The organism is Flavobacterium omnivorum, from assembly GCF_900099915.1.
GTDB lineage: Bacteria > Bacteroidota > Bacteroidia > Flavobacteriales > Flavobacteriaceae > Flavobacterium > Flavobacterium omnivorum.
This window is the reverse complement of record NZ_FNDB01000009.1, coordinates 57,672-115,342: the sequence shown is the minus strand read 5'-3', so window position 1 is coordinate 115,342 and position 57,671 is coordinate 57,672. Positions and strand designations below refer to the sequence as shown.

46 protein-coding genes and 1 other RNA gene (2 of these 47 cut by a window edge) are annotated in these 57,671 nt (G+C 35.0%); 19 read left to right on the top strand and 28 right to left on the bottom strand.

Going from position 1 to position 57,671, the window contains the following annotated elements:
* The 5 genes from BLS90_RS10465 to BLS90_RS10445 all read right to left on the bottom strand — a co-directional run.
* Positions 1 to 764: the 5' portion of a methyltransferase domain-containing protein gene (locus BLS90_RS10465; protein ID WP_091257590.1), read on the bottom strand. 52 nt of this gene lie to the left of the window's left edge; 764 of the gene's 816 nt are visible here — the first part of the coding sequence; it begins with the start codon at positions 762 to 764; its stop codon lies beyond the left edge, outside the window.
* Between the two features lies 1 nt (position 765).
* On the bottom strand, positions 766 to 969 hold the full coding sequence (locus tag BLS90_RS10460) for a YgaP family membrane protein (protein ID WP_066076681.1): 204 nt from the start codon (positions 967 to 969) through the stop codon (positions 766 to 768).
* A 25-nt stretch (positions 970 to 994) separates the two neighbouring features.
* The gene (locus tag BLS90_RS10455) at positions 995 to 2,410 is read right to left on the bottom strand and encodes an MBL fold metallo-hydrolase (protein WP_091257589.1); all 1,416 of its coding nucleotides are present in this window, start codon (positions 2,408 to 2,410) and stop codon (positions 995 to 997) included.
* 78 nt (positions 2,411 to 2,488) lie between these two features.
* Positions 2,489 to 3,277, bottom strand: a complete 789-nt coding sequence (locus BLS90_RS10450) for a sulfite exporter TauE/SafE family protein (protein ID WP_091257588.1) — start codon at positions 3,275 to 3,277, stop codon at positions 2,489 to 2,491.
* A 68-nt stretch (positions 3,278 to 3,345) separates the two neighbouring features.
* Positions 3,346 to 3,972, bottom strand: a complete 627-nt coding sequence (locus BLS90_RS10445) for a Crp/Fnr family transcriptional regulator (protein ID WP_091257587.1) — start codon at positions 3,970 to 3,972, stop codon at positions 3,346 to 3,348.
* Between the two features lie 283 nt (positions 3,973 to 4,255).
* On the opposite strand from BLS90_RS10445, the gene BLS90_RS10440 reads away from it, so the two are divergent.
* The 3 genes from BLS90_RS10440 to BLS90_RS10430 all read left to right on the top strand — a co-directional run bounded on the left by BLS90_RS10440 (position 4,256) and on the right by BLS90_RS10430 (position 7,317).
* Entirely contained in the window at positions 4,256 to 4,567 is a 312-nt protein-coding gene (locus tag BLS90_RS10440; RefSeq protein WP_073354902.1) for a rhodanese-like domain-containing protein, read from the top strand.
* Positions 4,568 to 4,626: 59 nt separating this feature from the next.
* Positions 4,627 to 6,207 (top strand): NADP-dependent glyceraldehyde-3-phosphate dehydrogenase, encoded by a 1,581-nt coding sequence (locus tag BLS90_RS10435; RefSeq protein WP_091257586.1) that lies wholly within the window; start codon positions 4,627 to 4,629, stop codon positions 6,205 to 6,207.
* Positions 6,208 to 6,381: 174 nt separating this feature from the next.
* Complete coding sequence (locus tag BLS90_RS10430) at positions 6,382 to 7,317, top strand: tetratricopeptide repeat protein (RefSeq protein WP_091257585.1); 936 nt, start codon at positions 6,382 to 6,384, stop codon at positions 7,315 to 7,317.
* Positions 7,318 to 7,586: 269 nt separating this feature from the next.
* On the opposite strand, the gene katG is transcribed toward BLS90_RS10430, so the two are convergent.
* The gene (katG, locus tag BLS90_RS10425; RefSeq protein WP_091257584.1) at positions 7,587 to 9,839 is read right to left on the bottom strand and encodes a catalase/peroxidase HPI; all 2,253 of its coding nucleotides are present in this window, start codon (positions 9,837 to 9,839) and stop codon (positions 7,587 to 7,589) included.
* A gap of 473 nt (positions 9,840 to 10,312) precedes the next feature.
* Here katG and BLS90_RS10420 point away from each other — a divergent pair, with 473 nt between their 5' ends.
* On the top strand, positions 10,313 to 10,759 hold the full coding sequence (locus BLS90_RS10420) for a tellurite resistance TerB family protein (protein WP_091257583.1): 447 nt from the start codon (positions 10,313 to 10,315) through the stop codon (positions 10,757 to 10,759).
* Positions 10,760 to 11,170: 411 nt separating this feature from the next.
* On the opposite strand, the gene BLS90_RS10415 is transcribed toward BLS90_RS10420, so the two are convergent.
* The 13 genes from BLS90_RS10415 to BLS90_RS10355 all read right to left on the bottom strand — a co-directional run bounded on the left by BLS90_RS10415 (position 11,171) and on the right by BLS90_RS10355 (position 23,313).
* Positions 11,171 to 12,601 carry an OprD family outer membrane porin gene (locus BLS90_RS10415; RefSeq protein WP_091257582.1) on the bottom strand — a complete coding sequence of 477 codons (1,431 nt, stop codon included), beginning with the start codon at positions 12,599 to 12,601 and terminating at the stop codon, positions 11,171 to 11,173.
* A gap of 140 nt (positions 12,602 to 12,741) precedes the next feature.
* Positions 12,742 to 14,436, bottom strand: coding sequence for a bifunctional metallophosphatase/5'-nucleotidase (locus BLS90_RS10410; protein ID WP_091257581.1), 1,695 nt, complete (start codon positions 14,434 to 14,436; stop codon positions 12,742 to 12,744).
* A 98-nt stretch (positions 14,437 to 14,534) separates the two neighbouring features.
* On the bottom strand, positions 14,535 to 14,954 hold the full coding sequence (locus BLS90_RS10405) for a DsrE family protein (protein WP_091257580.1): 420 nt from the start codon (positions 14,952 to 14,954) through the stop codon (positions 14,535 to 14,537).
* Between the two features lie 5 nt (positions 14,955 to 14,959).
* The gene (locus BLS90_RS10400) at positions 14,960 to 16,057 is read right to left on the bottom strand and encodes a c-type cytochrome (RefSeq protein WP_220083878.1); all 1,098 of its coding nucleotides are present in this window, start codon (positions 16,055 to 16,057) and stop codon (positions 14,960 to 14,962) included.
* 6 nt (positions 16,058 to 16,063) lie between these two features.
* Positions 16,064 to 16,561, bottom strand: a complete 498-nt coding sequence (locus BLS90_RS10395; RefSeq protein ID WP_091257578.1) for a DUF6691 family protein — start codon at positions 16,559 to 16,561, stop codon at positions 16,064 to 16,066.
* A 10-nt stretch (positions 16,562 to 16,571) separates the two neighbouring features.
* The gene (locus tag BLS90_RS10390) at positions 16,572 to 17,135 is read right to left on the bottom strand and encodes a YeeE/YedE family protein (RefSeq protein WP_073354932.1); all 564 of its coding nucleotides are present in this window, start codon (positions 17,133 to 17,135) and stop codon (positions 16,572 to 16,574) included.
* Between the two features lie 102 nt (positions 17,136 to 17,237).
* Complete coding sequence (locus BLS90_RS10385; protein ID WP_091257577.1) at positions 17,238 to 17,807, bottom strand: TlpA family protein disulfide reductase; 570 nt, start codon at positions 17,805 to 17,807, stop codon at positions 17,238 to 17,240.
* Positions 17,808 to 17,866: 59 nt separating this feature from the next.
* Positions 17,867 to 19,081 (bottom strand): MFS transporter, encoded by a 1,215-nt coding sequence (locus tag BLS90_RS10380; protein ID WP_245705089.1) that lies wholly within the window; start codon positions 19,079 to 19,081, stop codon positions 17,867 to 17,869.
* A 41-nt stretch (positions 19,082 to 19,122) separates the two neighbouring features.
* Positions 19,123 to 19,431 (bottom strand): DUF202 domain-containing protein, encoded by a 309-nt coding sequence (locus BLS90_RS10375; RefSeq protein ID WP_091257576.1) that lies wholly within the window; start codon positions 19,429 to 19,431, stop codon positions 19,123 to 19,125.
* Between the two features lie 232 nt (positions 19,432 to 19,663).
* Entirely contained in the window at positions 19,664 to 19,933 is a 270-nt protein-coding gene (locus BLS90_RS10370) for a rhodanese-like domain-containing protein (RefSeq protein ID WP_245705088.1), read from the bottom strand.
* Positions 19,934 to 19,993: 60 nt separating this feature from the next.
* On the bottom strand, positions 19,994 to 21,394 hold the full coding sequence (locus BLS90_RS10365; protein WP_091257575.1) for an MBL fold metallo-hydrolase: 1,401 nt from the start codon (positions 21,392 to 21,394) through the stop codon (positions 19,994 to 19,996).
* A gap of 209 nt (positions 21,395 to 21,603) precedes the next feature.
* Positions 21,604 to 21,987: a hypothetical protein gene (locus BLS90_RS10360; RefSeq protein WP_139171411.1), complete on the bottom strand. Its 384-nt coding sequence runs from the start codon at positions 21,985 to 21,987 to the stop codon at positions 21,604 to 21,606.
* Positions 21,988 to 22,515: 528 nt separating this feature from the next.
* Complete coding sequence (locus tag BLS90_RS10355; protein WP_091257573.1) at positions 22,516 to 23,313, bottom strand: sulfite exporter TauE/SafE family protein; 798 nt, start codon at positions 23,311 to 23,313, stop codon at positions 22,516 to 22,518.
* A 1,138-nt stretch (positions 23,314 to 24,451) separates the two neighbouring features.
* Between BLS90_RS10355 and BLS90_RS10350 the strand changes: the two genes are divergently transcribed.
* From BLS90_RS10350 to BLS90_RS10325, 6 genes are all read left to right on the top strand, one after another.
* The gene (locus tag BLS90_RS10350; protein WP_091257572.1) at positions 24,452 to 25,036 is read left to right on the top strand and encodes an RNA polymerase sigma factor; all 585 of its coding nucleotides are present in this window, start codon (positions 24,452 to 24,454) and stop codon (positions 25,034 to 25,036) included.
* Between the two features lie 91 nt (positions 25,037 to 25,127).
* Positions 25,128 to 26,081 carry a FecR family protein gene (locus BLS90_RS10345; RefSeq protein ID WP_091257571.1) on the top strand — a complete coding sequence of 318 codons (954 nt, stop codon included), beginning with the start codon at positions 25,128 to 25,130 and terminating at the stop codon, positions 26,079 to 26,081.
* Between the two features lie 62 nt (positions 26,082 to 26,143).
* Positions 26,144 to 29,590: a SusC/RagA family TonB-linked outer membrane protein gene (locus BLS90_RS10340; RefSeq protein ID WP_091257570.1), complete on the top strand. Its 3,447-nt coding sequence runs from the start codon at positions 26,144 to 26,146 to the stop codon at positions 29,588 to 29,590.
* A gap of 14 nt (positions 29,591 to 29,604) precedes the next feature.
* Positions 29,605 to 31,035, top strand: coding sequence for a SusD/RagB family nutrient-binding outer membrane lipoprotein (locus BLS90_RS10335; protein WP_091257569.1), 1,431 nt, complete (start codon positions 29,605 to 29,607; stop codon positions 31,033 to 31,035).
* 22 nt (positions 31,036 to 31,057) lie between these two features.
* The gene (locus tag BLS90_RS10330; protein ID WP_091257568.1) at positions 31,058 to 32,629 is read left to right on the top strand and encodes a calcineurin-like phosphoesterase C-terminal domain-containing protein; all 1,572 of its coding nucleotides are present in this window, start codon (positions 31,058 to 31,060) and stop codon (positions 32,627 to 32,629) included.
* Between the two features lie 248 nt (positions 32,630 to 32,877).
* A complete protein-coding gene (locus BLS90_RS10325; protein WP_091257567.1) occupies positions 32,878 to 35,163 on the top strand; it encodes a DNA topoisomerase 3 in 2,286 nt (761 codons plus the stop codon).
* 258 nt (positions 35,164 to 35,421) lie between these two features.
* On the opposite strand, the gene BLS90_RS10320 is transcribed toward BLS90_RS10325, so the two are convergent.
* Both BLS90_RS10320 and dinB read right to left on the bottom strand, forming a co-directional pair.
* On the bottom strand, positions 35,422 to 38,484 hold the full coding sequence (locus BLS90_RS10320) for a DNA polymerase III subunit alpha (RefSeq protein WP_091257566.1): 3,063 nt from the start codon (positions 38,482 to 38,484) through the stop codon (positions 35,422 to 35,424).
* 293 nt (positions 38,485 to 38,777) lie between these two features.
* Positions 38,778 to 39,968: a DNA polymerase IV gene (gene dinB, locus BLS90_RS10315; RefSeq protein WP_091257565.1), complete on the bottom strand. Its 1,191-nt coding sequence runs from the start codon at positions 39,966 to 39,968 to the stop codon at positions 38,778 to 38,780.
* Positions 39,969 to 40,052: 84 nt separating this feature from the next.
* Between dinB and BLS90_RS10310 the strand changes: the two genes are divergently transcribed.
* The 4 genes from BLS90_RS10310 (at position 40,053) to BLS90_RS16890 (ending at position 43,701) form a co-directional block, all read left to right on the top strand.
* Positions 40,053 to 40,829: an XRE family transcriptional regulator gene (locus BLS90_RS10310; RefSeq protein WP_073355293.1), complete on the top strand. Its 777-nt coding sequence runs from the start codon at positions 40,053 to 40,055 to the stop codon at positions 40,827 to 40,829.
* A 136-nt stretch (positions 40,830 to 40,965) separates the two neighbouring features.
* Positions 40,966 to 42,360 (top strand): exonuclease domain-containing protein, encoded by a 1,395-nt coding sequence (locus BLS90_RS10305; protein ID WP_091257564.1) that lies wholly within the window; start codon positions 40,966 to 40,968, stop codon positions 42,358 to 42,360.
* A gap of 603 nt (positions 42,361 to 42,963) precedes the next feature.
* The gene (locus BLS90_RS10300) at positions 42,964 to 43,434 is read left to right on the top strand and encodes an OsmC family protein (protein ID WP_091257563.1); all 471 of its coding nucleotides are present in this window, start codon (positions 42,964 to 42,966) and stop codon (positions 43,432 to 43,434) included.
* A gap of 126 nt (positions 43,435 to 43,560) precedes the next feature.
* On the top strand, positions 43,561 to 43,701 hold the full coding sequence (locus BLS90_RS16890; protein WP_175455468.1) for a hypothetical protein: 141 nt from the start codon (positions 43,561 to 43,563) through the stop codon (positions 43,699 to 43,701).
* A 272-nt stretch (positions 43,702 to 43,973) separates the two neighbouring features.
* Here the strand turns inward: BLS90_RS16890 and ssrA are convergent.
* Both ssrA and BLS90_RS10285 read right to left on the bottom strand, forming a co-directional pair.
* Positions 43,974 to 44,370: a transfer-messenger RNA gene (gene ssrA / locus BLS90_RS10290) on the bottom strand.
* Positions 44,371 to 44,480: 110 nt separating this feature from the next.
* Entirely contained in the window at positions 44,481 to 45,680 is a 1,200-nt protein-coding gene (locus BLS90_RS10285) for a serine hydrolase domain-containing protein (RefSeq protein ID WP_091257561.1), read from the bottom strand.
* Positions 45,681 to 45,929: 249 nt separating this feature from the next.
* Between BLS90_RS10285 and BLS90_RS10280 the strand changes: the two genes are divergently transcribed.
* Together BLS90_RS10280 and BLS90_RS10275 are read left to right on the top strand one after the other, a co-directional pair.
* Positions 45,930 to 47,132, top strand: a complete 1,203-nt coding sequence (locus tag BLS90_RS10280; RefSeq protein ID WP_091257560.1) for an NAD(P)-dependent oxidoreductase — start codon at positions 45,930 to 45,932, stop codon at positions 47,130 to 47,132.
* Between the two features lie 170 nt (positions 47,133 to 47,302).
* Entirely contained in the window at positions 47,303 to 48,301 is a 999-nt protein-coding gene (locus BLS90_RS10275; protein WP_091257559.1) for an LLM class flavin-dependent oxidoreductase, read from the top strand.
* A 247-nt stretch (positions 48,302 to 48,548) separates the two neighbouring features.
* Here the strand turns inward: BLS90_RS10275 and BLS90_RS10270 are convergent, their stop codons facing one another.
* Positions 48,549 to 48,926 carry a DoxX family membrane protein gene (locus BLS90_RS10270; protein WP_091257558.1) on the bottom strand — a complete coding sequence of 126 codons (378 nt, stop codon included), beginning with the start codon at positions 48,924 to 48,926 and terminating at the stop codon, positions 48,549 to 48,551.
* A gap of 423 nt (positions 48,927 to 49,349) precedes the next feature.
* Here BLS90_RS10270 and BLS90_RS10265 point away from each other — a divergent pair, with 423 nt between their 5' ends.
* Genes BLS90_RS10265 through BLS90_RS10255 form a run of 3 tightly spaced genes read left to right on the top strand, consistent with a single transcriptional unit; the run spans position 49,350 to position 54,007 of the window.
* Positions 49,350 to 50,636: an anthranilate synthase component I family protein gene (locus tag BLS90_RS10265; protein ID WP_091257557.1), complete on the top strand. Its 1,287-nt coding sequence runs from the start codon at positions 49,350 to 49,352 to the stop codon at positions 50,634 to 50,636.
* Between the two features lie 27 nt (positions 50,637 to 50,663).
* The gene (gene tilS / locus BLS90_RS10260) at positions 50,664 to 51,974 is read left to right on the top strand and encodes a tRNA lysidine(34) synthetase TilS (RefSeq protein ID WP_091257556.1); all 1,311 of its coding nucleotides are present in this window, start codon (positions 50,664 to 50,666) and stop codon (positions 51,972 to 51,974) included.
* Positions 51,974 to 54,007 (top strand): protein-disulfide reductase DsbD family protein, encoded by a 2,034-nt coding sequence (locus BLS90_RS10255; RefSeq protein WP_091257555.1) that lies wholly within the window; start codon positions 51,974 to 51,976, stop codon positions 54,005 to 54,007. The genes tilS and BLS90_RS10255 overlap by 1 nt, the downstream gene beginning before the upstream one ends.
* A 119-nt stretch (positions 54,008 to 54,126) precedes the next feature.
* Here the strand turns inward: BLS90_RS10255 and BLS90_RS10250 are convergent, their stop codons facing one another.
* The 4 genes in view from BLS90_RS10250 to BLS90_RS10235 are tightly spaced (at most 6 nt apart) and all read right to left on the bottom strand, a layout consistent with a single transcriptional unit that may run on beyond the window.
* Positions 54,127 to 55,200: an alanine/ornithine racemase family PLP-dependent enzyme gene (locus BLS90_RS10250; RefSeq protein ID WP_091257554.1), complete on the bottom strand. Its 1,074-nt coding sequence runs from the start codon at positions 55,198 to 55,200 to the stop codon at positions 54,127 to 54,129.
* The gene (gene alr / locus BLS90_RS10245; RefSeq protein ID WP_091257598.1) at positions 55,200 to 56,351 is read right to left on the bottom strand and encodes an alanine racemase; all 1,152 of its coding nucleotides are present in this window, start codon (positions 56,349 to 56,351) and stop codon (positions 55,200 to 55,202) included. The genes BLS90_RS10250 and alr overlap by 1 nt, the downstream gene beginning before the upstream one ends.
* On the bottom strand, positions 56,341 to 57,483 hold the full coding sequence (locus tag BLS90_RS10240) for an amidohydrolase (RefSeq protein WP_091257553.1): 1,143 nt from the start codon (positions 57,481 to 57,483) through the stop codon (positions 56,341 to 56,343). Before BLS90_RS10240 ends, alr begins: the two co-directional genes overlap by 11 nt.
* A 6-nt stretch (positions 57,484 to 57,489) precedes the next feature.
* Positions 57,490 to 57,671 carry the 3' portion of a GNAT family N-acetyltransferase gene (locus BLS90_RS10235; protein WP_091257552.1) on the bottom strand. It continues 253 nt past the right edge of the window, so the window shows 182 of its 435 coding nt (coding positions 254-435); its start codon lies beyond the right edge, outside the window — the gene reads right to left on this strand; the stop codon is at positions 57,490 to 57,492.

Here is a 57,671-nt window from a genome sequence, read left to right as displayed (position 1 = left end):
GGAGCAATGCTAACAATAAGGATTTCTTCAAAATCACTGCTTCTGCTAACATTTAAAACACCTTCAATTGTGAAAAGTTTTTCTGTTACATCTGAAGAGGAAGTACTGCACTTGATGTTTTCAGATTGATACATGTTAACAAAAACGGTACTGTTCTTTCTCAATTCGAAAAACAATTCTGAATTAGCTCTTGGTGCAATTGAATTTTGAGTCATTCCCATTTCTAAAAAACTAAAAGCGTCTTTAAAAAGCATTTCGTATTCTTCTTGGTTGCCTCCAAAAGGAGGTCCAGATTCAAATGTTCTACTGAATAATAAACCAGCTAAAATTCCCTTATCTGCCAAAAGTTGATGCATTTTCCAAACGTATTTTTGACGCATTGTAGGCGGTAAAGCACAGAAAAAAGTTTGTTCAATAATCAAATCATAGTTTCCTTGATGCTCAAAAAAATCGCCTAATACAATCTGAATGGCAGCATTCTTTTTATACTTTTCTTGTAAAATTGAAGCAGGTGTTGGTGCAATATCGATAACAGTAATATCTGTAAATCCTTGCTTCAATAGGTATTCGGCTTCGTAGCTGTTGCCACAGCCAGGAATCAGAATTCTACTGTTTTTGTCAACGATTTTAGCAATGTACATTTTTATGGGAGGAGCAACTGTACCTAAATCCCAGCCGGTGGTTTTAGCGCAGTAATGTGCCTCCCAATAGGCAGCATCCAGTGGTTTATCCAAAGAAGTAGCGCCACATTTTAAATCAGACATTTTATATTTTTTTTCGAGTTGAAATTCCAAACGGGGAATACAGCGGACAAAAACTGATAAAGCTTGTTAGTAAAAAAATAACAGCAAAAGCTCCTAAAACTAATGCGACTGTGCCGCTGATCGTATTAGTGAAATACAATATAGCGATGATTACTGCTATTGCAATTCGAATAATCTTGTCTGTTGAACCCATATTTTTTTTCATGATAGCACTGTATTTAGTTATTCAATTATTTTAAAACCTTGCTTTGGCATACAAAATCAGTTTTTGGAATCGTTGTTTTAGCGATTGCATTGAAACCGCCTTCAATTTCGGTAAAATTTCTAAAACCACGGGCTTCTAGTATTGAAGCGGCGATCATACTGCGGTATCCACCAGCGCAATGCAAGTAAAAATGTTCTTTTGGATTAATATCTTCTATCCACTCATTGATAGCGGCTAATGGCTTGCTGTACGATTCTTCAATGTGCTCTGCACAATATTCACTTTCTTTACGAATATCAATTATTTTACTTTCACCAATTTTTACTTCTTTCGCAAATTTTTCTGCTGTGATTCTATTTACAGTATCAATTTCTTTTCCAGCTTTTGCCCAAGCAACAAAACCGCCTGCTAAATGTCCCATTAAATTGTCAAAACCGACACGACTCAATCGGGTGACCGTTTCTTCCTCTTGTCCTGGTTCGCAAACAATAAGGATGGGCTGCTGCACATCAGCAATTAAAGCACCTACCCATGGAGCAAAATCACCGTCAATTCCAATATTTATTGACTGCGGAATAAATCCTTTTGCAAATTCTCCATTTTTGCGAGTGTCCAAGAGTAAAGCTCCGGTTTCATCAGCGGCAACTTCAAATTCTAAAGGTGAAAGCGCCCGCATTCCTAAATTTAGAACATTTTCAAAGCTATCGTATCCTTTTTTGTTCATGGCCACATTCATGCCAAAATAAGCTGGTGGTGGCAATAAACCTTCGGTTACTTCTTGAATAAACGCTGCTTCAGTCATATCTGATCTCAATGCATAATTTGTGTTTTTTTGTTCGCCTATGGTTGAAACGGTTTCCTTACTCATGTTTTTTCCACAAGCACTTCCCGCACCATGAGCGGGATAGACAATAACATCATCTGCTAAAGTCATAATTTTATTCCGTAACGAATGGAAGAGCGTAGCGGCTAGTTGTTCCTGTGTCATGTGTGCTGCCTTTTGGGCTAAATCTGGCCTTCCTACATCTCCAATGAACAAAGTATCGCCTGAAAAAATAGCGTGATCTTTACCGTTTTCGTCAATCAATAAATAAGTGGAGCTTTCCATAGTATGTCCTGGAGTGTGTAGGACCTTTATTTTGATGTTTCCAATGGTGAATTCTTGTCCGTCTTTTGCAGAAATGCAATCAAATTCACAGGTTGCATTAGGTCCATAAACGATAGGAGCAGCAGTTTGACGACTTAAATCTACATGTCCAGAAACAAAGTCAGCATGGAAATGGGTTTCAAAAATATATTTTAATTTCACACCATCTCTTTCAAGTCGTTCCAAATAGGGTTGGGTTTCACGCAGTGGATCAATAATAGCTGCTTCCCCGTTTGAAGTAATATAGTAAGCGCCTTGCGCTAAACATCCAGTATATATTTGTTCTATTTGCATGATTTTGTTTTTTTAATTTACAGCACAAATGTACTTCCGTTTTTTAGGATATACAGTGACAATTGTTACATTCCTATTTTAAGTCAGGAAAAATTCTTTGATTATAATATAAAATCCCATTACTAATACAAACCAACCAAAAGCTGGTTTCAGTTTTGCTCCATCTATTTTTTTTGACAAATAAGTACCAAGGAACATTCCAATTATTGCTATAGCAGATATTGTAAAAAGTAATTTATAATTTATAATAATACCGTTGCATACGTCACCACCAAAGCCAATTAATGAATTAATAAAGATAATCAATAATGAGGTGCCAATGGCTTGTTTCATTGGTAAATTTGCAAAGAAAAGTAAGGCCGGAATGATCAAGAAACCGCCGCCAGCTCCTAGAAATCCAGTGATAAAACCGACCAAAAGTCCAATGATAGCAATTCTACTAAAACTGTCTTTTGGAGGTGTTTTTTTTGTATTTGATTTTTTGATCATCGATATAGATGCCGCAATCATAAGAAAAGCAAACACAATCATGATCAATAAATTTTTTGATACTTCAAAATTATGTATGGTAAAAAGAAGCGCTGGAATTTTTGAAAGAATAATATCTCTTACAAAAAGCAAAGAAAATACGGAAGGAATCGCAAAAATAAGTGCTGCCTTAATTTTTAAATTGCCAAGGCGGTAGTGACTGTAACTTCCTATCATAGCAGTCACTCCAACGATAAATAAGGAATAACTTGTGGCTTGCTCCGGATGAATTTTGAAAAGGTACACTAAAATTGGAACTGCAAGAATCGATCCTCCACCTCCAATTAATCCCAATGAAAGTCCAATAATAATCGAAGCAAAATAACCTAAATATTCCATTTGTAAATTTTTCGAAGTGACGGTTTGAATAATTTTATTTACAGAAAATATTCTTTGTAGAACAAAATTTATTTCAGGAGTTCAATATTATTTCGGTGTAAAGTGACCAAACCCCGCTGCTCCATTTTCTTTAGTAAACGTGAAATTACTTCTCGAGACGTGTTCAATTCAGAGGCAATTTCCTGATGAGAAAGCTTTAATTCTTTGCAATCACAAACCTCAGCGTGGCGCTTTAAATAAAATTCTAAGCGCTCGTCCATCGCCCGAAAAGCAATGCTATCAATTACTTCGAGCACCTCTTCAAAACGACTTCTGTAAGTATCGATAACAAATTCATACCAGCTGCGGTGCTGCATCATCCATTTATCCATTAAGGGCAATGGGACCATGATTAGTTCTACATCCTCAACAACTTTTGCCATAATTTGGCTTTTTTCATTCTTGGTGGCGCAAATCATTGAAATAGCGCAGGCTTGTCCGGGTTGCAAGTAGTACATAAAAAATTCGCCGCCATTTTCATCTTCTCGGTAGACTTTAATTTTTCCACTAATAACCAAAACAGTGTTTTTTATGTATTGTCCTGTTCGGATGATAATAGTTCCCGCTAGAAAGGAATGTATTGTGGCGCTAGTTTCAATTTCTTTTACTAATTCAGTAGAAAATGTGGGGAAATTTTTTTTTATTGGATCAAGCATTTTAGTCTTTTTTCTATGTTTTGTAGTGTAAAAGTAGTTTAAATAACTTAAAATTGAGGAGGGTTTTTGTACAAAAAAAAAGATAACTGCTTGATTTTACATCTATTAAAATTTAATTACCTATAGGAATGGTAGACTGTTTTTTTGTGAAAAAGAAGGTCGTTTTTATAGTTTCTTGATAGTTAATGTTTTGCGAAAACGATTTCTTGCAAATAGTTTCTAATTAACAATTGTTGCGTTTAATGTTCGGTAAAAACGTTGTATTTTTACAAAAAACATCATTATGAATTTACAACAAGAAGATTGGGTTGCTCAATTTGAAGCGGATGAAAATGCAGTCATTCTCGATGTGAGAACGGAAGCCGAATTTAACGAAGGTTTCATAGCAAATGCTATCAACATCGATATTCACCGAGGACAAGATTTTGTAAGCGAAATAGAAGCTTTAGACAAGCATAAAAAGTACTATGTCTATTGCCGCTCTGGAATGCGTAGTGCAAAAGCCTGTGAAATAATGAATCAACTTGGTTTTGAAAACGCTTATAACTTATTGGGCGGGATTTTAGAATGGGATGGAGAAATAATTGAGCCATAAAAAAGAAGCATAAGATTGTCGCTTTTATTTATTTGAATAATTAATTTAACACGCTTTATATGAATTTAATACCAGAAGAATATCAGATTACATCATTGTTGAATCAAGATACTTATTTAGTGGATGGTGAATTAAAGAAATGGGAAGGTCAGACCACGGCTGTTTTTTCAACTATATCTTCTACAGCGGAGTATGGTCCAACTATATTAGGATCCGTTCCGTTTATGGGAGAAGCCGAAGCTCTGGAAGCCGTTGAATCAGCTAGTGCGGCTTATAATAATGGTCAAGGATTATGGCCAACAATGAAAGTTTCTGATCGCATAAAATGCATGGAAAATTTTGTTACTCAAATGAAGACCACCCGTAAAGAAGTTGTTAAATTATTGATGTGGGAAATTGGAAAATCATTGGGTGATTCTGAGAAAGAATTTGATAGAACAGTAGAATATATTTATGATACCATTGACAGCTTAAAAGAATTAAACAGCCGTAGTGCTAAATTTTCTAAAGTTCAAGGAATTAATGCTATGGTTCGCAGAGGACCGCTTGGGGTTGTTTTATGCCTTGGACCTTATAATTATCCGTTAAATGAAACTTTTTCGTTGCTGATTCCTGCCTTAATTATGGGGAATCCTGTTATTTTTAAGCCAGCAAAACTAGGTGTTTTGGTAATCTCCCCTTTATTAGAAGCATTCCGGAATAGTTTTCCAAAAGGAGCTATTAATATTGTATATGGACGTGGACGTGAAGTAGCTTCGCCGATTATGAAATCTGGTAAAGTAGCAATTTTAGCTTTAATCGGAAATAGTACATCAGCGATTGCGTTACAGGACCAACATCCTAATAAAAACCGATTGCGTTTGATACTAGGTTTGGAAGCTAAAAATCCAGCAATCATTTTACCAGATGCTGACTTAGATTTGGCTATCCAGGAATGTATAGCAGGCTCTTTATCGTTTAATGGGCAGCGTTGTACAGCCTTGAAAGTATTGTATGTACATGAATCCATTGCAGATGAGTTTAATAAGCGTTTTGCAACCAAAGTAGATTCCTTAGTTTTTGGAAATCCATGGGATGCTTCAGTCTTTTTGACGCCTTTGCCAGAAAAAGAAAAACCTGCCTATATCCAAGAGTTGATAGATGATGCTGTCAAAAAGGGAGCAGCAATCATCAACGAAAAAGGAGGACAGCACACTGCTAATTATATCTTTCCAGCCGTTTTATTTCCAGTAAACAAAGAAATGAGAGTGTATCATGAGGAGCAATTTGGTCCAGTAGTACCTGTAATGACTTTTAAAGACATTCAAGAGCCTCTAAATGATATGGCCGAATCGAATTACGGACAACAAGTGAGTTTGTTTGGGAGAGATATAAAAACGATTGCACCACTTATAGATACCTTAGTTAATTTAGTATGTAGAGTAAACTTGAATAGTTCTTGTCAAAGAGGTCCAGATGTTTTACCGTTTACAGGACGAAAAGATTCTGCTGTAGGAACATTAAGCATACATGATGCCTTGCGTTCGTTCTCGATTAGAACTTTTGTGGCATCCAAAGACAACGCTTATAATAATGCCATCTTACAGGAATTGTTAAGTAGTAAAGAATCAAATTTCATCAATACGGATTACATTTTATAGTCTTTATAATATCAAATAATAAGCCGTCCCGATAAATTTGGACGGCTTTTTTATGGAGTTAAAGTTGTAGAGAAGATTTTATTCGAATATATTTAAGTTAATTTAATGGATATTATCCATTCTTTTTTAATTCATATATATAGTTTAATTTTAAAATACTTTTAATTTCAAATTATGAGAATATATTTTTTAATATTTACTTTTTATAGCTGTATTAATTGTTATAGTCAGACAAATGAAGTCACTTTTAATAATGTATTTGCGGAATCATTTTATAAAAAGGCTTTTTCTAAAATTAAACTAGAGGACTACAATGCAGCAGTAAAAGAGTTCGACAGAGCAATTGAACTAAATCCTGATTACATAGAAGCATTTTTTGGTAGAGGCTATGCTAAAAATATAGTAGAGGATTATGGAGGAGCTGTATTAGATTTCAATAAAGTTTTGGAGAGATATCCTTCTAATGAAGATGCTTATTTAAACAGGGCTAATGCAAAAAGCAATATGCTTGACTTTGCAGGATCAATTTTGGATTATGATAAAGCGATACGTGTTAATGGTTCAGATGCGGATTCTTATTATAAAAGAGGATTTGCGAAAGATGAAATGAAAAACTATAAAGGGGCCATTTCTGATTACATTAAAGCAATCAAGATTAATCCAAATCATGCTATTGCTTATTTCTCTATTGGATATGCCAAAGATGAATTGAAAACTTATAAAGAAGCAATCTTTTATTTTAATAAAGCAATAGAAATTAATCCTAATTATATTGAAGCCTATTTCAATAGAGCGCGCGCTAAGAAAAAATCGAAAGATTTCAAAGGAGCAATTGATGATTATAGTACCTATATAGATTTGGTTTCTGACGATGCAGATGCTTATTACGGCAGAGGAAATGCAAAAAACAAAATAAAGGATTATGATGGAGCAATGGCTGATTATGGAATGGCAATACGAATCAATCCTAAATCTGCTGAAGCCTATTACAATAGAGGGTTAGCAAAAATAAAGGCTAAAGATAAAATTTGTGGATGTTTAGATTTAAATAAATCAAAGGAATTAGGACTAAAACAAGCAAATAAAAAAGTAAAAAAACATTGTAATTGAGTAAAATCTACAAAAAAAACAGACGCCTTGAAATAGGCTTAAAATTAAAAAAATATTTGTAAATGCGTTTCTCAAAATTAAACACTACAAAGCTTGTAAAGGAGTTTTTATTCAATGAGTATCAAAACATGCAACTGTAATAAAATATTGATACTAAATATTTTTGCAATCTTTGATAAGCTAGAAAGTATAACTGACCTTCAATTTAATCTATAAAAAAAGGTGACCCGTTACCAGATCACCTTTTTAAACAAATTAAAAATCTAAAATTATACTAAGTCGAAACGATCTAGATTCATCACCTTAGTCCATGCTGCGATGAAGTCTTTTGTGAATTTTTCCTGACCATTTGCATATCCATAAACTTCAGCAATAGCTCTAAGTTCTGAATTTGAACCAAAAATTAAATCTGCTCGAGTTCCAATCCATTTCAATCCGCCGACCACACGGTCACTTCCTACAAAGGCATCATCTGATTCTGACACTGCTTTCCATGTAGTTCCTAAATCAAGTAAATTCAAAAAGAAATCATTTGTCAGCGCTTCTTTTTTATTGGTGAAAACCCCATTTTGAGATTGGTCAAAGTTGGTATTTAATACGCGCATACCTCCTACAAGAACGGTCATTTCAGGAGCTGTTAATGTTAATAACTGTGCTTTGTCTACCAACATTTCTTCAGCAGAAACAGTAAATTTTGTTTTTACATAATTACGGAATCCATCTGCTTGTGGCTCTAGAACTGAAAAAGATTCTATATCTGTTTGTTCTTGTGACGCATCTGTTCTTCCTGGTGTGAAAGGAACTGACACCTGCTGTCCAGCATTTGAGGCAGCTTTTTCAATACCTGCGCTACCACCTAAAACAATAAGGTCAGCAACAGAGACTTTTTTACCAGTAGTTTGCGCATTGTTGAACTCGTTTTTAATGTTTTCTAAAGTATGTAACACACGTTCTAATTGCGATGGGTTATTTACTTTCCAATCTTTTTGTGGTTCTAAACGTATACGAGCACCATTAGCACCACCACGTTTATCTGATCCACGGAAGGTAGATGCTGATGCCCATGCAGTACTCACTAATTCTGGCACAGTTAATCCTGAGGCAAGAAGGTTTTCTTTAAGCAAAGTAATATCTTGTTCATCAATTAATTGATGCGTTACCGCAGGAACAGGATCTTGCCAAATTAATTCTTCGGCAGGAACTTCAGATCCCAAGTAGCGCACTTTAGGTCCCATATCTCTGTGCGTCAGTTTGAACCATGCTCTTGCAAAAGCATCATTAAACTCAGCCGGGTTAGCTAAAAAGTGTCTTGAAATTTTCTCATATGCTGGATCTACTCGCAATGATAAATCAGTAGTCAACATAAAAGGTTGGTGTGTTTTAGTTGGATCGTGTGCATCAGGAACCGTGCCAGCTCCTGCATTTCCTACTGGTTTCCATTGATGTGCTCCAGCGGGACTTTTTGTCAATTCCCATTCAAAACCAAACAAGTTTTCGAAATAATTATTACTCCAAGTAACCGGTGTGGTAGTCCATGCACCTTCTAATCCGCTTGTAATCGTATCAGCACCATTCCCAGTTCCATAAGTGTTTTTCCATCCAAGGTTTTGCTCTTCGATAGCTGCACCAGCAGGTTCTGCTCCCACATATTTATTTGGGTCAGCGGCACCGTGAGTTTTTCCTAGGGTATGTCCTCCTGCACAAAGTGCGACAGTTTCTTCATCATTCATCGCCATACGGGCAAATGTCTCTCTAATATCATGTGCTGCCAAAAGTGGATCAGGATTACCGTCAGGACCTTCAGGGTTTACATAAATTAATCCCATTTGAACTGCAGCCAAAGGATTTTCTAATTCACGATCACCAGAGTAACGGCTATGCGGTTCTGTACTTAATGACAACCATTCTTTTTCAGGACCCCAATAAATATCTTCTTGTGGTTCCCAAACATCTAAACGGCCTCCAGCAAAACCAAAAGTTTCAAAACCAGCAGATTCTAATGCGCAGTTTCCTACAAGAACTATTAAGTCAGCCCAAGAAACTTTATTACCATATTTTTGTTTGATAGGCCATAATAATAAACGTGCCTTATCTAAGTTTGCATTATCTGGCCAACTGTTTAGAGGCGCAAAACGTTGTGTTCCAAAACCTGCTCCTCCACGTCCATCAGCAATACGATACGTTCCTGCGCTGTGCCAAGCTAACCGAATGAAAAATGGACCATAGCTGCCATAATCAGCAGGCCACCAGTCTTGAGAGGTAGTGATAACATCTGTAATGTCTTTTTTTAAAGCCTCTAAATCTACAGATTTGAACTCTTCCGCATAATTGAAATGAGCTCCCATTGGATTAGATTCTAATGCGTTTTGGCGCAAAATGTTTAATTTTAATTGGTTTGGCCACCAGTCGCGATTTGTTTTTCCATTTCTCTCACTTTGTTTTGGAGCATTTGCTCCAGCAGAAAAGGGACATTTGCTTTCACCATTTACATTGTAGGATGTTGGTTTCGTATTATTTTCCATAGGATGATTGATTTTTTATTTAATTAAAGCAAATTTACTAAAAAGCATTCGTAGATAATTTAATTTTTAATAGATAAAAACTATAGTACAAGTCTTGTTTACACATGCTAAACTTAGTCAAAATAAGTAGCAATAGCTCTTCTGCATTACTTTAAAATTATAAAATCATATTAAAATTGACTCTTAAAGTCAATTTAATGTACTTGTGCTTTTATGGATTGATTACAAGTTTGATATTTTAAAAGGTGTGGAACTTGCGTTGCAACCTTTTATTTATGTCAGTAGTATTTAATGCCGTATTGTTATCATTCGATGATTGTCTTTTTTAAAATTGGTAGCGATGTGTTTTGTTTTTATCGCTCTCATTTTGAATTAGGTTACAACATGCTAAAAATAAAAAGATAATTTAATCATAAACCAAGCGATCCTTTGCAATCTAAGCAGTAACTTTATGCCTAAAACAAATACTAAACATGAGTTCATTTGAAGATAAAAACAAGGAGGATCAAAATTGGGTAGCGTCAGATTTTGAAGCTTGGGTTGGGATTTTATACTCCTGTATTTCTGCCGACAATCAAATTAAAGATTCTGAAAAAGCTGCATTATCAAGATTATTGCATTCTAAAGAGAAATTTGTAGGAATCGACATTGCACCTCTATACACAAAGTCATTTAATTTAAGAGCAGAGGTTGGACAATTAAAATACATATCTGCTTGTTGTAAACAGATTAAGGAAGAAGATAAAGAAACCGTTTTTGCCCTTGCATTAGAAGTATTACTCGCCGACGGAACATTAGAAAAAGAAGAAAAGGATATAATTGAAGTTTTATCGAATCAGTTAAAAATCGAGTCTGAAATGATCAGCAAAATTATTGAGGTTATTTTCTTAAAAAATCGAGGCAATATCAAAAGAATTTAAACTGATAATAAAAGAATACAGATACAAAAATATTGGTAATGAAATCGTTAAACAAGCAACATTTTTCAATTCAGAACTATTCTGCTTGTTTTAAAACCGATTTATATTAAAATTATTGCTTACTTTAGTTTTTTCCAAATAAGATCTTAGTATGACATTTGATTAAAGGCATATTATTGTTTTAAAAAATCATTTACTATCAAAAAGAAAATCAAAATAGCAAAGGAAACCTTTCACGCCAGACTCCATCGCGATCCTGTGCTGACGCATCCTCGTTTAAAGTTTATTCCTAATATTGTACTCAATCTCATCAGTTTACTACTAACACTTGCGCTTTTGGGTGTGTTGGTCTATTTTATTGTAGATTATTTAATTAAGAAGTTTTATCATTTAGATTAAGAAGGAAATTTTTTAAAAATTAAAATTGAGTATAAAATTGATATTGCTCATGTTAGTTTTATTGAAAATATAATTTTTATTGTCGTAAGTTTCCCCCACATTGAACTTGTGTACATATAACAATTGTGCATCAAAACCTTTTAGGAGCCCTTGAAATTCATATCGTATGTCCGCATTAGTTTGCAAATAGGAAGGCATACCATATTTATTTAACGCAACGTTTTTCACATCTGGTAAATCAATATATCCCACTGCTAAATGCGATTTGAATGTTTTTTTAGGATTCGTATATTGTATTTTAGTCATTACGGCTTCTACATCCCCAAAACCTTCATTTCGTTCTCTAGGCATAAAGGTATAAAATGGATCTCGTCCCCATTCGCGCGGCATTAAATACCGTCCTTTAGCAGTAATTCGATTGTAATTTAAAGTCCATTCGATGGCTTTTGTTTTCCATCCGAGTCTACCACCAAAGGTCTGTGAGCTGCCATTTTTTTGAAAATAGGTTTTGCGTGGATCTAGATTTCCTCCCTCATTTAGTGCATTTTGGTATATCGTTTGAAAACCTAAAAGTAGTTTTGAATTATGATTTAAAGGGTAGGTGTAGTCCATTTGGAACAGGGCCGAATTGAATAAATTCTCTGCGTACTGATTCCACAGGAGTGTTTTTAAATTGTATACCGATTCATTTTGGATTCCAATAATATAAACACCGTTGCTGTCTAGATTTCCAGCATATTCTGATTTTGTTCCATCAGGGTTGACTCCTGTTGGATAAATACCAATGGATTCCCCAATTCTGAAATACTTCATTGTGCTTCGTGGTGAAATCCCATATAAGTAGCCGATGTTAATTTTTGTTTTTTTGATTTCATTAAAATCTATCCAAATTCCATCTACTTCTGTAGGCCGCATTCTACCATCTTGTAGGTTTATAAAGGAGGTGTTTAATAGCTGTTTTCCAAGAGTTATGGTTGATTTTTTAAAATTATATTTTAAGTATAATTCTTCTAATCGGCTTAAATTGCCTTTACTTGATGCATTTTGTAAATCAAAAAGAGCCACTTCATACCTGTTGGATAAATTGGTTATTGGATCTTTTTTAGAAAAATCAGAAGAACCAATATCATAAATGTAATAGCCGCTGACACCAAATTGAAAATTATGAAATTGAGCTGTCTCAAATTTAACGCCACCTCCAAGAGCATTAGCGAAGTAATCCGACAAGCCACTTTCATTATTTGTACCCATAAAAAAGTAGCGAAAGTGACCACTGAAATTTCCATTTTTAAAAGCATTTAAAATCGAGGTTGAATCAATCTTTTCGTTACTTTTTTCTTTCCAAACTGTTGGTTTTTCTGCTATTTCTTGATGTTGTGCTATTGCATTAGTCACAAAAATCAAAGCAATAATCATATAAATTAATACCAAAAATTTTTTCATTTTTGTACGTTTAGAATTGTAACAAAAATAATCTCATCAATCTAAATGGGAAGTAACTTTTATCACATTGACCCAAAAAATAAAGCCGAGTGCTTTAGGCATTCGGCTTTACGACTTTTTACTTTAGGATTAAAAAAAAATTATCTGAAAGTATAATCAACGCCGGTTACTTGTGAAAGCAAGGTTTCTGGAGCATCTAGGATGATGGCGTTTTTTTCTGGTTTTGGCGTAACGGGCGAATTTAGCTTTAAATATTCCTTCATCACTGAATGCAAGGTTGCTGTAGTGTTTTTGGCATCCAGAACGCCTTTCATTCTACAAAGCATATCTATAGGATCGCCGTCACGTTCACAGGCCATTATGGAATACATTTTTTCAGGATCTAATGGTGTATTTTTCACGGTGATGCTTTGTACTCTTTTGTCAATATCGGCAAATGCATTGAATCGTACTTCCATCCCTTTGAATTTTACAACCCAACCACCAAAACGTTTTGAAGCATCTTGGGCAAAAACATTATTAAGTTCTTTCTCCAACCAATTTTTCAGTTGCTTTCCAGTAACTTTTGCGGTCCTTACCGTACTATCAACAGGAAGCATATCATAAATAAATCCGCTTGTAATGGGAATATTTCCTGTTTCGTCCGGGGTAGTTTTAGGTGGGCAAAAGCGGAATCCATTTGAAAGATTAATGTCTATTTCAGGAAATTTCCAATGTAATGCATTCAAAATCATAGTGTCAATTGGGTTTTCAACCACAAAATAGCGGTACAATGGTATTGTACTGTAACCAATAATTTGATTAATTTTTTCGTGATAAACCGCTTCTTTCTCTTTTAATAATTTTTCGATAGATGGATCTGCTTTTATTAAAGGCGAGTCGACTTCTATTAATTCATAATTGTCTTCGATTACTTTTCCGTTGAGGATAGTCAAATCTAATTTTCCAATAAAAGAACCAAATGCACCTGGCTCTACCACTTTAGCATAAGTACAAACAATGGGTTTACGAACCCGTTCGTGTGTGTCTCCACCTAAAATGTAGTTGACCCCTTTGCATTCCGGTCGGTTTGCTAGTGCAATTTGCTGCGACAACCCTAGATGTGCGATCATGATTACATAGCTGCATTGTTCTTGATTTCGTAGCACATCTACATAATGTGCTAGATTTTCCTCGGGATTGGTATATAAAATTCCTTTGCTGTAATTTGGGCTTTGTCGCAACGGTACTAAAGGATCCGTGTAGCCTAGAAAACCAATTTTTGCTCCGGCAATATGCCAAATGGTATAGGGTTGAAAAATAAGTTCGCCTCGTTTTCCCTCTCCTAAATCATGGTACATATTAGTACAAATTTTTGGTGCATCAAGGGATCCTAATAACGTTTGCATTTTCTTTTTTCCGTAAATTACTTCCCAATTTCCGGGCAAATATAAATCATAATCTAAGGCATTTAGAATGGGAACAAAAGCTTCGCCAGTAGTTTCTACACTTAATTCGCTACCCTGAAACATATCGCCGGTGTCAATAATATAGGTGTTTGGGTTTTTCTTTTTTAATTTTTTCAACAAGGTTGCCATGTAGGCATAGCCACCTGTTTTTCTAAAAACTACTTTTTCATTTTCCCAAAACAATTCGTCGTGCGGATGAATCTGACAATGCACATCAGTGGTTTGAAGAATAGTAATGGTTTGCGGTTTAGTACTATCAATTTCTTTATTTAGGTCTAATTCTTCCCTTTGATTTGTATTTGTAATAGCGGAAATAGGTGAAATCATCGTAGCTCCAAGCCCTAATGTTCCCACTGATTTTAGAAAATCTCTTCGGTTATTACTCATCGTTTTTAGTTTTTAGGTTCATTCTGTAGTCAATTTTTTATTGAAAAACTACAGCTAAAAAAACGGTGTAGTTTAGTGCAAAAAGTATTCTTTTTTAATTAGAATCCACCTTTGATATAGCTCCATCCTTGCTCTTGTTTTTCTACAATTTCAGCAATTCCTACTTTTACATATTCTACTTCGGGAATTAATTGGTCTTTCGTTACTTTTTGATTTTTCATTGTGTTTTCGCATACTAAAAAGCGAACTCCTTTTGCACGAAGCGCTTTTATCGCATTTAATTGCTTCGATTTACCTGACATAACAAAGGGAAGACCCATACTGTGAATGACAACTTCATATTTGGCATTTGGCCAATGCGCGGTAAGATTATTGAGCTGGTTTATAAATGCTTTTTGTTGCAAGGTATCTACAGCATTTGTAAATTGAAAAACAATTTTGTGATGATTCGCTCTTTTTTGAGCAAAAGCACTAACTGCAAAAAATCCTACTAGAACAATCAATTTTAGATTTCTCATTTATTTTATTTTTTAGATTTCAATTTTTCGGCCGCTTCTTCCATTTTCTTTTTTGCTTCTTTAATAAGTTTAAACGGTCCGAATTTATGTTGTGTTTCAGAATATTTATCAGAATAGGGCCCAAAAGGATGATCGATTGGTTTTTTAGAAATTTTAGGCCAATCCTTACTTAGGTCCTTTGATGGCCTTTCAAGACTTTCGACATAAGCTGCGATATCCCAAGACTCCTCATCAGATAATTGCGGATTTTCATAAGTTGCACCTAACGGCATGTTGTATTTTATGTATCCTGCAAAACGACTGATTCTAAACAATCCTGCCCCGCTATTATAGGAATTAGTACCCCAAAGCGGTGGATAGGTATATTCTTTTTTATCTTCGGCTAAAATTCCCTGACCATTGACTTGATGGCAACTGGCGCATTTAGCATCATATAACACTTTCCCTTTGATTGGATTGGCGGCACGATTTAAATACTCTAAATCATAAATTCCAGCCGCATTTGCCTCTTTTCCTTTTGGAACAGTACTCCCAATATATTCTATATACGCTATCATGGCTTTCATCTCTTTTTCATCTTCTTGGAGCGGTTGGCCATTTAAGCTTCGTTCCATGCAATCATTGACTCTTTTGTATAAATTTTCAACTTGACCACTCCTTGCTCGCATCTTTGGATACATGGAATATACGGAGCCATAATTATTTCCCCATGGTTTTGTACCTGCATCTAAGTGGCAATTGTTGCAATTCATACCATTGCTGATTTGTTTTATACTACCCTTTGGACCTAAATATTTAGCCGTATGAGCAATTAAGTCTTTACCATATTCCACTTCTTGCTTTAAAATAGTATCTGTAATCAGATCTATGTCTGCTGGTTTCCAGAATTTTGCTATTTCATTTTGCAAAATCACCTTTTGCTTGGCATCGGTATAAAGGGAATCAGTATTGCTATCACTGTTTTGAAACCAAGTTGTGATTGTTGAATTGAAAAACAAAACTAGAAACAATGCCATTACTAAGAAGATAATGGTTGTAAACAGTTGAATCAGCCTTTTTACGAGTGATTTAAATTGGACTATATTTTGTTTTTCAGTGTTCATAATTTTTTAATGAGGAAGTTTCTCTCTAAAATAGCCATATATCCAAGTTCCTGCTACAGCAGCCAACAAGGTAACAATCATCACAGTAGCTCCAGTTCCTATTTGTGCAAACAAGGGTCCTGGACACGCTCCTGTTACTGCCCAACCGAGTCCAAAGATCAGTCCGCCATATATTTGTCCTTTGTTGAACGTTTTGTCGTGAAATTCGATTTTCTCGCCGTAAATGGTTTTAATATTAAACTTTTTGATAATAAAAATAGATAGCATTCCCACTACAACGGCGCTTCCTATAATTCCATACATGTGAAAAGATTGAAACCGAAACATTTCCTGAATGCGATACCAGCTGATTACTTCAGCTTTGATAAATACAATACCAAATAATATACCTATGATTAAGTATTTTAAATTGTGATACCATTTGTGTTCTAAATGACTCTCGTTGATACAGACCGTATCTAAAGAACGCGTTTCGAAATCTGTATTTTGATCTTTAATTTGCATAATTAATTTTTTAAAGAGAAAGAATGAAGGGTAAAATAAAATTAGCCATAATCAATCCGCCAATAAAGAAACAACACGTTGCTATAAGCGATGGCAATTGTAAATTCGACAAACCTGAAATGGAATGTCCACTAGTGCAACCTCCTGCATAACGGGAACCGAAACCAATAAAGAAACCTCCAATAACCATCATGAAAAATCCTTTAAGGGTGAACAAACTTTCCCAAGAGAACAATTGTTCTGGCAACATACCATAAATAGATGTAATTCCGTAAGTAGACAGCTCTGTTTTTAGATTATCGTTTATCAATATCGGATCTGGATTTGATAAAAATTGGAACGCGATAACGCCACCAAGTAAAATACCGAAAACGAAAAACATATTCCAGATTTCTTTTTTCCAATCGTATTTGAAAAAGGCAATATTTGCCGGCAAACACATGGCACAAGTATGACGTAATGAAGCGCTAATTCCAAATGATTTGTTTCCAATGAGCAATAATGCTGGTACAGTAAGTCCAACTAATGGTCCTGCAATATACCAAGGCCAAGGTTGTTTGATTATTTCTAAAATTTCCATATTTGTTGATTTATTGATGCAAAGATCAAATTTATTAAGGAGTAGTTGTGTTACTTTTGTCACACAAGAAAAAAAAAGTAAAAAATGCTCTTGATTTTATTTCTTTAATAACTCGTCTAACTTTTCTCGGAACGAATCACTGTTCCAATTTGCTGTTCCAATTTTGGCTACAATCACATTTCCTGATTGATCAATAAGATAGGTTGCCGGAATTGTTGATGATTCCATTTCTAAAGGCGGATTTGTAATTGATTGATAAACGGGAAGTGTTAAATTTTCCTTGACCATAAAAGCATTTGCTTTTTCAAAAGAATCCGTTGTGATAAATAAAAAGACCATCTTGTCTTGATAATCAGTATATAATTTTTGAATACTCGGCATTTCGGCAATACAAGGAGGACACCAAGTAGCCCAGAAATTAATGAATACTATTTTTCCTTTGTATGCTTTTAATGAAACCGTCTTTCCAGTGCCATCTTTTAAAAGCCACTGATAAGTCGAGAGTTCTTTTTGATCTTTTACAGCAATTGTTTTGGGAGAGAAAGCAATTAACCGGTTTAAGTGAATTTTCACAAAAGTGCCTATGGGACTAAACAAAAGCAGTGCTATTAACACTATAAAAACAATATTTTGAATAGTAGATTTATTTGATTTTTTTGGTTCCATTTTAATTATTGTTTTCTAAAATAATTTTTTTTTGATTTATTTCTAGCATTTTTAATTTTTTATAAAGCGTCTTGTGGCATTCGGATTTCAATAATTAGGGACGATACAATAGTGATGACACCTATTACTATAATGGCATAATTTATACCAAATAAATCAGCTGTTATTCCAGAAATAATGGCGCCTATCGCATATCCTAAATCTCTCCAAAGTCTGAATGTACCTATACTTTCCGCTCTTTGATGCGGAGTTGTCGCCTGTGCGATGGCAGATAAAAAAATAGGGTACACTAAAGCGGTTCCCAATCCCAAAAAAGCTGAAATTGCTGCTAGTTGATAAAATGCTGAAGCAAAAGGAATAAAAAGTATCGCTATTCCTTGCAGTAGCATTCCCCAAAATAACATCTTTTTTTTTGAATAAACATCGGACATTTTTCCGGTTATTAATTGTCCAAAACCCCAAACTGTTGGATAAATGGCGGTTATAATTCCAATATTCTGAGAATCATAATTCAACGAAAGCAAAACAATAGGCAAAAGTCCCCAGATCATACCATCATTCAGGTTATTGACTAATCCAGCCTGCGTTATAGCACTTAATGTTTTGTTTTTGAAAGTGGTTTCCAAAAAAATATTTTCTAATTTTTGCGTTGTATTGGTTGTGTTTTCTTGTTGGACAAATTTTCTAGTATCCTTTACAAAAAATAAAGTCAATAGAAATCCAATTATAGAAATTCCAATTCCCAAGTAAAAAGGGTAGGGTGTAATGCCATATTTTTGTGCAATATAACCAGAGAGAAAGGCGACCAACCCAACGGCGAAATAACCAGCAAACTCGTTAAGTCCCATCGCTAGTCCACGATCTTTTTCTCCTACCAGATCAATTTTCATCACTACCGTACTGCTCCAAGTGAGTCCTTGGCTAATTCCTAACAGAATATTAGCAAAAATTACCCAATTCCATGATTCAGCATATATCAAAATAAAGGGTATCGGCAGTGCCAAAACCCAACCGAATAAAAGTAAATTTTTTCTACCAAAACGGTTTGCTAACTTACCCGTAAAATAATTCGTTATGGCTTTTGTAATCCCAAAGGCTATGATAAAAGAGAGAAGTGCTGTTTTTGAGGCAATGCCAAATTCTATTTCGGCAAACTTTGGAATAATGGTTCGTTCCATTCCTATCATTCCACCCACAAAGGCATTAACAATAACTAGCAGTGTAAATTGTTTCCAATTATTTTTCAATCCTAATTTGGTCGTACTAGTTTCCAAGGCTCATATTTATTAATTTGAAAATTTAAAAAAGAGGTTCTTTACATCTCATAATATTCTAGTTGATAATCACCAATATGCTTTTTATTATTGGCGATGGATTTCCTGTGTTTGAAAAAATTGAGTATTCCTAAAACAAAAATCACAAACGAAGTGACAAAAAGAGCAATTTCAATCAAGAGACTATTTTCAACTTTTAGTAGGTTTCTCAAACTCAAGCCAGCAATTAGAAAATACATTGATGTCCTCAAAAAGGAAAGAAAAGTAGATTGATTGGCCAAAATAGTGCGCTGTAAAGCCAATTTCTCTCTTAAAATCAAGTCTTTATTGCCTGGTTTTTTCGTCTCCATAATATTTTTTTTCGAATTAGTTTAAAAGGGAAGCTTTGAAAATACCGTTTTGAATTTAACTGGACAAAGCGCTACATCTGATATTGAATCCCTCAAATTTACTCTTTTATTTAAAGTAGTTAAAAAATCATTCGAATTATAAGGCTATCAAATCCTACCTAAATAATTGTGCAGTTTAAAAACAACTATTTCAGTTGCTTTAAACTGGACACTATTTTTATAATTCAGCTTCTTAACTGTTTAGGACTTCATTTACATCCTGCCAAGTTCCGCCATTGGTAACATTTTTAAAGCCATTTCTTTCCAAAATCATTTTGGCTTGACCACTGCGATTACCACTTCGGCAGAAAACAATAATTTGGTCTTTTCCTTTAAATTGAGCCAATTGATTAGGAACTTGATCTAAAGGAATATTTGTTGATCCTTTTACATGACCTTCAGCGAATTCTGCTGGTGTGCGAACATCTACTAGAAATGCGCCCTCTTTTATTAATTTTTCCATTTGAGTTGTGTCTTTTTTTGAAAATATATTTTTGAAAATTCCAAACATAATTAAGTTTTTTTAGTATTCAACAGCATTGTTTTGGTTGGTCCATTCATTCATTCCAGGAGAATAGTTCAGCACGTTTTTATAACCGTTTCGTGCGAGTAAGGAATAGGCAATTGCAGCTCTGTCTCCACCTTGACAATGGATTACTACTTTTTTATCTTTGCTTATTTGATCCATATTGTTTACTAATGTACCTACAAATACGTTATCAGCTCCTTTTATGTGCCCTGCGTTGTATTCAGAAACACCACGAAGGTCAACTATCTGAACATTTTTATCTTGTTGTAAGGTTTTAAATTCTTCCAATGAAATTTGATTTACAGTCTCTAAAGTACCGCCATGTTCTTCCCATATATTTGTAGATGGAACGTATCCTTGAATGTGATCTAATCCTATTCTCATTAGTTTTCTAGTTAAATCATCCAATTGCGATTCCTCTGCAAGCAGGATAAAAGGCTCCTCATACGTAAGATACCATCCTGCCCATGTGGCAAAAGAATTGTTTCCCTGAATGTTAATACTTCCGGGTATAAAACCTTTGGAAAATTCCGTTTTGTCTCTAGCATCAATTAATTTAGTTCCTTTGGCTAAAGCCGCTACTAATTCAGTGTAATCTAATTTTTTCAATTTAGGAACTTCAGTGAGCAGTGAACGATCTACTTTATTTAGCTTTTTCATCATTGCAAAATACTTAGGCGGTTCTGGTTGACCCTCCAATAAATAATTTGCAAATCCAGGTTCGTCATTTTCATACTGAAAAGCCCAGTTTCTAATTTTTTCGTAACCTACTGTTGTACTAGGAACCGCTCCTAATGCTTTTCCACAAGCAGAACCTGCTCCGTGACCAGGCCATACTTGGATGAAGTCCGGTAAGGATTCAAATTTTTTAATAGATTGATACATTTGTTTAGCACCAATATCTTGGGTACCTTTCATTCCTGCTGCTTTTTCGAGTAAATCAGGTCTTCCTACATCTCCAACGAAAACAAAATCCCCAGTGAATAACATTACAGGTTCATCGCTTGCCGGAGTATCCGTTAGCAAAAAACTAATACTTTCCGGAGTATGTCCTGGAGTATGAATTACTTCTATTTTTAGGTTACCTACTTTAATGACATCACCATCTTTTAATCCTGAATGTGGGAATTCGTATTTCCAGTCGGATCCACCTTCATCCGAAAGATATAGCTCAGCCTCTGTCAAAGCCTCAAGTTCTCTAGATCCTGCAAGGAAATCTGCGTGGATGTGCGTTTCTAAAATATGAGTAATTTTCATATTGTTCTGTTTGGCGATTTCGATATACGTATCTACGTCCCTTTTAGCATCAATTACTGCTGCTACTCCAGCTTTCTGGCAACCAATAAAATAACTTGCTTGAGCAAGACTCTTGTCGTAAACGTTTTGAAAAAACATATCTTTAATTTTTTAGTTCATAATTTATTTGACAAAATTAGGACATGTTTCCCTTATAGTTGGTGACTAATGTTACACAGGCTTTTTTAACTGAATAATCTAATGCGTAACTCAAAAAAGGAACAGGGAAATAATTCCCGTTATACTTCTTGTTGTGGCTTTGTTTTCGATTATCAAATTGCATATCGTAACAATTGATATTTTAAAAATTACATCCATTTTGACAGAAAATCAATCAACTCTTCTCGTAAATCTTTGAATATTTTTTCGAAAATAGCGATGCTTTCGCGGTGTTTTTTATGATCTGAAAATTTTTCATACTCAATATTAGCAGCATTTTTACTTATGGCTCCTTCAAGAAAAGATTCGTGACTTTTTATATCATGATTTAAAATATCAATCTCTTCGTTTTGAATAACAAGCAGATTTTGAAAGTGGTCTATAGCGGAGCGTACCTCATTTGAAGTGTTTTTAGCAGCTACTTCAGCTAGTCGATTTGCCATAATGGAAAGTTCGTCTTTGTAAAACAAAAGCTTGTTTATCCATGTTTTGTGCTCTTCGTGTAATTCATAAATTGTTTTTGAAGTTTCCATTTTTATTGGTTTTATAAAAGGTGAGATTAATTTAATCCGCATTATTTTAATTAATAATTCAAAATGTAAAAAAATCAAGAAATACACTTCATAGCACTACCATTTAATACAAGTACTAAAAAAATAATAGCAGTTAGAACCCCATTACTTTCCTGAAAAATTCACAATATTTTTATAAAAGGGCACTTATAAATTGAACTATTGATTTATTTTTGACCACTAATTTAAGAATATTTTTAATGCAATTAAAGTTGTAAGTAGTTTATTTTCAAGTATTTATATGATTTAATAGCTAAGATGTGTTTTATGCGTTATTTATCTGCCTGTAATCACAAAAGTGCACAAAACAAAAAAAATTCCTTTCAATTTTTATCGAAAAGGAATTCCTATTGTAGGTGGTATGGATTTTTTATTTTGGATGAAACAGTATGCACTAATTTGACAAAGTTGTTGTAACGGAGACTACTATTTTAAGTAAAAAGATCTCATTGCGCCAAATCACCTCTTTGGATTTGTAGTCCACTCTGTTTATTTTAGAAAAAGCTCTTTGGTTATAATGTAGATTCCCATCACTAAAACAAACCAACCAAAAGCGGGTTTAAGTTTTGCTCCATCTACTTTTTTAGATAATGCAGTACCAATGAAGATTCCAACAATGGCAAAGGCTGAAATCGTAAATAGGAATTGCCAATTTACGCCATTTTCACCACTTTCGCCAAAGAAACCAATCAACGATTTAGCCGCAATAATTACTAATGAAGTTCCAACGGCCTCTTTCATGGGCAATTTGCTCAAAATTACTAAGGCAGGAATAATTAAAAAGCCACCTCCAGCACCTACTAATCCAGTGATTATTCCGACGACTGCTCCTTCAAGAAGTATAATTGGGTAGTTGAACTTTTGTGCTTGTGGTGCTTCCATTGAATTTTTTTTGTCTTCTTTTATCATGCTGTACGAAGCAAAGATCATGATAACAGCAAAAAGTAACATTAAAAATAAATCTTTGGTCAAGGTAAAATTATCAGTAGAAAATAAAACTTTAGGAATTGCAGGAACGATTAAAGCTCGTGTAGTAAAAACGGCAATAATTGATGGAATACCAAAAACAATGGCTGTTTTGATATTTACCAACCCTTTTTTGAAATAACCCACAGAACCCACAGCGCTTGTAAGTCCCACAATAAATAGCGAGTAAGCTGTTGCTAAGACAGGCTCAATAGCAAATAAATAAACTAAAACGGGGACCGTAAGAATGCTTCCGCCACCGCCAATTAGTCCTAACGCTACGCCTATAAGTATTGAAGAAAAATACCCGATATATTCCATAATCATAAATTTTATGATGCAAAGATTAGCCGTTTAAATTTTGTGTACAGTAACATTTATCACATAGCTATTTTTTTTTTTTCTAAAACTAACAATTTATCCGGGACACTATTTTGGAACATCACAATGCTCCGACGTATTTTTACTTCAGATATTGTCTTAAATACACTCGGTTTTCAGCTGAATTAGACCAGATATATGGCTTTACAATGTAAAATCTAGTAGTGAAGTAATGACAAACTGTTGATTGTCATCTAATGAAGCTCGATAATGGTCCTTGTTTAAAGGTGTTACACAAGACCTTGCGATAGGAAATCCTATAACCTCTGACTGATCAGTCGCTTGTGCATTCAAACAATCTTTGGAAGTTTTTATTATCCTTTCTTTGATCGCATCGGTCACTTGCTTTTGAATTTGTCTATGGTTGGAAAATTTGCATGGGAACGAAGTTTCATGATAAATTCAGGATTTTTGTTTAACTCTTGAATAACAAAATTGGGTAAATACGGATGTTTGATTACAAATGGATATAGCAATCTGTAAGTTTTGTTATTTTTTCAAATAAATCACTGTCATCGTTCAATACTTTGTTCAGTTGTGTTGCCAATAAAGAGAAGGCGCTTTTGAAAACTGCTTTAAATAGTAGTTGCTAGCTTCTAAAGTAATAATGCAGTAAGGCTCTGTTGATGTTAGCTTTATCTGTAATTTCTTGCATTCTAGCTCCATCCATTCTTTTTGTTGAAATATTTCTTTGGCGGCATTTAATGTTTCTATTTCCGTATTTTCTAATTTTTATTTGGTCATCTTATTTAAATATGTGGTATAACCATTTGGTTAACATGTATTAAAAATTATATTAATTTACTGATTTATTTTTTGTAACTATTGGTGGATTAGTTTGATAATGAGGAATGAAGCAACTCTTCTAGTAGATTTGTTTTACTTCTATTATAAAGTAAAAAGGGATAGGACATGGACTTTTAGAGAAGGATTCCATTTTTACGTACATGAAAATCTAATTCAGTGCAAGATTGTTACTGCTCTAACAAAAAATTATTGACATTCGTTAACCTTAGCTTAAACTCTCTTTGACCTCAAGCAACTTAAAATAGGTTTCATTTGTTGCAACTACAAAATAATGAAAACAACACTTTTAAAATTATCGGATTCGGAGCTGCAAAAACGGTTAGAAAGCCAAGACCAGGTGGCTTTTGAAATACTGTTCGATCGGTATTGGAAAAGATTGTATTCCTACGCTTTTAAAATTTATAAAGAAGAGGCTATTTGCGAAGATATTGTTCAAGAGATTTTTATTAGCCTTTGGGAAAAATCGAAAAGTACGTCTATTGCGAATTTAGAAGGCTATTTGCTTAGCGCCGTGAAAAACAAAGTTGCGAACCACATACGGGATTTGAAGTTTGATAACAGGCATCTTGAAATACTCGAAAACATTCCAAATCCTTCTAGATCAGATAAAAATTTAGTTTATAAAGAATTTGAAGCTAATGTATTTCGAGAAATAAAAAAACTTCCTCCCAGAAGTCAGGAAGTAATAATTTTAAGTCGATTAGAGAATTATACCAATATTGAAATTGCCTTAAGGCTAAATATATCCGTACGTACTGTAGAAAAACATATTAGCGATGGCTTAAGGTTGCTTAAAAAATCTATCGATCCATACCAATTCTCGGTATTTATTACAGGAATGTTGCTGCAATGTTAACCCAAATAAACCCAAGTTAACAAATCTTTAAGACTCGATTTTCTACTACGTAAAATGAGCTTTAAATGGGACTTATAGTAAAAGATCCATTTTGCAAAAAGAAGACTTCATACTATTAGCTCAAAAATACGCTCAAAATAAATGTTCTTTATCCGAAAAAGAAGTAGTAGAAATCTTTTTTCAAAAACGGATAGAAGAGGAAGAAAATAGTACGATCCTCTTTACAGAAGAAAAAAGGAAGGCAATACTCGATCGTATTAATGCTAAAATAAGTAAACCAAAAGGAGTACTTCGCGCTTTATATTATAAAACAGCTACAATCGCAGCAATTGGAATTGCCCTAATTGGAATTGTATTCTTATTCAATCCAGAATATAACCATCGAACAATAATTCAAAGTACTGCTAAAGGGGAGCAAAAAACACTCCTTTTGCCTGACGGTAGCCAAATACTATTAAATGCAAATAGTAGCCTAAGTTATTCCTCGGACTTTAAAACCAACAGAAATCTAATCCTTAGTGGGGAAGCATATTTTAAAGTAGTAAAAAATCCTAATCGTCCTTTTATTGTCAAATCAGAACAGTTCGAAACTAAAGTATTAGGAACGTCTTTTACGATTAAAGCCTATAAAAATCAGTCTAATCAAATAAAGGTTCTCACCGGAATAGTAGAAGTGAATTCGACAGAAAACACCTCTTGGAAATTTATTCTTACCAAAAATCAGCAACTTAAATTCTCAAAATCAATGCTTCCCGTCCAGTCATTTGCTACAAATGAAGATTTTTTGGCTTGGACCAAAAACACTTTAATTTTCACCAATTCAACCTTAGGTGAAGCCGCAGAAACTTTAGAAAATAAATTTAATGTTTCTATAATTTTTGATTCTCATGATTTGCGAGAACTTCGAATAACTGGAAAATTCAAAAAAGAAAATTTAAATAATATTTTGCAAAGTATCGCAGTAGTAAAACAACTTGAAATAGAATTTATAACCCAAAACCAAATTTATATAAGAGAAAAAAACAAGAACGAGATTCAAAACTAAAAATAATACCAAATAAGAGGGTTACTCTTTAAATATACGAAAAATATTAAAAAAATATTGCAATGAATTTTAAAAACCAATTTCTGATTCCCTTGAAATTAACAAAATACATTTATCTGTTAAGTTGCCTCTTTCTATTTTCAGGCGTTAATGCAGCCTCATTTATTTCTGGTGAAGAGATAGAAAATTTATCTCTTGATGTAAGAGAAGTTAAAATCATTGAAGTTTTTGACATGATAGAAAAGAAAACGAAGTGTACTTTTCTTTTTGATGAAAAAATTTCATCTTCAACACAGCGTTTAACTTTAGTGGTAAACAAAGAAACTTTGGACGTAATTTTAAACAAGATAACCCGTAAAACAGGTTTTAAATTTCATAAAATTAATAATATAATTTCAGTTACTAAGCCTGCTCTCACTCAGCAAGTAATTAATGGAAAAGTGAGTGATGTTAATGGTTTGTCTTTACCTGGAGCGACAGTTCTTGAAAAAGGAACAACTAATAGTACAACTACAGATTTTGATGGGAATTTTAATCTTATCATCTCAAATGCTTTGGCTATTTTATCAGTTTCATACATTGGCTATGACACCAAAGAAATTTCACTAAAAAATGATGGTTTTCAACAAATTACATTAATTGAAAATCTAAATATTCTTAGTGAAGTAGTCGTTACGGCTTTAGGAATTAAAAGACAGGAAAAACAATTGGGTTTTTCACAGCAAACAATTAGTGGTGATAACCTAGCTCAGACCGCTCCTAACAATTGGTCTTCGGGATTAAAAGGAAAAGTAGCTGGTTTAAATTTTGTTTCATCCGGTTCAGGCCCTTTAAATTCCCAACAAATAACATTGAGAGGAAGCAATTCCCTCAATCCAAATGGTAATAATGCTTTAATCGTAGTGGATGGTGTCCCTATGAATAGTAAAATAACTAGTTCAGGTTCTAGTAGTGCTTACATGGGTAAGGATTCTCCAGTTGATTTTGGTAACGGTATTTCAGACCTGAACATGGATGACATCGAAAGTGTAACGGTGTTAAAAGGCCCCGGAGCAACAGCACTGTACGGAAGTCGTGCCGCAAATGGGGCCTTAATCATTACTACAAAATCTGGTAAAACAAGCAAAGGGCTTGGTATTACCTACAACTCAGGAGTCACTTTTGATGTTATTCAACGTTGGCCGGATTATCAATATGAATATGGACAAGGCACTGGCAAATCATTTGATAAAAACAAAAATCCTTATTATTCTTACGGTAGTTCAGCAGATGGAAGTAATACGGGTTCTACTAGTAGCGCTTGGGGTCCCAAATTTGAAGGTCAATATTATTTTCAATATGATCCAAAAACAGAAATGCAAGGGACTGAAAGGACACTTTGGCAACCCTATAAAAATAATATTAAAGATTTCTGGCGCACTGGAATTACTATAAATAATAATATTACGCTTCAGGGTGGTGATAAAAATGGATCCATGCGAATGTCAGTTGGTCATTCTAAAAATGAATGGATTATGCCAAATACTGGATTTGAAAGAATTACAGCTTCAGTAAATGCAGACTATAAAATTTCTGATAGAATCAAAATTGCTTCGGTAATTAACTACAACAACAGATCGAGTGATAATTTACCAAGTACTGGATATAACAACGGATCTATTGCTTACTTTACAATTTTTCAAAACCCAAATGCTGATCTTAATTGGTACAAACCTATTTGGGAAAAAGGAAAAACCCAGATACAGCAACTTCAGCCTTTTAGTAGTTATATTGATAATCCTTACCTTATTGCCAATGAAGCTACTAATTCATTAGCGAGCAATCAAATAGTAGGAAATTTGAATGCTACTATCCAGTTGACTCCTAATTTAGATCTTTTACTTAGAACCGCTTTAAATACCTATCATCAGGATCGGGAACAAAAAAGACCGTACAGTATCAATCGCTATGTAAAAGGGTTTTTTAGAGCCCAAGATGTGTTCATGCAGGAAGTAAATTCTGATTTTTTATTGAACTATAAAAACAAGCTGTCGGATCATTTTTCTCTTTCGGTTTCAGCTGGGGGAAATGCAATGAGTTATAAATACCAGAGGATGGATGCTGAAGTTGAAGGATTAGTGGTTCCCAATGTTTATAAATTGTCAAATGGTGTCAGTAATCCAATTGTAAGTGTAAATGACAGTTATAAAAAAGTAAACAGTCTGTATGGAATTCTTTCTTTATCTTTCAAAGATCAGGTTTTTTTGGATCTAACAGGAAGAAATGATTGGTCCAGTACTTTACCAGTACAAAACAATTCTTTCTTTTACCCTTCGCTCAATACTAGTTTCATTATTTCTGATATTTTCCATTTTCCAAAATCTTTTCAGTATTTAAAATACCGATTATCCTTGGCTCAGGTTGGTAATGACACAGATCCTTACAGAACTAGTAAATATTACGATCAATCTGCCTTTGCGAGTTCAGCAGTAGCTCCATCTACCTTATTTAATGCCACCTTTAAACCGGAAATAACGACTAGTTTTGAAACGGGCTTTGAAGGTCGATTATTTAAAAACCGTATTAATTTTGACGCAACAGTTTATCAGTCTACAACTAAAAATCAGATTATCGCGGTGCCCTTAGACATAACCACTGGATACAGTTCAGGGATTATGAATTCTGGCGAAGTGCGAAACCGTGGAATGGAATTAACTCTTACGGGTAAAATTATCGATTTTACTAAATTTAAATGGTCTTCAACTTTAACTTGGTCTAAAAACTGGAATCGTGTCATGGAACTCGCCGAGGGAATTCAGGGTCAACAAACCATAGGATCAGCAGGATCAGCTTCTTTAATTGCTAAAGTGGGTGGAACAACTACCGCACTTTACGGGTATGGTTTTGTACGATCTCCAGATGGACAAATCGTATATGATAATGCAGGTTTGCCAGCTTATCCAGATGAAATTCAATATATAGGTGATGCAAATGCCAATTGGAAAGCAGGATTATACAACAGCTTTAAATTTGGAAATTTAAGCCTAAATGTTATGCTTGACGGTCAACTAGGAGGAATAGTTTATTCGCAAACTCATCATAAACTAACCGAAATGGGAAAAATAATGTCAACAATGAAAGGCCGTGAGGAAGGTGTAATTATAGGCGAAGGTGTTGTTTTAAATCCAGACAATACATATTCTCCTAATGCTAAAGAAGCGTTAACACCAGACTGGTATAGTCGTTATTATCGCAGAGCGAACGTAGAATCAAATTCTTTTGATGCCTCCTTCGTGAAATTGAGAGAAGTAAGTCTACAATATAAATTCTCTTCATACTGGTTGAAAAACAGTGGTATTACAAGTTTAGACTTTGCCATTTTTGGAAGAGACTTGGCTGTTGTTTCTGACTTTCCTGTTTTTGATCCTGAAACCGCAGCCTTAAATGGAGATACTCTTTTACCAGGTATCGAAATAGGGCAAATGCCTTCTCCAGCCAGTTATGGTTTTAATTTAAAAGTGAATTTCTAAACTCCTATTTAATGATGAAAAAGATAAAAATTTTTACTGCAATTTTAGCAATGATACTGCTAAATATAGGCTGCACAGGCGATTTTAGTGAACTCAACGAGGATCCGAATCGGATTGCTGAAATAAGTCCAGGAACTTTAATTAATCCTATAATTTATGGTTTGGCCACACACAATGCCAACCGAAGTGCAAGTGTGACTTTTAATTTAATGCAAGTTTCACTGCCGTTTCCAAGTGTTTCTGGAGGCTTACATCGCTATGATTTAAGTCAAGAAATTGGTGCTTCGTCTTGGAATAATTATTACAAATGGCTCAATAACATTAAAGAAATGAAAATAGCCGCAATTCGAGCAGAAGATCCTAATTATGAAGCGATTGCCTTGACTTTAAATGCTTGGGTTTATGCCAATTTAACAGATATTTTTGGACCAGTGCCCATGACCGAGGCTGTAAGCGGGGAAGAAGGAAATCTCTATCCTGCATTTGATTCTCAGGAGCTTATATACAAAACTATTTTAGCAGATTTAGAGAGAGCCAATACGCTTTATAAAACTAGTTCTCCAATGGTTTATGCCAGTGATATTCTCTTTCAAAATGATGTTAAAAAATGGAAAAAATTCACTAATTCGCTTCAGATGCGCTTGTTGTTGCGAATATCCAATCGTTCAGAAACCAACGCTTTTCAAAAATTAGCAACCATGATTCAAAATCCAATACTGTATCCTGTTTTTGAAAATACCGCTGAATCTGCAATCTTGAAAGTTACAGGAGTTACCCCTAATGTTTCACCTTGGGGAAGACCTCAGGATTTTAGCTTAAATGTCAAAATAGCCTCTTTTTTTATTGACAACTTAAATACTATGTTAGATCCTAGAAGGCCAATTATTGCTAGTGTTGCCACGGATATGAATACTATTTCGATAGGATATAAAGGAATTCCCAGCGCTTATGTTGGCGCCGAATCTCAATTTGCTTACAATGCTTCGACGTTTAATTCAGCTCAAATCACCAATCCAATGAATATTTTCTTGTTGACTTATGCAGAGGTAGAATTTATAAAAGCCGAAACTGCTCAAAGAGGATTCACAACGGAGGCTGAATTACATTATAAAAAAGGAGTTCAAGCTGCAATGGAACAATTAGGAGTTACCATTACAACAACTTATTTTGATAGTCAACTGGCAACTTATGATGGTACTTTGGAAAGAATAATGCTTCAAAAATATTACGCATTATATTTTATTGATTACCAACAATGGTTTGAGTACCGAAGAACCGGGTTTCCGATACTTCCAAAAACTACTGCGATGGAAAATAATGCAATAATGCCATCCCGTTTTTTCTATCCAACCAGCATTCAAATTAATAACCAACAAAATTATCTTAAAGCTGTTGAAATCTTAGGTACAGATGATGTTAACACTAAAGTTTGGTGGGATAAATAAATCTTAATTAAAATAAAAAATTATGAAAAAAGTATTTTTACCCTTTTGTGCCCTTTTATTCTCCATTCCTTTTATGGCACAAACTAATGTTGAGGGTTTCGTTTTCGAGGACAATAATAAGAATAATAAAATGGAGCGCAATGAAAAAGGAATTTCTAATGTGGCTGTAACTAATGGCCTTGACGTTGTTCTCACGAATAAAGATGGCAAATACAATCTTCCTATTAACGATGATGCCATTATAGCTGTAATAAAACCAGCGAATTATAAAGTGGGTGTTGATGAAAATAATCTTCCACAGTTTTTTTACAATCACAAACCTAATGGTTCTCCAAAATTAAAATTTAAAGGGGTCGATCCAACAGGAAAACTGCCAAAATCAGTTAATTTTGGATTAATTCCGCAACAAGAAAATGATGCATTTACAGCCTTAATTTTTGGTGATCCACAACCGTATACGCAAGCGGAAGTAGATTTTTTTGCGAAAGGTATTGTAGCCGAAGTTGCAGGTATAAAAAATGTTCCATTCGGCTTAAGTTTAGGTGACTTAGTAGGAAATGACCTTGCTCTATTTAATCCATATTTAAAAGCGGTAAAAGCAGCAGGAATTCCGTGGTATAATTTACTGGGAAATCATGATCTTAATTTTGATGCCACAACAGATGAAATGGCCGATGAGACTTATGAAGCGCATTTTGGCCCAGCCAACTATACCTTTAATTACGGAAAAGTACATTTTATCATATTAGATAATGTGCTTTATCCTGACCCAAGAAATCAAAAAGGATATTGGGGCGGTTTCACAGCAAACCAACTACAATTTATTGAAAATGATTTGAAACTTGTTCCAAAAGATCATTTAATAGTCTTAGCTTTTCACATACCTTTAAGCGAAACCGAAGGTGATTCGTTTAGAGATGCTGACCGGGATCATTTATTTAGACTTTTAAAAGATTTTCCAAATACACTTTCTTTGTCGGCCCATACCCATATTCAACGTCAGGATTACTTTGGCAAAAAGGAAGGCTGGCTACAGGAAAAACCACATCATCATTATAATGTAGGAACGACCTCTGGAGATTGGTATTCAGGGAAACTCAATCAGCAAGGCGTTCCGGTTTCAACCATGCGTGATGGAACACCCAAAGGATATGCTTTTATTAATTTTAAAGGAAATCAATACAACATCGATTATAAAGTAGCGGGCAAACCCAAAACCTATCAAATGGAAGTTTTTGCTCCAAAAGTTATTGAAAAAGGACGTTCTACTAAATCTGGTATTTATGTAAATTTCTTTATGGGAAGTAAAAATGACAGCTTACACTATCGTATCGACCAAGGCCAATGGATCGCCTTGGAGTATGTTGAAGAAATTGATCCTTCTTATGCAATTGACGTTTATGAATGGGATCTTATCGAAGAATTAATTCCAGGAAGGCGCTCGTCAAACCCTATCGAAAGTAAACATCTTTGGAGAGGGAAAATCCAAACTAATCTAGAAATCGGAGAACATCAAGTTGAAATAAAAGCAATAGATCAATTTGGAAAAACACATAATGGAGGAACTTCTTACCGCTTAGAAAATAAAAAATAAAACTGTAATCAGTTTTTATTGGCTTGGCTTACCGATGATTTTAATCTAGGTAAGCCTTTTTTTATACAAATCAGTTTCAGTACTCTCGTCCTGCTATCAATTAATTATGATTTTGTTATTCTTTTATTATTATTTCATTTCACGCAATGTCGCACTCTATTTTTGAAGCTCGTTCATAACTCCTGACGATTCCTTTTTATTCCCAACATATAAATTCCTAATTTGCGGCTTCAAATTAATAGTATATAATGAAGGTCTGTATTGCCGAAAAACCAAGTGTAGCACGCGAAATCGCATCCGTATTAGGAGCTAATACCAAACATGACGGGTATTACGAAGGCAACGGCTATGTTGTGACGTATACTTTTGGTCATTTATGCACCTTAAAAGAACCAAATGATTATAAACCGCATTGGAAAAGTTGGGATTTGAATAACTTACCTATGCTTCCCGATAAATTTGAAACTAAAGTAGTGGAGAATTCCGGCATTCAAAAGCAATTTAAAATTATAAAAAGTTTATTTGACAAAGCAGAATTGGTCATCAACTGTGGGGATGCGGGTCAAGAAGGAGAATTGATACAGCGATGGGTGATGAATGAAGCCAATTATAAAGGCGAAGTAAAACGCTTATGGATTTCTTCATTAACTACCGAAGCCATTAAAGAAGGTTTTGAAAACTTAAAGCCGTCATCCAACTACGATAATTTGTACTATGCGGGATTTTCCAGAGCTATTGGCGACTGGTTATTGGGTATGAATGCGACCCGTTTGTACACCGTAAAACATGGCGGATACAAACAAGTATTGTCTATTGGAAGGGTACAAACCCCTACATTAGCTATGGTAGTGGATCGTTTTAAGGAAATTGAAAATTTTAAACCACAGCCGTATTGGGAGCTGCAGACTTTATACAGAGAGACGCTTTTTAGTTATGAAGAAGGACGTTTTTTAAAAAAGGAAGACGGAGAGATTTTAGCCAATAAAGTCAAGGAAAGCGATTTTGAAATTGTCTCGATTGAAAAAAAGAAAGGAAATGAATTTGCTCCAAAACTCTTTGATTTAACGGGTTTACAAGTGTATTGCAATATTAAGTTTGGGTTTACTGCAGATGAAACGTTGAAAATTGCTCAAACTTTGTACGAACAGAAAGTAGTCACGTACCCCAGAGTTGATACCACCTTTTTACCCAATGATGTGTACCCAAAAGTAGCTGGAATTCTTCAAAAGTTAACCAATTATTCTGCGTTAACCGAACCGCTATTAGGAAAGAAGATTATAAAATCTACTAAAGTTTTTAACGATAAAAAAGTAACGGATCACCATGCGATTATTCCAACGGGGATTCAAACCAATTTACAATACAATCAGCAACAGGTTTATGATATTATTACTAAACGGTTCATTGCCGTTTTTTATGATGATTGTTTGGTAGCAAATACCACCGTGATAGGAAAAGCAGCCGATGTAGCTTTTAAAACCACTGGAAAAGAAATCTTAAAAAAAGGATGGCGTGTTGTTTTTGAAGATGTGAAAGAAAAAGAAGCCGATCTATTGCCAAGTTTTGTTGAAGGCGAAAAGGGACCACATCAGCCGTCGTTTTTAGAAAAGGAAACCAAACCACCCAATCAGTTTACGGAAGCAACCTTGTTACGTGCCATGGAAACGGCAGGAAAACAAGTAGATGATGAAGATTTACGCGAATTGATGAAAGAAAATGGAATAGGACGACCATCAACACGCGCTAATATTATTGAGACGCTTTTTAAACGCCAATATATTGTTAGAAATAAAAAACAGGTATTACCAACGCCAACAGGGATTAGACTGATTGATACCATTCAAAATGATTTAGTAAAATCAGCTGAGTTGACGGGTTCTTGGGAAAAACAATTGAAAGATATTGAGAAAGGTACGTATAGCGCTGCTGGATTTATCAACAACATGAAACGTATGGTAGAAGCTTTAGTCTATGAAGTGCGAAGTGAAACCACACGTGCCAATATTTCGCATGCCAGTAGTGTTCAAAAAGAAGTCGTTAAAGTAGAGCAAAAGAAAGCAGCAGGAATTTTAGCAGTAGCGTGTCCAAAATGTAAAAATGCGACGCTCATCAAAGGAAAATCGGCGTATGGATGTGGCGATTATAAAGCGGGTTGTACGTTTTTATTGCCGTATAGTTTTGCAGAGAAAAAAATATCCGAGAATCAATATCTGCGATTACTACAAAAAGGATCTACTGTAAATTTGAAAGACTTTAAAACGAATGCCGGAGTTGTAGAGGGTTTGCTACGTTTTGACGAAAATTTCCAACTCAAATTAGAACCTAAGAAAGCTTTGGCGAAAGCCATACCAGACGAATTAACCTGTCCAAAATGCCAAAGTGGAACGGTTATTAAAGGAAAAACGGCTTATGGATGTAGCCACTACAAATCGGGCTGTGATTTCAAAGTGACTTTTGATTTGGTTAGAGAAAAATTGAAAAATAAAAAACCTACTAAAGAACTAGTTTATACTATTTTAAACGAAAGTGTTTAACACCAATTATGGATTTGATATACTTGTTTTGTGTTTTGATAGCACTGTTTTCTTTCTTAATTTCTGGTTTTTATTAAGTTGCAATTTCCAATTTAAATTTTCCAAATCAAAATTCTTTATGTCTCTAATTTTTTGCTGTTGATGAGATTTCCTTCCTGCTAACGATGGTAACTAAAAGCACTAAAGAATTGCTTTACCATATAAAAAAAAACTTAAAATAAAGACCCAAGTTGCCTTATTATGGAGTTCTTTTAGAGATTATACTTGCTCTACATCATTGCCCATTTTATATCGTGGTAAATGAATCTCATGCGCTCTAGGATATGGTTCGCGACTGGTACTACTCACATCTTCCTTCATGCGTTGTTGGGTCAAGAACTGATGGTCCTTAGCATCAGAATAGCGTGGATCAGGCACAAAAGGCAGTTTTGCCATTTTAAGAATGGTTAGAGTAGGGAAGTGGTAATCAACTTCAACAGTGCCTAAGAGCAAGTAACAGCCGCCACCTTGAAACGGATACTGCTGTAAATTATCAGGAAAATGGGTTGTGTCAAAATAAGTGCCTTCAAAATCGACCCAAGTACCAAAATACATCGTGCCTCTAACTGTGGGAACTTGTTTTCTTGAGATCAGATAGGCCAACATGCGTACTTGTTTTTTGTGATGTTGAAGTAAATGCTGCGCCATTACATCGCCTCTATAAGCGCTTTGTAACAAATCAAAAGGGGTAAATGAAATGGGAAAGCCCAACAATTCAATTTCGTCAAAGGCATCTTCAAAAAGAGAACGTTCTAATTTAGGCAATTGGTATTCCTTTACCGATTCCTGTAACAACAACATTTGATGATCCGATGGAGCCGAATTAAACAGTAAACTCGCCAATATTAGCAATTGGTTTTTAGTTTTGCCAGTTTCCCTAAAAGCACCTATGAAAATTAATAATTTAAGACTTTCTAAACCTATAGCAACCCGATTGCAAAAATCCTCTAAGGAAAGATAATCGCCGTTGCAGTCGCGTTCTTTTACGATTGCTTCTGCTAGTTTTACGGGCAATCCTTGCAAATGCATAAAACCCAAATAAACGGCTTTTCCGTATAAAGTGGTGGTAAATTCACTTTTGTTAACACACGGATTGTGTATGCTTGCACCCGCCATTCTCGCTTCATGCACATAGACTTCGGTTCTGTAAAAACCACCTTGGTTGTTGATGACCGCCACCATGAACTCAATGGGATAATACACTTTTAAATATAAACTCTGGTAACTTTCTACCGCGTATGAAGCCGAATGTGCCTTACAAAACGAATAGCCTGCAAACGATTCGATCTGTCGATAAATTTCTTGGCTAAGTGTTTCTGCATGTCCTTGTTTGGCGCAACTCGCAAAAAAATCGTCTTTTACTTTTTGCAAAGCAGCTAAAGAACGTCCTTTACCACTCATCGCCCGGCGCAAAATATCACCATCAGCAGCGGGTAATCCTCCAAAATGCAATGCGATTTTAATCACATCTTCCTGATAAACCATAATACCATAGGTTTCCCCTAATTGCTCTTCGAACACTTTATGGAAATATTCAAATTGATTGGGATGGTTGTGCCTAAAAATATACTCTTTCATCATTCCAGACTTGGCTACACCAGGACGAATGATTGAAGAAGCGGCTACTAAAGTCTTGTAATTATCACATTTTAACCGGCGCAACAAACCCCGCATGGCTGGACTTTCAATATAAAAACAACCTATGGTATTGCCTTTAGCTAAATACGTATTGGCTTTGGCTTCATTTTTAGAAATACTAGTATCCCGAATATTGATCTGAATCCCTCTGTTTTTAGCAACCAGTTTTACCGTATCATCGATATGACCAATGCCACGCTGACTCAAAATATCAAATTTTTCGAATCCAATCGACTCGGCAACATGCATGTCAAAAAGCACAATAGGGAATCCTTTCGGAGGCATTTCTAAGGGCGTGTAATTCGTGATGGGTTCTTCGGAAATGATGATTCCACAAGAATGCATACTGCGTTGATTGGGGTATTTTTCCAATAACATACCGTATTCCTGCACTTCTCTGACCACACTATTGCTTTGTTGCAACCGCGTCGGATTTTTGGCTAGATGATCAAGTTCTTCTTTGGGTAAACCAAACACTTTGCCCACTTCCCTAAAGATAGAACGGTACTTGAATTCGACATTGGTGCCACAAAAAGCTACATTTTCATACCCGTACCGATTGAAAATATATTCTAATATCACATCGCGTTCTTGCCAACTCCAGTCAATATCAAAGTCGGGCGGACTCTTGCGATTTTCATTCAGAAAACGTTCAAAATACAAGTCGAGTTCAATGGGGCAGATATCCGTAATTCCTAAACAATATGCAATAATAGAGTTGGCACCACTTCCTCTACCAATATGCAAAAAACCACGGCTATTGCTGTACCGAATAATGTCCCAAGTGATTAAAAAATAGCCGCTAAACTGCAAGTCATCTATCACTTTCAATTCTTTTTGGACTCTAGCCAAAGCGGGTGCATGATCTTTTCCGTACCGCCATTGCATCCCTTGATGCGCTAAAGTGGTCAACAACGCAATATCACTTTTCTGAGAGGTAGTGTAGTGTTTTTTGTTTTTGGGTGATTCAAAATCAAATTGAAAATCGCAACTGTCTATAATCGCTTGCGTATTGGCAATGATTTGCGGATACTTTTTGTAAGCAGCAAGCAAACGCTCCTCTGAAACCATTATTTCATAAGGCGTGGCGATATCCGAACCCCTGAGTTTAGACAACAAAATATTGTTATCAATGGCGCGTAAAATTTTATGAAGTTGGTATTCTTTTTTGGTTCTAAAAGTAACCGGTTGCAGAATTACCATTTTGTCGAGACTGCCTTTGTACCCAAAAAGTTTTCCCACTTCTTCGGGACGTATTCCAATGTATTCATTGGTTTTTAATTCCGTTGGCGCATTGGCGAAAGCGTAAATAATCACAACCGATTCAAATTCTGGGGCTACTATTGGCAAAGGAATTTCCTTAAAATTATGATGGGTCAAAAAACGATTCATGGCTGCGAGTCCGCTAGTATTTTTGGCTAGACCAATATACCGAAAGTCATTGCCTGCACGAAAATCGATGCCTACCAAAGGTTTAATGGATTCATTTTTGCACGCCGTTATAAAATCGTAAATCCCCGTCACCGTATTGATATCCGTGAGTGCCATAACCGTAACCCCAGAGCGAACTGCTTTATTGATCAGGTCGTCCAGAGGAATCGTGCCGTAACGCAACGAATGATAAGAATGGCAATTTAAATACATAGTAGTACTAAATTTTAACAATTAATTTTTATTGATAATTTTTCGCCAGGTTGACTACTTTTCTCCCGAATCATCGGAAAGAAAAGTGTATCGATAACAAGAAAAACTTATTAAAAAGGGTTCTCGATACATTTTTTGTTCCGTTTTACTTCACAAAAAACACTCGAACTAACGAATTTTTTAATTACACCTAACTGTTTGAATTTTAAATAAATAGTTCAGTTCGATCGCAGTTGAGAACTTCTTAGGATTCACTTCTCACTTCTCACTTCTCACTTCTCACCCTTTACTTCTCACTTTTCACTTCTCATCCTTTTCAAAATAACATCCTTCATATTAGGCTTCATAGCGGCACCGGCACACCGCATCACCGCATCAAAACCGTAGCGGCTTTTCATTTTATCCATAGCGGCATAAAGCGATAGCATTTCTTGCGTATCTTCAAAAAGATCAATCTGATAAGTACCCCGAACCAAACCGCTAAAACGAACACCCACCAAACGCAACCGCATTCGGCGTTGATACAGTACATCAAAGAGACCAAGTACTTTTTGCGTAAGCAAATGATCCGCTGAGGTATAGGCAATTTTGCATTGCTTGGTTTCGGTATCAAAATTAGCATACCTGATTTTCACGACTACTGTTGAGGTCAGCCACTCTTCTGAACGCAATTGAAATGCTAGTTTTTCAACCATTCCGCACAAAATCGATTTAAGGTGCTCAATATCAATCGTGTCTTGCACAAAAGTATGTTCAGTGGCAATTGACTTGCGTTCCGTGTACGGTTCAACGGGATTGTTATCGATACCATTGGCTTTTTTCCAAATCTCGACGCCGTTTTTACCAATCATGCGTTGCAGCACTTCGGCAGGCATTTCGGATAAGGTTTGTATGGTTCGAATACCAATTCGGGATAAGGTTTGAAACGTCACATCGCCCACCATGGGAATTTTCTGAATCGATAACGGGTTTAAAAAAGTACGAACCTGATCTTCGGGGATGTCCAAATGTCCTTTGGGTTTGCCTTCACCAGTACCAATTTTAGAAACCGTTTTGTTAATCGACAAAGCAAAACTTATTGGTAATCCGGTTTCTTTTACTACCCTTTGCGCCAGTTCATTGGTCCATTGGTAACAACCATAAAAACGATCCATACCGGAGACATCGAGGTAAAATTCATCGATACTCGCCTTTTCCATGATAGGTGCTTTTTCCTGAATCACTTGGGTGACGGTATGCGACAATTGCGAGTAGCGTTCCATATCACCTTTGATCACTTTAGCTTGCGGACAAAGTTTGAGCGCCATCGAAGTGGGCATTGCCGAACGGACTCCAAAACGCCGCGCTTCATACGAACAAGAAGCCACAACACCACGATCACCGCCACCAATAATCAACGGAATCCCTTCCAGTTGCGAGTTGTTTAACCGTTCGCAGGAAACAAAAAAAGTATCCAAATCCATATGTACAATTGCACGTGCCATTTCATTTCTTTTTAGAGGACAAAATTAGCACAGATACTAACATTTTTTAGTATATTTGTTGTTCCAAATTATAACAAATTTAGTATGTCCTTATTTTCAGACAATATCAGAGCCTTGCGTGTAAAACACAAAATCTCACAGGAAAAAGTAGCCGAAAGCCTTATGATTACTAGGGGTCGCTATGTGAAGTACGAAGATGGAACTTCCGAAGCGCCTTACGAAATTCTCAAGAAAATAGGGCAATATTACCAAATCAGTATTGATTTATTACTGTCTGTTGATGTTCGGAAAATTGAGGTGACTGATTTGTTAAAACTCGAAAATAACCGATTGATTTTACCCATTCAAGTAGATCAAATGGGCGAAAATCGCATTGAAGTAGTAACCCAAAAAGTGAAAGCAGGATACTTAAATGGCTATGCCGATCCCGAATATATCGAACAATTGCAACAAATATCCTTACCGTTTTTAGGCGTGGGCAAATACCGTGGTTTCCCTGTCGAAGGGGATTCGATGCCACCGCATCAAGATGGCGATATTATCGTGGGACGTTACGTAGAAGGTTTGGGTGAAGTTTTAGATGGGAAAACGTATATTTTTATTACCAGAAGTGAAGGAATGGTATACAAACGACTCAATAAAAACAACAAAAATGCCTTGGTACTAGCATCAGATAATTATTTCTATCCGCCGTACGAAGTCAAAGCGTCCCATATTCTTGAAATTTGGGAATACCAATGCAGCATCGCCCGCAGTGACAAACGGACTGAAGCGCTGGAAAGTGATACGATCAAAAACATGTTTGTTGAATTAAAGAAAGATCTAGCTGAGGTAAAAAATAGTATTGGTTTAACGAATTAACAACTAAATATTGGAGATTAATAGTGTCACTTCGAGCGCAGTCGAGAAGCATTACTTAACATAAAAGTTATAATTCAATTTCAATCAAAACACTATCACTTCGAGCGCAGTCGAGAAGCCTTCCTTACTATAAAAAATGAAAAAACAAGAATACGCAATAGTAGATATTGAAACCACAGGCGGCAATGCCACACACAGCCGCATTACTGAAATAGCGATTGTCATTCACGATGGCGAAAAAGTAATCGACCGATGGGAAACATTGGTAAACCCACAAAAACACATACCCGACGCTATTTTTGCATTGACAGGTATTACCAATGAAATGGTATGTGAAGCTCCTGTTTTTGATTTAATTTCAGATCGAGTATTTGAACTTTTATCGGATCGGGTATTTGTGGCTCACAATGTTAATTTTGACTACTCTTTTGTTCGTCATGAACTAGAAAGAGCTGGATTAAAGTGGACGGCCAAAAAATTATGTACCGTACGAGCAGCACGAAAAATTAAGCCGGGAATGCTGTCTTACAGTTTAGGACGGCTTTGTAGCTCCTTAGATATCAATTTAGAAAACCGCCACCGTGCTGGAGGTGATGCTGATGCAACTGCCATTTTGTTTAGCCGATTATTGGAATGGGACCATGACAAAGTAATGGATGTCATGATTAAAAAAACATCCCAAGAGCAGCAATTACCACCTAATTTACCAAAAGAAGATTTTGATCAATTACCAGATAAACCAGGCGTGTATTATTTTTATGATGAACATAAAAAAGTAGTATACATCGGCAAAGCAGTCAACCTAAAAAAACGAGTGGCATCCCATTTTGGAGGTCATAAAATCACACCTCAAAGGCAACATTTCTTGCGAGATATCTATGCCATTACTTATGAAGTTTGCGGTACAGAGCTGATGGCTTTGTTGCTCGAATGCAGTGAAATAAAACAGTTGTGGCCCATTCATAATAAAGCTTTGAAACGCTTTGAACCAAAATTTGGATTGTTCGAATACGAAGCAAGAAATGGATACCGCTACTTGGCAATAGGGAAACTGGCTAAAAATCAAAATTGTCTGGAAACTTTTGATAGCATTTATAGTGGTATAAATCTATTGCAAGAATTAGCCAAACAATTTGAAATTGATCAAAGGTTTTGCAAATACGGAAGTATGTCCGATGGCGTTTTTACAACTCAAAATGATACGGGAGCCTTACCTGAAATCGAGATACATAACGATTCAATTCAAGCAGCAATTGATTTTTATTTGAACAGCAGACCCAGTTTTGCGATTATTGACAAAGGAAGAACAACGGATGAACGCAGTTGCATTTGGGTCGAAAACGGACATTTTTTTGGTATGGGTTATCTGGATTCAGATCTAGTAATTACTAATCCATCTCAAGTCAAAGAGTATCTTACGCCTTGTAAATCTAATCAATATATCATGCAACTCATCTTTTCTTATGCACAAAAACATCCTGAAACAGTTCATATTCAGAAAGTGGATGATAATTTTGTGGCGTTTGAGTAATCGCAAAAATTTGGTAAACAATAACTTACAACAATACTAAAAGATAATAACTTAATCCTACCAAACAGAATTCCGTGGTTTTCCTTATCACTCCAAGTTAGCCTTAAATATATAAAAGCACTTTACTGAAAAATTAAGGGCAAACAGGAATTTACTCCATATACCACTAATGAAAAAGTAAACAAAAAAGGGAATTCGTCACATTGGTGTTCGACAGCAATTTAACATGTCCAATGTTATCAATCAAACTCCCTTAATGATCAGTATTTTTACTTTTACTTATTTAATAATAAACAAATTAATATAATAATTATTAATCGGAATTTAGAATATCACTTCGAACTTAGAAGGGGCTAAAATATTGCGATAATAGGTGGTTTTTTAATAGCCATGCCTTTACTTTTAATAGTGCTACCAAGCTTGTTGTATTATTTTAATATTGAACATAAAGCATAGTCAATTTGTCCAATAGCAGGTTATTTGCCGTTTTGTTTGTCAACAGTTCACTGCTACTATTTACAGTGTTTTTTAATCTAAAGTACTATTTCAATCCCATGCGAAAGAAATCGTTGATTTGATTACTTTTGGAATAAAAATAAAAAAATGAGTTTTAAACATGTATTCAAAGCAAAATTGGACTGGTTTTTAGTTAAAAGTGAGCAGGGTTCAACTTTCAAAACGTCTAGTAAAACCCATAGTATTACGATAGCAGGGAAACCTATTTTAAATGTTTCGGCTGCTAAAGCTTTCAAAGGAGATTCAACTTTGTATAATCCTGAAGATTTATTATTGAGCAGTATCGTTTCCTGCCACATGATGTCCTATTTATATGTTTGTTCTCAAAACGGAATTGAAGTGCTGTCTTATACTGATGCGGCTGAGGCAAGGCTTGAAGTTTTAGATAACGGTAGCGGACGCTTTATTGAAGTGCGCTTGTATCCAAAAGTGATCATAACACAAAAAGAAAAAATAGCCGAAGCACTACGTTTACATAAAAAAGCAAACGAACTTTGTTTTATTGCCAACTCCTGTAGTTTTCCAATTCTTCATGAACCAAGTTGTGAACTAGGATAATTTCGTAGAAGTTGAATAAAGAATTTGTAATGTTTCGGGCAATTTATTTAGATTTCAACTTTGTTCGGTTTCTATTTTTTAGATGAAGAAAGAAAAAGAGTCCAACTAAAAGTGAAAGAGGTGATTATGAATATAGCTAGGGAAGAAACAGCAAACGATGAAGTTGCAATAAACAAAACGGCTAAGAAAAGAAGTACCGAAACAATTCGTCTTCGTGCTAATAAAAATAGTTTAAGAGAATCTATAAAAGCCATAACTCTTGAATAACCGAGGTTTTTATTTAAACAGTGGCTTGCTAAAAGAGTAAAGTCTAAAAACTGATGAATTACTTGAAAATAAGAGCTACCACTTAGTTCAAAATGAGGGGATTTAGTACTTGGTTTTTTCATTGTTTTTTATGTATTTACCCAAAGTTACGAATTCAAATTTTACTCTCCTACTTTTCTATCAACAACTAATAGTCCAAAAATGCCAGCATTGTAATAATGCATACTCCTTGATTCGAAAAAAAACCCGAAAATCAATGATTTTCGGGTTTTTTGTGGAGTCGCCGAGAATCGAACTCGGGTCCAAACAAGCAACTAAAAAGCTTTCTACGCGTTTATTTCCTGATTGAGTTTTCGATAGTGTGCTAGGCCAGAAACAGCCACACGCTACTTATCTTCTTAATTTTGAAATCCACCCGAAGCTCATGGAAATCTAGGTCTATTTTTACGGTTCCCCTTATCTGAACGCCACAAACCAAGGCTTTCAAGGAGAATCCAGCTTTCCTATCTGATAGGAACGTGGCTTAATCGTACTATAATTCGGATTATGCAGCTAAAGCGTAGTTATTTTCGCCGTGTAAAATGGTAAGATCTTATATTTACGAGCAAGGTCTCAATGCTCGACGTGCTTACTTATCAATTCGACTTGCTGTCAAAACCAGTCGACCCCATTATTTAATTTCAAAATTTAAACTTGAATTTTGATTTTGCAAATATACACTTTTAAAGTTGAATTTGTATCGCTAAACTTCAAACACAGCGTCAAAAATCATACCTTTTTTATTCGTCTCGTAATTTGAAAGGATAATCTCCAAATAAAACGGCTAATTTCCGAACGTCATACGTTTTGCGCGTAAATTTATTAGATAAAGCGATTATAGTGACGCCTTCTTTTCGCAAAGTAATATAGGACGAGGTGTTTCCATGCCACCAACCATTATGAAAATAAAAATTTTGTCCCGTTTCCCAATTCACCATTCGGATTCCCAGACCATAATTTTTGGTTCCTTTGCGTTCGTTGCTGTATCCTTTATATACCATAGCTTGCAATGCTGGTGTTAAAAAATTAGCACTGCTTCTTGCTCTATCAAATTTTAATAAATCTCTAGGTGTGCTATAGATATTCTTATCGCCATAAACAGCATCTAAATAGTCTTTTCCTATCTCCACTTTGTTTCCTTTATATGACGTGACAGCAGAATCTTTATCCTTGTCATAGTCAAAAACATAAGTATTCTTCATTCCTAAGGGATCAAAAATAATTTGTTTCATGGCCTCTTTAAACGGAAGTTTTGTGATTTTTTCTACTATTAAGGCTAACATGGCATAATTGGTATTGCAGTAACTAAAACGAGTGTCAGTTTTGAACTCTAGACCAATATCTTTGGTTGCCATAATCGTCAGGATATCCTGATTGGTCAGTATATTGTGCCGATCCCAAACCGTTTTATCACGATCTGTAAAATAGGCATAATTGCGCATGCCGCTTCTGTGATTAAGTAATGTTTTTATGGTAACATCTGGATAAGGAAATTCCTTGAGAATGGTGTTTACCTTTTGATCTAGTTCGATTCTTTTGGCATTGACTAATTTCAAAATAGCAGTAGCTGTAATGACTTTACTAACTGATGCAAGATGCAGTGGTGTGGTCTTAGTAATTTCTATCTTATCTCTAAAATTAGCGTAACCTTCGTATTTTTCATAAATAATCTGACCGTTTTTTGCTACCAGAAAACTGCCATTTGCACTATTATTTGGCCAATTTTTTTTGTAAAAAGAGTCAATCTCCAGCTTTTTTGAATTGATATACGCGGCAGTGAGTTTGGGCTCTGGTTTAGATAAAGGCTTCATTTTAGGCAATGTACTCTTTGGGAGTTGCGCATCATTTAATTCCACTTTCTTTTTCTCTTTGGCGCAAGAGCTTAATATCACAAGGAGCAGGAATATATGTAGTATATTTGTTTTTTTTATAAAATTCATTTCTGTAGTGCTAGAAGGGCAAATATATAGAATCAATGTGTTTTGATTCCCTGTTTTTTTAAACCTTAACACTATTTTACCAGATGCTTTTGATTACAATAACTGTATCATTATGTGCATCAGTGGATAGTGGGATTGCAAATTATAGATTTTACTGAAAAATAAAATCAATTTCGTTTAAATTGTTATATTTGTAACAAATAAACATAATAAAGTTATATTAAATAAATCTTAAAGCGCACAAGAGATATGAAATTTGGAATTTTAAAAGAACGAAAAAATCCGCCTGACAGAAGAGTTGTTTTCTCACCAAATGCATTAACAAAGTTAAAACAGGAATATCAAAATGTTTCCGTAATGGTAGAACGTTCTGATATTAGGATTTTCACCGATTCTGAATATGAAAATCTTGGAATTGAAGTTACCGCTGATATCAGTGACTGTGATGTACTGTTTGGCGTAAAAGAAGTCCCAGTAGAAAATTTAATTCCTAATAAAACTTATTTTTTCTTTTCCCATACCATCAAAAGACAACCCTACAATAGAAAATTGTTGCAAGCCATATTAGCCAATAACATTGATTTGTACGACTATGAAACTATTGTAGATGGAGAAAACCGCAGATTAATTGGTTTTGGAAGATACGCTGGAATTGTGGGCGCTTACAATAGTATTCGGGCTTTTGGAATAAAATTTGAATTGTTTAAATTACCAAAAGCAGAAACACTTTCAGATAAAGAGGCCCTGATTGCTCATTTGAAAAGATTGGTATTACCGCCTTTAAAATTTGTGATTACTGGAACGGGTAAAGTAGGTAATGGAGCTAAAGAAGTTTTAGATGCTATAAAAATAAAGGAAGTATCCATTGAAAATTATTTGACAAAAAATTATTCGCAACCAGTTTTTACCCAAATTGATGTATTGGAATACAACAAGCGCAAGGACGGGCAGGTTTTAGACTTTACTGATTTTTATCAAAATCCAAAGGATTACATTTCTGATTTTGAAAAATTTACTAAAGTTTCTGACATCTATATCACAGGACATTTTTATGGTAGTGACGCTCCAGTAATTCTTACCCAAGAAATGATGAAAGCGAATGATTGCAAGATTAAAGTGGTTGCTGATGTCTCTTGTGATTTGAATGGTCCTATCGCTTGCACGCTTCGATCCTCTACTATTGCAGAACCTTTGTATGGCTATTTACCTAACGAACATCAAGAATCAGATGTTTTTCATCCTGCAGCAATTGTTGTTATGGCCGTGGATAATTTACCATGCGAACTGCCAAAAGATGCTAGTGAAGGATTTGGTGAAATGTTCTTAGAACACGTGATTCCAGCATTTTTTAACGAAGATAAAGATGGGATTCTGAAAAGAGCTAAAATTACTGAGAATGGTAAATTGACTCCAAGATTTAGTTATTTGCAAGATTATGTAGATGGGAAATAAGTCTTTTTTTTAATATAAATTATCAAACCTGCCATTTTAAGTGGCAGGTTTTTTTATGGACGCATAGGAGTAAACTATTTTTCATTTTTCAAACATTATAAATCTATTAACACCAGAGAATTTTGGGCTCGATAGGAAATGATTATTTTTGTTAAAATTTGAAATTAATAATGAAAAAAAACATTCCAATTTCCATATTAGAATTAGCCATAATTACTCAAGATAGCGATGCAAAGGATACTTTTCAAAAGACAACAGCATTAGCGCAACTTGCTGACAGTCTAGGATACAATAGATTTTGGTTGGCTGAACATCATAATATGGCTCATGTAGCCAGTACCGCTACGGTTGTGCTTATAGGTTATATTGCAAATAAAACTCAAAATATTAGAGTAGGTTCTGGCGGTATCATGTTGCCTAATCACGCTCCATTAATTGTTGCAGAACAGTTTGGCACACTGGAGATATTGTATCCAAACCGTATTGATTTAGGTTTAGGAAGAGCGCCAGGAACCGATGGATTAACCGCGCAAGCCATTCGCAAAGATTTTTTCGAACAGTCGCAGCGCTTTCCTCAAAATGTTGCAGCTCTTCAAGATTTTTTCTCAAAGGATAATACGAATGCACAGGTTAGAGCCTTTCCTGCAGAAGGAACTGATGTCCCTATTTGGATTTTAGGTTCTAGTATGGATAGTGCTGCTTTGGCTGCAGCCAATGGATTGCCGTACGCTTTTGCTGGACATTTTGCGCCCAAACAAATGGTCCAAGCGTTTCAATTTTATCGTGATAACTTTCAAGCTTCAAAATATTTAGACAAACCTAAAACCATGGCCTGCGCCAATGCAATTTTAGCTGACACGGATGAAGAAGCCCAAAAGTTAGCTACTAGCTTAACCCAAATGTTTCTGAACTTGATACGGAATGATAGAAAACCATTGCAGCCGCCAGTGGATTCTATGGATGGAATTATGACGGAAGAAGAACACTTTCATGTGAACCAAATGACATCTTGTTCCTTTATTGGAAGCAAAAAGAAAGTAGAAATCGAACTAAAACAGTTTGTAGACTACACGCAAATTGATGAATTGATGATCACCAGTCCAATTTTCAATCAAGATTATAAATTGAAAAGCATACAATTAATGAAAGAGGTTATCGATACCATATAAATTCACTACGAAGATTCTGACTTTTAAAATGGAATCCCTTTTGTACTTTTTTTTATTATCTGATACGGGTAAAACACCCTGCCTTATGGTGTTAAATTATAAATGGAGCACTAACTAGTGCTTTTTAAACATGTGGTTGTTGCTCATTTTAAATTGTTTAAAGCGTTAAAAAATGTAGCCCTGAAATTAGGTATTCCAATAAATCAAGGCTTTGATTTGGAATGTAAAGTTTACTTTTAATGCCAAATTATTTTGCTACAAATAAACCGTTGTAATTTGACCAATGACTAATTATTAAAAAGATGTTACCAAAAAACACAAATAAGGCAACTGGTAAATTTTCCGGGGTTAGGAAAAAATTAATCAATAGGATATTTAATGTAACGGGTAAAATAATAAGGTTCGCGAGGGTTACATAGCGACCAGTGATGAAAGAAAGTCCACAAAGGAATTCTAAAGATTTTGCCAAAGGAATCAAATAAGTCGACGCCATTAAACCAACATTAAAAGCTTTAAAATTACCGGTATTTTCGGCTTCAGGTGCAAGGTGCAGAAAAAAACTAACGGAGGTATAAAGGAATAAGATTCCTAATAAAGATCGAATAATAAGGATTGCAATTTTCATACTATATGGTTTTTATTGGTTACATATAAGAGAATTATTATAATGGGTTTGCAATTTTTATCCTATTTGCAATTTCCCATCCGTGCCCATTTAAAGCTGCAAAATTAGTAGTGTTAAACCACTGTTGAGCTGCTGGTTCCTATTTGTGAATTATAGTCTGAAACAATCCTACAAGTTGTTTTTTATTCGAAAATTGTGGATTGAAGTAAAATTATATTAGTGTAAAAAATCAATTGCTTTTTTGTTCCTAAAGATCTAAAGGTCTGAATTTTTTTGAGACTTTAAAAGACTATTTCAAAGATTGATAAAACCGAAATTGATTCTGTTTTATCAAATTTACAAAAAAATAAGCTATTTTTAGTAAAATCAATTATTGAAGGTTTATTTTTTATTGTAATTTTGAATTTTAAATACCAATACTTTTTGAGAACTTCAATTTACAAGTCTATTTCTGATCCAAAACTGTTTAAAGAACAGCTTTTATTATGGTCTCAACAGTTTCGAGAAATCATTTATTTGGACAGTAATGATTATCCACAAAATTATTCCAGTTTTGATTGTGTTCTTGCTGTTGATGCATTTACATCCATTAAAACTGATTTTCACAATGCTTTTGAAGACTTAAAACAATACCAGCAAAATACCAAGGATTGGCTTTTTGGCTATTTATCTTATGATTTAAAAAATGATATTGAGGAGTTACAATCTCATAATTTTGACGGATTAGAATTTCCCGATTTGTATTTCTTTCAGCCTAAAAAACTGTTTTTATTGAAAGGGAATGAACTCGAAATTCAATATCTCAATATGTGTGATGATGAAGTAGAGGAAGATTTTGAAGAAATTATCGAAAGTCGAAAGTCAAAAGTCGATATAGAAGCATTAGTAAAGATCCAACAACGAATTCCGAAGGAGAATTATCTTCAAAAAGTGGCTAAAATTTTGGAATACATTCATCGGGGGGATATCTATGAAGCCAATTTTTGTATGGAGTTTTTTGCCGAAAATGCAATCCTAGATCCTTTTGAAAAATTTAGTAAACTCAACGAAATTTCTAAGCCTCCATTTGCTGTTTTTTTTAAAAATAACACGTACTTTTTACTTTCGGCGACACCAGAACGCTATGTAAGGAAAGAAGGAGAACTGATTGTTTCGCAACCGATTAAAGGAACTGCAAAACGATTTTTAGACCCAATTGAAGATGAAAAATCAAAAAACGAATTGGCGACAGATGCAAAAGAGAGATCAGAGAATATTATGATAACGGATTTAGTGCGAAACGACCTATCACGTACTGCACAAAAAGGATCTGTTGAAGTAAAAGAACTCTGCAAAATTTATTCTTTTATGCAAGTGCACCAAATGATCTCAACAGTTATTTCAAAATTAGATGCGCAATATTCAGCTCTAGATGTTTTGAAAACAACTTTTCCAATGGGGAGTATGACAGGAGCACCAAAGATTTCTGTGATGAAAATTATTGAAGAACTTGAAGAAACAAAACGAGGTTTATATAGTGGAGCAGTTGGCTATTTTACACCAAACGGAGATTTTGATTTCAATGTAGTTATCCGAAGCATTTTATACAATCAAGAAAAACAATACGTTTCTTTTTCTGTGGGAAGTGCCATCACTTCGCAATCCATTCCTGCAAAGGAATATGAGGAATGTTTGCTTAAAGCAAAAGCGATGCGAGAAGTTTTAAGTTAAATCCAAACGAATTAATTAAATTTGAACATGCTACATAAATTTAAAAAACACCTTCTTCATAATTTCCAGTTCTTGCCCGGGAAAAAAATACTTCTTGCCACAAGCGGTGGGAAAGACAGCATGGTTATGGTTCATTTATTTCAGCAATTGGACTACGAAATAGGAATTGCACATTGTAATTTTCAACTTCGCGGAATAGAAAGCTTTGATGATCAGTACTTCGTTAAACAATATGCTGTTGCAAATAATATTCCAGTTTTTATAACACAATTTGATACCAAAGCCTTCTCCGAAGATTATAAAATATCTACTCAAGTTGCTGCTAGAGAGCTGCGATACAATTGGTTTTATGAATTATTAGAAACTGAAAAATACGATTATATTCTTACCGCACATCATGCTGATGATAATTTAGAAACCTTTCTTATCAATCTGTCACGTGGTACTGGTTTAGAGGGATTAATAGGTATTCCAGAACAAAACGAAAAAGTAGTACGCCCACTTTTGGCATTTAGCCAAGAAGAAATGGAAGAATATGCCAGAATAAATGGCATCCAATGGCGCGAAGACAGTAGTAATGCCTCTGATAAATACCTTCGCAATAAAATCCGCCATCATGTTGTTCCACTGTTAAAGGAATTGAATCCCAATTTCCTCTTATCGTTTCACAAAACACAAGGATATTTGCAACAAGCTCAGGAAATGGTCGATGATGCGGCTATAATGGTGTATCAACAGGTTGCACAGCAAGATGGCGATACCATTTATTTTGATTTGCAGCAATTACAAAAGTTACCGAACTATAAATCCTATTTGTACCAATGGCTCAATGAATTTGGATTTAAAGCATGGGATGATATTTATGATTTAGTCGATAGCCAATCGGGCAAATGTGTTTATTCTTTGGAGTACCGCTTACTAAAAGATCGGGATTCCTTACTCTTGAGCCGCTTGAATGAGGAAGATGAAATTCAGGAGTATTCGATTTTAGAAAATCAAAAAGAAGTTAATATTCCCTTAAATCTTAGCTTTTGCAAAGTAGCGGACATAAGTATCGGTTCAAATAAAACTATATTTGTGGATGCTGATAAAATACACTATCCATTGGTTTTGCGTCACTGGAATGAAGGCGATCATTTTCAACCTTTTGGAATGGATGGCAAATCAAAAAAGATCAGTAAACTGTTTAAAGATGAAAAATTATCCTTGATCGAGAAAGAAAGCAAATGGCTTTTATGTTCCAATACTGAGATAGTTTGGGTAATAGGTCTTCGTCAGGATGAGCGCTTTAGAATAGACAACACAACTAAGAATATACTTAAAATACAATTAGAATAATGAAGAAACTACTATTTATACTTCTTGCTTTTTTGGCTCTCGCCAATGGAAATGCCCAGATTTTAGATCCAGCAAAATGGACTACCAAAATCGAAAAAAAATCCGAGACTAATTACATCCTAACCTTCAATACGGTTATAGAAAATGATTGGCATTTGTATTCGCAGTTTACTCCAGACGGTGGGCCTCTACCATTGGAAATCATCTTCAAAAATCAGAAAGGGAATTTTACTTTAGTAGGTAAGACCAAAGAAAGTAAAACAAGAACGGCCTATAATGATATATTTGAAGTTAACGAAACATTCTTCGAAAAGAAAGGTCAAATCCAACAAGAAATTACAATAACAAACCCGAAGCTTACGGAAATAAAAGTTGATTTTAATTATCAGGTTTGTAAAGATGTTTGTATTAACATAGAAAAGAGTTTCACGTTTACCATTCCTGCGGCTTCAAAAACAACAGAAATCGTTACTGTAGCAACAGATTTAACGACAATAGATTCAGCTAAAGTTGACACTGCAGTTACAAATACAGATATAAATAAAGAACAGGTTGTTACTCCTGCAAAAGTTCCTGTTCTGGATACGAAGCCTTCCAAACAAAGAGGATTGTGGTCCATTTTCTTCATTGCTTTTTTATCTGGATTTGCAGCATTGCTTACGCCATGTGTCTTCCCGATGATTCCTATGACGGTAAGTTTCTTTACGAAACAAAGTAAAACAAAAGCAAAAGGAATTAGAAATGCCATTATTTATGGAATTGCTATCATCTTCATTTATGTAGTTTTAGGATTCTTAGTGACGTGGATTTTTGGTGCCGATGCACTGAATGCGCTGTCTACGAATGTTTGGTTTAATATTATTTTCTTTGTTTTGTTAGTCACTTTTGCGGCTTCATTTTTAGGAGCATTTGAAATTATGTTGCCTAATTCTTGGGCAAATAAAGTAGATAATCAAGCGGATAGAGGAGGAATAATTGGAATTTTATTTATGGCTTTGGCATTAGCTATTGTGTCTTTTTCGTGTACCGGACCAATCGTTGGAACCCTTTTAGTCGAAGCTGCTTCTAAAGGCGGAATTGCACCTATTGTTGGAATGTTCGGATTTTCATTGGCTTTAGCCTTACCTTTTATGTTGTTTGCGATGTTTCCAGGTTGGTTGAATTCTTTACCAAAATCCGGTGGCTGGTTGAATACCGTTAAAGTAGTTTTAGGATTTTTAGAACTGGCATTGGCTTTCAAATTTTTATCAAATGCAGATTTGGTATTGCAATTGCATTTCTTGGAAAGAGAAGTTTTCTTGGCGATTTGGATTGCTATTTTTGGAACATTAGCCTTTTATTTATTCGGAAAAATTACGCTGCCGCATGATAGCCCGATGAGTCATATTTCGGTAGGAAGATTGTCTTTTGGATTAGTGGTTTTGGCCTTTACCATCTATTTGATTCCTGGAATTTGGGGAGCGCCGTTAAAATTAATTTCTGGTTTTCCACCACCAATGACGTATAGTGAAAGCCCGTACGGAGTAGGAAACTCAAAAGGTGGTTCGAATGCATCAGCTCAAATTTTGCCGGAAGGCGCACATTTAGGACCCCATGATCTTATTGCCTTTGAAGATTATGAAAAAGGATTGGCTTATGCCAAATCAGTAAACAAACCCATTTTACTGGACTTTACAGGATATGCTTGTGTGAATTGCAGAAAAATGGAAGATTATGTTTGGTCTGATCCTGCGATTCTAAAAATATTACAGGAGGAAGTGATATTAATCTCTTTGTATGTGGATGATAAAAGAGAATTGCCTAAAAGCGAGCAATATGTATCTAAAGAAACAGGTAAAGAAATTGTAAGTGTGGGGAATAAATGGAGTGACTTTCAAATTACAAAATTTAAAGCCAATGCGCAACCGTACTATATCATTTTAGACGCCGAAGGTACTATGTTATCTGACAAACCGGAAAGTTATAACTCTGATATAAATGCTTACAAAGGTTGGTTGAGAGAAGGAATTGATCGCTTTGTAAAGGTAAAATAGCAGCTAGCATCTGGACAAAATAGTAAACGTAAATTGCACTAATTTCTAAGAAGTAATCTTTGGAAATTAGTGCAATTTTTTGCTTTTGATCTAGCAATGCGCCTCGTTTAAGTACTTTACTACTCGATTGTTTTTTCAATATAATCTGAATTTAAAAGATACAAAGCGCCCATGTATCTAATTTTAAAAGCAACTAAATCTCCAATTTTATACGTCTTTTTAGAATTAGAAATATCGATAACCAACATATCAGAACTTGCATCTACAATAGTAATATCAGCATCATCCGATTCTAAATACTGGGGTTGCATATCTAACAATCCAATGTCTAAGATGGCTCTTAAGGACGTGATTCCTAAATCGGTAACGTCATTCATGGAAAAAGAATTGCCAGCAACGTTCTCACCTAATTCGCCTGTAGGAGTATTTGGTTTTTCGGTAATTTCTATAATTTCAGCGTATAATTTGAATACATCGTTATGCATTCCCTCCATAGTATCGCCGGTAAATAGATCTTTTCCAAAAAAGAGCGCTTCGCCTACTCGAAAATGATTGACAGCCATTGGGCGGGCATTTTTAAGTATAAGCGGAATTGCCACGGAGGTCCCACCAGAGACGAACGGAATGGTTATATTGAATTTAGCTTCAATTAATTGCTTATATAAACTCAATTGAATGAGCTTGTCTTGCGTAGGCATCACGCCGCTAAGGCAATTGAGATTAGTTCCAATTCCTGAAATCTCGATGTTTGGCATTTTTAAAATAGTACCGTAAAAAGCGATTAGCTCTTCACCCATAACACCTTCTCGAAGATCACCCATTTCTATCATGATAATGACTTTATGATTCTTATTTTGCTTTACAGCTTCGTTAGAAAGCAATTGTATGGTGTAGATTTCAGTATTAAAACTAATGTCGGCATACTTAACAATACTTTCAATACTTCGTTTTGCTGGTGGTTTTATATAAACGGTTTGAATTTCTGGATCTAATGCTTTAATTTTTTTTAGATTACTTACTCTGGAATCGTGAATTTCGCGTACTCCTAAAGCAATTATCTCTTTAAGATATATTTTATTTCCACATAAAAGTTTGGAGACCACGCCCCACTGGATATTTCTAGATTTAAAAATGTGATCCAGAAAGGCATAATTTTCTTCGAGTTTTTTGCGATATAATTTTATAAAGGCCATTATTCTATAATTTTACGTGGAATTGCTTTAGAAATCCGAGTTAATAATTCGTAATTAAGTTGGTTGCTGAAGTCACTAAATGAGGCTACAGAAACGGATAGCTCTTTTTGGGTACCAATCAGCATAACTTCATCTTCTTTTTCTGCTATATCGACATCAGTTACATCAACGGTCATCATATTCATATTTACGGAGCCCACTACTATACAGCGTTGGCCGTGGATAAGTACGCGTCCTTGGTTGCTTAAAGAGCGGCTATATCCATGACAGTAGCCAATGGGGATAACCGCAATTTTCATTTTCCTTTTAGCCATAAAACTGCTGCCATAACCTATAAAATCGCCCATATTTACTTTTTTAATGCTCATGATCGTGCTTTTCCAACTGATGACGCGTTGCAGCGGGTCAATTTTGTTTTTTTTTGAGTTTAAATAGGTTACAAATACTTCTGGACTGGACCACAAGCCGTACTGCATTATTCCAATACGCACCATATCCATTCTCGTTTGCGGAAACATTATTGATGCTGCGGAACAAGCGGAATGTCTTATTTCAGGTTGCAGATCATTTTTGCAAAAGTATTGGTATATTTCTTCAAATTTCTTAATTTGCTTATCAACTCTGTAATAGTTGTCTATACTTTCCGCTCCGGCATAATGTGTGCAAAGTCCTTTAAAAGTAAGCTGCTCTTTCCCTTTTTGTAAAAAAGAAATCACATGATTCAGCTCATTCTTGTCAAAACCAGTCCGGTTCATTCCGGTTTCAACTTCAATATGTAAAATCGCTTTTTTATTGAGTTTTTTTGCAGTTTTTGCAGCTTGTGTTAACCTGCTTTTATCAAAAACAAAAAACTCAACATTGTTTCTAATAACCCATTCCATATCTTCATTCTGAACGAGACCCATAACCATTACGGTCGCTTGATCTTGTAACGCTTCTTTCACTACTTTCGCTTCTTGAACATCAAATACTGAAAAATGGGTTACACCACACTGATACGCCATAGTTACAAACTCTTCCGCGCCATGGCCATACGCGTTTCCCTTTACAACCGAGGAAAGAACTACTTTTTTACCGAAAGTTTTTTTTAAGAAATCGATATTATTTTGATAGGCTGAACGGTTAAGTTCTATAAGTGAATTAGTATGCATTTGTAATTTCTTTACTGATTTGGTAAAAAATAACCACTCCTGTTGCAATAATTTCATCTGGGAAATCATAATCAGGATTGTGTAAAGCAGGTGTGTTTATTCCAGATCCCAGACCAAACATAGCGCCAGGATACTGTTGTGTAAATAAACCAAAATCTTCACCCCAAGTAAATGGTTTGTCTTTTTCAAGCAATGCAAAATTATTTATTATTGCTGCTTTTTTGATTGCATCTACTGCCATCTTATTATTCTCATTGGCTTGAAAGCCTTGTGTCCATTTAATTTTACAACTCAATTTATATTTGTTTGCAATTGCTTGAGCTACATTTTCTAGCGTACCTTCTATTTTTCTCATTTGCGAATTGCTGTCACTTCGCACTGTAAAATGGACTTCACCTGCGCCCGCAGAAACGCCATATGCTTTTTTGCCCATTTTGGTGTAAATAGGAGTAATTAAGCAAAAGTTTTCTTTAGCAATATCGGCCTGAATAATTGCATTGAATTCCGTAATGATGGCGGCTATCGCCAAGGCAGGGTTAATTCCTTTTTCAGGTTCACCTGCATGGGAAGTCTTGCCTTTTAATTTAATTATGATACTATTGACAGCACAAGTAAAAGTATTGTTTTTAACTACAATTTGATGCATTTCATATCCAGGCAAATTATGCAAAGCAAATACGTAGTCGGGTTGAAGTACAGCAAATTTTGGATCTAAAAATACTTTTTGTGCTCCAGTGCCATCTTCCTCAGCAGGTTGAAATAGTAAAATTACATTCCCTGATACTGGTCTTTTTTGATGTAATTCTATGGCTAAACCGCATAAAATAGCGATATGACCGTCGTGTCCACATTTATGAGAAACTCCTTTAGACAGGGAGCGATGTTCAAAAACATTAATTTCTTCAATTGGTAAAGCATCTAATTCGCAGCGAAACAATATTGTTTTACCGGTTTTTTTACCTTTATAAATAGCAGCTACGCCAGTTTTTCCTATCTCGGTAATTACTTCATCAGGAGGATAATTTTCAAGGAAAGAAAGAACACGTTTTGCCGTCTGAATTTCTTCTCCTGAAACCTCAGGATGTTGGTGTAATTCCTTTCGTAAAAGAATAAGTGCGTTTGAATTTTCCATTTTGGTCTATTTAATGAGACGCATTTCTAGGTATTTGTTGGTAAAACCTAGTTTTTCATATAATTTTTTAGCCGGATTATCGGGTTCTACATGAAGCGCAATATTTCCTTCAGCGATCGATATGGCTTTTTGCATTAATTGTTTTCCAAAACCTTTTCCGCGTTGACTATTGTCTACGGCGATATACA

Excerpts from the sequence above, each read along its gene's own strand:
- BLS90_RS10305 (WP_091257564.1), top strand. The coding sequence starts at position 40,966 with ATGAAAAAACAAGAATACGCAATAGTAGATATTGAAACCACAGGCGGC.
- BLS90_RS10255 (WP_091257555.1), top strand. The coding sequence starts at position 51,974 with ATGAAGAAACTACTATTTATACTTCTTGCTTTTTTGGCTCTCGCCAAT.
- BLS90_RS10330 (WP_091257568.1), top strand. The coding sequence starts at position 31,058 with ATGAAAAAAGTATTTTTACCCTTTTGTGCCCTTTTATTCTCCATTCCT.
- BLS90_RS10415 (WP_091257582.1), bottom strand. The coding sequence starts at position 12,601 with ATGAAAAAATTTTTGGTATTAATTTATATGATTATTGCTTTGATTTTT.
- BLS90_RS10455 (WP_091257589.1), bottom strand. The coding sequence starts at position 2,410 with ATGCAAATAGAACAAATATATACTGGATGTTTAGCGCAAGGCGCTTAC.
- BLS90_RS10285 (WP_091257561.1), bottom strand. The coding sequence starts at position 45,680 with ATGAATTTTATAAAAAAAACAAATATACTACATATATTCCTGCTCCTT.
- BLS90_RS10445 (WP_091257587.1), bottom strand. The coding sequence starts at position 3,972 with ATGCTTGATCCAATAAAAAAAAATTTCCCCACATTTTCTACTGAATTA.
- BLS90_RS10325 (WP_091257567.1), top strand. The coding sequence starts at position 32,878 with ATGAAGGTCTGTATTGCCGAAAAACCAAGTGTAGCACGCGAAATCGCA.
- BLS90_RS10375 (WP_091257576.1), bottom strand. The coding sequence starts at position 19,431 with ATGGAGACGAAAAAACCAGGCAATAAAGACTTGATTTTAAGAGAGAAA.
- katG (WP_091257584.1), bottom strand. The coding sequence starts at position 9,839 with ATGGAAAATAATACGAAACCAACATCCTACAATGTAAATGGTGAAAGC.
- BLS90_RS10270 (WP_091257558.1), bottom strand. The coding sequence starts at position 48,926 with ATGAAAATTGCAATCCTTATTATTCGATCTTTATTAGGAATCTTATTC.
- BLS90_RS10460 (WP_066076681.1), bottom strand. The coding sequence starts at position 969 with ATGAAAAAAAATATGGGTTCAACAGACAAGATTATTCGAATTGCAATA.
- BLS90_RS10450 (WP_091257588.1), bottom strand. The coding sequence starts at position 3,277 with ATGGAATATTTAGGTTATTTTGCTTCGATTATTATTGGACTTTCATTG.
- BLS90_RS10300 (WP_091257563.1), top strand. The coding sequence starts at position 42,964 with ATGAGTTTTAAACATGTATTCAAAGCAAAATTGGACTGGTTTTTAGTT.
- BLS90_RS10400 (WP_220083878.1), bottom strand. The coding sequence starts at position 16,057 with ATGAACACTGAAAAACAAAATATAGTCCAATTTAAATCACTCGTAAAA.
- BLS90_RS10335 (WP_091257569.1), top strand. The coding sequence starts at position 29,605 with ATGAAAAAGATAAAAATTTTTACTGCAATTTTAGCAATGATACTGCTA.
- BLS90_RS10405 (WP_091257580.1), bottom strand. The coding sequence starts at position 14,954 with ATGAGAAATCTAAAATTGATTGTTCTAGTAGGATTTTTTGCAGTTAGT.
- BLS90_RS10310 (WP_073355293.1), top strand. The coding sequence starts at position 40,053 with ATGTCCTTATTTTCAGACAATATCAGAGCCTTGCGTGTAAAACACAAA.
- BLS90_RS10435 (WP_091257586.1), top strand. The coding sequence starts at position 4,627 with ATGAATTTAATACCAGAAGAATATCAGATTACATCATTGTTGAATCAA.
- BLS90_RS10250 (WP_091257554.1), bottom strand. The coding sequence starts at position 55,200 with ATGGCCTTTATAAAATTATATCGCAAAAAACTCGAAGAAAATTATGCC.
- BLS90_RS10410 (WP_091257581.1), bottom strand. The coding sequence starts at position 14,436 with ATGAGTAATAACCGAAGAGATTTTCTAAAATCAGTGGGAACATTAGGG.
- BLS90_RS10430 (WP_091257585.1), top strand. The coding sequence starts at position 6,382 with ATGAGAATATATTTTTTAATATTTACTTTTTATAGCTGTATTAATTGT.
- BLS90_RS10370 (WP_245705088.1), bottom strand. The coding sequence starts at position 19,933 with ATGGAAAAATTAATAAAAGAGGGCGCATTTCTAGTAGATGTTCGCACA.
- BLS90_RS16890 (WP_175455468.1), top strand. The coding sequence starts at position 43,561 with ATGAATATAGCTAGGGAAGAAACAGCAAACGATGAAGTTGCAATAAAC.
- BLS90_RS10355 (WP_091257573.1), bottom strand. The coding sequence starts at position 23,313 with ATGGAATATATCGGGTATTTTTCTTCAATACTTATAGGCGTAGCGTTA.
- BLS90_RS10365 (WP_091257575.1), bottom strand. The coding sequence starts at position 21,394 with ATGTTTTTTCAAAACGTTTACGACAAGAGTCTTGCTCAAGCAAGTTAT.
- dinB (WP_091257565.1), bottom strand. The coding sequence starts at position 39,968 with ATGGCACGTGCAATTGTACATATGGATTTGGATACTTTTTTTGTTTCC.
- BLS90_RS10340 (WP_091257570.1), top strand. The coding sequence starts at position 26,144 with ATGAATTTTAAAAACCAATTTCTGATTCCCTTGAAATTAACAAAATAC.
- tilS (WP_091257556.1), top strand. The coding sequence starts at position 50,664 with ATGCTACATAAATTTAAAAAACACCTTCTTCATAATTTCCAGTTCTTG.
- BLS90_RS10395 (WP_091257578.1), bottom strand. The coding sequence starts at position 16,561 with ATGCAAATTAAAGATCAAAATACAGATTTCGAAACGCGTTCTTTAGAT.
- BLS90_RS10440 (WP_073354902.1), top strand. The coding sequence starts at position 4,256 with ATGAATTTACAACAAGAAGATTGGGTTGCTCAATTTGAAGCGGATGAA.
- BLS90_RS10275 (WP_091257559.1), top strand. The coding sequence starts at position 47,303 with ATGAAAAAAAACATTCCAATTTCCATATTAGAATTAGCCATAATTACT.
- BLS90_RS10280 (WP_091257560.1), top strand. The coding sequence starts at position 45,930 with ATGAAATTTGGAATTTTAAAAGAACGAAAAAATCCGCCTGACAGAAGA.
- alr (WP_091257598.1), bottom strand. The coding sequence starts at position 56,351 with ATGCATACTAATTCACTTATAGAACTTAACCGTTCAGCCTATCAAAAT.
- BLS90_RS10350 (WP_091257572.1), top strand. The coding sequence starts at position 24,452 with ATGAAAACAACACTTTTAAAATTATCGGATTCGGAGCTGCAAAAACGG.
- BLS90_RS10320 (WP_091257566.1), bottom strand. The coding sequence starts at position 38,484 with ATGTATTTAAATTGCCATTCTTATCATTCGTTGCGTTACGGCACGATT.
- BLS90_RS10420 (WP_091257583.1), top strand. The coding sequence starts at position 10,313 with ATGAGTTCATTTGAAGATAAAAACAAGGAGGATCAAAATTGGGTAGCG.
- BLS90_RS10240 (WP_091257553.1), bottom strand. The coding sequence starts at position 57,483 with ATGGAAAATTCAAACGCACTTATTCTTTTACGAAAGGAATTACACCAA.
- BLS90_RS10385 (WP_091257577.1), bottom strand. The coding sequence starts at position 17,807 with ATGGAACCAAAAAAATCAAATAAATCTACTATTCAAAATATTGTTTTT.
- BLS90_RS10360 (WP_139171411.1), bottom strand. The coding sequence starts at position 21,987 with ATGGAAACTTCAAAAACAATTTATGAATTACACGAAGAGCACAAAACA.